The sequence below is a fragment of the Streptomyces kronopolitis genome (assembly GCF_014646275.1).
Lineage (GTDB): Bacteria > Actinomycetota > Actinomycetes > Streptomycetales > Streptomycetaceae > Streptomyces > Streptomyces kronopolitis.
Map to the genome: position 1 here is coordinate 1 of NZ_BMND01000015.1, position 57,671 is coordinate 57,671.

Genomic DNA, 57,671 nt, shown 5'->3' on the forward strand with positions numbered 1-57,671 from the left:
CCCGCGGAGCGGGTCCCACAGCGCTGCGCGCTGTGCAAGCGGGACACCTCGCTTCGCTCGGTGTCCCGACCCGCTCCGCGGGTCGGGACTGGGGTGCTGCGCACCCCAGTTGCTCGTGGCTTCGCCACGAGCCGGCCCTTCGAGCCGTCAGATCCCGCGCTTCGCTTGGTATCTGAGTGCGCTTCGCGGTTCAGTCGCTTCGCTCCTTTGTGCCTTTCGGCTTCGCCTCCAGGCTGGCCCGCTGGCGCGGGCGGCTGGCTAGGCGGTCAGGGTTGGGTGGTGTCGAGGGTGCTGCGCATGGCGGTGCGGAGTTCGGCGAAGCGCTCTTCCCAGTGGTCCCTGAGGTCGAGGTAGCTGGGGTCGGTGTGGAGTGCCCCCTCCTCGACCAGGTCTCGGAGGTCTCTTAGTGCCCGGAAGGCTGCGGTGGACGCTTCAATGACGGGTGTCGGAGCGATGAGGGCTAGCTGGTAGCGCAGTTCGTAGGCGTTGCCTTCCTTGAAGGCTTCGATGGCTTTGCGGGCTCGTTCCTCGGGTGGGGTGTGGGCGGAGCGTGCTGCGAGGCGGAGGTTGTTCCTGGTGCGTGCCAGGGCGGCGAGGTAGTCGGCGCAGAGCTGGCGTCGGGTGTTGTGCTCGTTGTGCTGGCGGGTGCGTTTGGCTCTGGAGAGGTCAGTGGTGAGTGTTGCCAGGGTGCCGATCGCTGCTCCCGGTGCCGTGCTTGTCAATGATCCCCATTGCATCGGGTGATGTTAGTGGGTGTGTGTCGGAGGTGCTCCGGGTTCCGAGGTGGTGTGCTTCATTTTTGGGTGCGGATAAGTTATGGAGTGAGTGGAGCCCACCACGGAACGGGCGGCCTTGTCGCAAGGTAGGTCATCCGGAATTGAAGGGGTCGTTGTATGGCGAGGATGGAGCTGCGGGCTCATCAGCGGGAGGCCGTGGACGCGGTCCTGCGCGCGCTCGAATTGCCTGCGGGTGCGCGGGGGCCTTCGCGTGGGCTCCGTACGCAGGTGGTCATGGCGACTGGTTCCGGCAAGAGCCTGGTCGCTGTGCGCAGTGCGGAAGAGCTCCACGCGGGCCGTGTGCTGGTGTTGGTGCCTTCGCTGGACCTGCTGGCCCAGACCGGGTCCGTGTGGCGTGAGGGGGGTCGTACGGGGCCGATGATCGGGGTTTCGTCTCTGCGTGGGGACGAGGCGGGTTTCCCCAGCACCACGAATGTGGATGAGCTGGTCGGGTGGACGCGGGGTCTGGGCAGGGTCACGGTGTTCGCCACCTATGCCTCGCTGGGGTTGGGCACGTTGGAGCGGGCGCATGCCGCCGGCCTTTCGGGCTGGGACCTGATCGTGGTCGACGAGGCGCACCGGACCTCGGGTCGGCTCGGGAAGCCGTGGGCGGTCGTCCACGACAACGAGAGGATCCCGTCTCTGCGTCGGCTGTACATGACGGCCACTCCGCGGCTGTGGCAGCTCGGCGGCGAGGCGGGCCAGGAGGGTGCGCCCGGTGAGTTGGTGGCGAGTATGGAAGACGATCCTGGCTCGCCCTTCGGCAGTCGCTGCTTCACTTTGACGCTCTCGGCCGCCATTGACAGGGGGATTTGCGCTCCCTACCAGGTGGTGTGCGTGGACGTGACGGACACGCGGTTCCAGGCCGCGCAGCTCCTGGGTGTCGAGGGCCGGTCGGATGAGGTGCGTGGGGCGCGGCTCGCCGCCCTCCAGACCGCTCTGGTGAAGGCGTCGGCGCAGGAGGGCTTCCGGCGCACGCTGGTGTTCCATCACCTGACGAGGGAGGCTGAGGCTTTCGCGGCCGGGTTGCCGGGCGTGGCCGCGCAGCTGCACGACAGTGCTCCGGAGTTGTATCCGGAGGTGGTGTGGGCGGACTGGTTGTGCGGGGAGCATAAGCCGCTGCACCGGCGCCGTGTGCTGGGCGAGTTCGCCGACGGGGCCGCTGCGGATGGCACGGTGGTGGACAAGGGCTACCTGGGGTCGGTGAAGGTGCTCGGGGAAGGCGTCGACACCAAGTGCTGTGACTCGGTGTACTGGGCGGATGTTCGTGGCTCGATGCCGGACCTGGTGCAGGCGGTGGGGCGGGCGTTGCGGATGCAGCCGGGTGAGGGCAAGGTCGCCAGTCTGGTGGTGCCGGTGCTGCTGGGGCCTGGTGAGACGGCGGACAGCATGCTGTCCTCGAAGGCGTTCGGGGGGTTGGCGAAGCTGCTGGAGGCGCTGCGGGCGCACGACGCACGGGTGGTGGAGGCGTTGGCCGAGCAGCAGGCCCCCAGCCGCTACAAGCCTGCCCAGAAAGGCGCGGAGGGCGTGGGGTGGGGCGTGGGTGGGGGCGGGGTCGAGGGGGTCTCTGGTCCGGCGAGGGCGCTGCTGAAATTTTCGACGCCGCGGGATGCGGCCGCCTTGGCGGCGTTCGTCAATCTGCGGGTGCTCAACCCGGAGCATGAGCACTGGCGGCGCGGGGTGGAAGCCGCCGTCCTCTACGCCCGCGAGCACGGCGGTCTGCGGGTGCCGTTCACCTACCGCGTGCCGGCCGGGGACGATGCTGAGGCCGAGGGGTGGCCGGCCTCGCTCGCGGGCTTCCCGCTTGGGCAGTGGATCGCCGATGCCCGACGCTTTCACGCCCGCGGTGACATGGGCGAGGGTCGCGTCGCGCAGCTGGACACGCTGGGCATGGTGTGGTCGCACTTTGACGTCGCCTGGGAGGAGGGGCTCGCCGCGGCACGTGGGTGGGCGGCCGAACACGGGCACCTCCTGGCCCCCCTTGATGCCATCTACGAGGGTGCGGCGGTGGGAGTCTGGTTGAAGAATGCGCGGGCCGCAGCGAGGAAGGCCGTGGAGGTCGAGCAGCGGCGTGCCCAGGGGCTGGCGGTGGAGTCGTCGGCGGGGGCGCTGTCGGATGAGCGGCGTGAGCAGTTGGAGGACATCGATGCGTCGTGGTGTCCGGCCTGGCCGGTGGCCTGGCAGCGGTGCTTCCATCTCGTACGGCAGCACCTGGATGCCGGTGGAGCGCTGCCCACCACTGCGGGGGATGTCGTACGCCAGGGCGAGGACCTCGGACGGTGGGTGACGTCGGTGAGGCTGGGCTGGGAGAAGCTCACCGCGGTACAGCGGTGGATGTGTCAGCAGGTTCTTGGGATCGAGCCCGCCGGCGAGGACGAGAAGCCCGCACCGCGCACCAGCCAGGCACAGAAGTGGGCCATGTATCTCGCCGCCGCCCGCCAGTTCTTTGAGCGTGAAGGGCACCTGGGGGTACCGAGGAAACACGTCGAACGGATCGTCGTCGGCGGTGGCGGGAACGGCGGCGGCAGTGAGGAGCGGGAGCTCCGGCTCGGGGCGTGGGTCAGCAACCAGCGCAGCAGGGCCGCGGCGCTGTCGCCGGAGCGGGTCGAGGAGCTGTCCGCGATCGGGATGCGGTGGTCGTGATGGGCAGCGTCGTCACCGCAGCCGTCGCGCCTGCGATCAGCTACCTGCTGAGTGCCCACAGAGCCGAGATGGAGGTCGTGGCTTTGTGTGCGGTGTGCGATGTCGTTTTGGCGTGTGATTGAGGTTGCATGCTCGCGCGAGTAGGTGAGGTTCGCGAGAGTGGGAGTCAGCTGGGTGGGCCTTTCGCCGGGTGTGTCTGTCACTGTCCGGTGTGGTGGGTGGGGGGTTGTTGTGGGGTGGTTGGTGGGGTGAAGAGTGTCTGGATGGTTTGGGTGGCGAGGTTTCGTAGCCAGGTGTGGGCGCGGTCGTCGTCGTAGCGCTGGTGCCAGAGCAGGTAGAGGGGGATGTCGGGGAGTGGGAGTGGTGGGGGCAGGGTGGTCAGGCCGAGGTGTTCGCGGGTTGTGCGGGTGGTGGCGTTGGGGAGGGTGGTGACGAGGTCGGTGTTGAGGGCGAGTTGGAGTGCGAAGGTGGTGGTGGGTCCGGTGGCGACGACGTGTCGTTCGAGGCCGTGGGTGGTGAGGGCGTTGTCGATGGGGTCGTGGAGGCTTCCGCGTCGCGAGACGGTGAGGTGTTCGGCGGCTGCGTAGCGCTCGAGGGTCAGTGGGCCTTGGGTGAGGGGGTGGTCTGGTCGGACGGCGACGACGAGTTGGTCCTTGCCGATGAGGTGGTGGCGGATGTCGGGGAGTGTGGGGGTGCTGGTGCTGGATTCGAGGTCGACCTCGCCGCGGCGCAGTTCGGCGTCGTCTGTGCCGGGTTCGGCGGTCAGGCGTAGTTGGACGCTGGGGGCGTGGTGGTGGATGGCGGTGATCAGGGTGGTGGCGCAGGCGGTGGTGAGGGCGTCGTGCCAGCGCAGGGTGAATATTCGGTCCAGGGTTGTGAGGTCGAGTTCTTGTTGTGTGGTGAGGAGTTGGTGGGCTTGTTGTACGAGGGTGTGGACTTGGGCGTGCATGGTCTGGGCGCGGGTGGTGGGGGTCATGTTGCGGCCGGTGCGGACCAGGATTTGGTCGCCGGTGGCTTTGCGGATGCGGCTCAGGGTGCGGCTCATTGCGGGTGCGGTGACGTGGAGGCGGGCTGCGGCGCCGGCGACGCTGCCTTCTTCCAGTAGGGCGTCCAGGGCGGTGAGCAGGTTCAAGTCCAGTTGCATGGCGGTAACGCTACAAGTGACAAGCATGCACTTGTTGTTAAGTGTTGGGGGTTCTACCTTCGAAGTGCAGGCGGGAGTCGAGCCGCCCGCACACATCGAATCCGGGGAGTCCGCCATGAGCACAGCCATGCTTTTCGCCGCCGACACGACGCTCCTGTCCGAGGTGATGGCCGTGGTGAAGGCCGCCGGCCGTACGCTGCGCGACCGTCACACCTCGCATGCCCGGGGGGTGAGTCTGGATGAGGTCGTCGCTGAGATCCACGCGAACGACGACGCGGTGCTGGGCGTGCTGCGTGAGCCGCTGCTGCGGGTTAGGCCCGGATCGCGGTGGGCCGAGGACGAGTTGGCCGGCGGTGTGCTCCCGTCGGGTGAGTGGTGGGTCGTCGATCCGGCCGAGGGCAACATCAACCACGTGCACGGCATGGAGGACTGGGCTGTGACCGCCACGCTGGTGCGTGACAACCGGCCGGTGCTCACCGTTGTCCACCTGCCGTTGACCGGTGACACGTACACCGCCGTCACCGGTGGCGGTGCCCGCCTCAACGGCCGGGTCTTGAAGGTGTCCGCCAAGACCGACCTGGGGGCCGCGCTGGTCGGCACCGGGCAAGCCAGGCCCGGCGAGGACGAGCGCACCTTCCGGCGGATCGGCGACTCGGTCACCGCCCTGCTCATCAACGGTCTGGTGGTGCGTGTGTCCGTGCCGGCCACGATGCAGCTCATCCACGTCGCCGCCGGACGCATGGACGCCTTCTGGCAGTTCTCCGACGTCCGCTCCGGCCTGGTCGCCGGCGCGCTGCTGGTCTCCGAGGCCGGAGGCACCGTCACGGACCTGGCGGGCGAGGCCTGGCACACGGGCAGCCCGGGCTTCCTGGCCGCCGCCCCCGGCCTCCACACCGCCACTCTGAAGGTCCTGTCGACCGTCAACTGACCGGGCACCTCCGCTCTACCCATCCGATACCGCAAGGAGCATTACCTCGTGACCAGCATCGGCATCCTGGGCGCCGGCCGCGTCGGCGCCAACCTCGCCGGCAAGCTCTCCGCGGCCGGACACCGCGTCACCCTCGGCGTCCGCAACCCGCACGACACCCAAGCCCTCGCCACCCGCATCGCCCCGCAGATCGCCCTCGCCGACCAGCGCGCCACCGCCCGCACCGCGGACATCGTCCTCAACGCGACCCCCGGCGACACCTCCCTGGACCGCCTGGCAGACCTGCGCACCGAGCTGACCGGGAAAATCCTCGTCGATGTCTCCAACGCCACCCGCGACACCGACGACGGCCTGCCCGGCGACCTGTGCTACCCGGGCAGCAGCCTCGCCGAGCAACTCCAGACCGCCCTCCCCGACACTCGTGTGGTCAAGACCCTCAACACCATGCTGTTCATGGTCATGACCGCCCCCGAAACCCTGACCACCCCACCCACCGCCTACCTCTCCGGCGACGACCACAACGCAAAGCAGACCGTCACCGGCCTCCTCGGCGACCTGGGCTGGCAGCCCGCATGGATCGAAGACCTCGGCGGCATCACCACAGCCCGCGCCACCGAAGCCATGATCCTCATCGTCCCCCACCTCCTGCGCCGACACGGCCTCAAACCCTTCGCCGTCTCCCTCGCCCGCTGAGCCGTCACGACCGGGTTCGGACCCACACCAGGAACGGGCACGTGCGAGGCAGCTGGGCGCAGGCACGGGCGAAGGGAGGCGGCCCAGACCGCGCTCGAGCTCGGCGTGGCGCCCGAGCGGATCTCCGTCGTGGCCGACGGCCCCGCCCCGCCGCCCGGTGTGCGCAGGGCGGGCGCCCTCGATGCGAGTCCGGGCGCCCTGGAACGGATCGCCGACGCAATCCATTCCGGCGAGATCACGGTGCCGATCGCGGCGGCCTACCCGCTCGAGCAGCTCCGCGAAGCCGTGACGAGGCAAGCCGAGAGGCACGTTCACGGCAAAATCGTGATCGCACTATGAACCGGCACGAGGTGGAGTGGCGTTTGATGACTGTTCCTGGCTGTACCTGCGAGGGTGTGCGTCATGGCTCCTGAGCCGAGCAGCGGTCCCGTTCGTCACTATGACCGGGGAGGATGGCTGGCACAGTTCACCGGCCGCATCCTTGTGGTCTGTCCTCGATGTGGCGGCTGTGCACTCATCCTTCCCCGGCCTGGCCTGCCTGAGCGCAAGTACCTCTATGAGCTGCTGTTTGTGCCACGTCGCCTGGCCTGCCGAGGATGTGGGGCCGTCGCCGATTGGGAGCCGCAAGTGCGGGAGGACGGGCTGGTCGCAGCGACTCCGGGCGGCACAGAGGACCCGTTCTTCCGAAGGCCGCTGTGGCTGCAGACCCGATGTGTCGGCCAGGTCCTGTGGGCCTACAACGAAGAGCACGTCGACGAACTGTCGGCCTATGTCGGTGCCACCTTGCGCGAGCACGGGGCGAGTCCGATGAGGGCGATGCTCACGCGACTGCCGCGATGGATGAACAGGGCCGACAACCGCTCGGACGTCCTGACCGGCCTGGAGACGCTCCGCGCTCTGGCCAACCGATCAGCTCCCGCCGACCGATCCGACGCCGCACATGAGCGCGGCGACCGCCCCCAGCCCTATCGGGCCCTGTACTTCCGGGGCGGGGCATACAAGAGCACACCCTGAAGCACGGCGCGCCCCCTCGTCGGATCGAGCCGATCGAGGACCGGCCGGGACACCGGCGGAGGCGGGTGAGGTAGCCGAGGAGGAGCGCGGAGGGCCCGCTTCGCGTCCCTCCTCGCGGGGTTGGTCCTTGACGCTGCGGCGCTTTTTTGGCCTTCTCGGCCCTCGGTCATAGTCGGCGCCATGGACTATGACGTAGTGGTGGCCGGAGGCGGCCCGGTCGGACTGATGCTGGCCTGCGAGCTGCGGCTGGGAGGCGCGCGGGTGGCTGTCCTGGAGCGCCTCACCGAGGTGGACCCGACGATCAAGGGTGGGGCGATCACCACGCCCGGCGCCGAGGCGCTCTACCGCCGGGGCATGCTGCCCGCGCTGGCCGAGGTGCAGCGGCAGGCGATGGACCGCTTCCAGGCATTCATGCGCGAACGGAACGGCGGGGACGGAGGCGTTGCCGCGGGCCAAGGGCTCGGGATCGTCGGGCACTTCGCCGGAATCATGCTGCGCGCCGACCTGGTCGACCGCAGGGAGCCGGGCCTCGGCGACGCCGGACCCGCCGCCGAGATCGCCTTCGTGGCGCAGCAGGACATCGAGCGGCTGCTCGGCGGGCGGGCCGACGAGCTCGGCGTCGACGTGCGTCGGGGAGTGGAGCTGACCGGCTTCGACGCGGACGACGAGGCCGTCACGGTGCGGACCAGCCACGGGCCCCTGCGCGCAGGCTGGCTCGTGGGCTGCGACGGCGGCCGCAGCACGGTCCGCAAGCTCGCGGGGTTCGCATTCCCCGGCACGGACCCGGAGATCACCTGTCACCAGGCGGTCGTGGAGATGACCGGCGCCGAGGACCTGACGGTCGGCTGGACCGCCACGGACACCGGGGTCTACGCCCACGGGCCGATGCCGGGCCGCATCGTCACGGTGGAGTTCGACGGCCCGCCGGCCGACCGGGACGCGCCGGTCACCACCGACGACCTCCAGGCGAGGCTGCGCCGCGTCTGCGGCGTGGACGTCACGATCACCGGGGTGCGGACCGCGACCCGCTTCACCGACCACGCCCGTCAGGTCACCGAGTACCGCAAAGGCCGGGTGCTGCTGGCGGGCGACGCGGCGCACGTGCACTCCGCGTTCGGCAGCCAGGGGCTGAGCCTGGGTATCGGGGACGCGATGAACCTCGGCTGGAAGCTCGCCGCAGTGATCAGCGGCCGGGCCCCGGAAGGACTGCTGGACACCTACACCACCGAACGGCACCCCATCGGCGCCGGCATCCTCGACTGGACCCGCTCCCAGGTCGCGGCCATGCGCCCCGACCCGCAGTCCCGGGCCCTGCGCGAAATCGTCAGCCACCTGGCGCAGACGGCCGCGGGCACCACATACCTCACCGCCCGCCTCAACAGCGCCGCAGTGCGCTACGAGCTGCCGGACGAGCACCCCCTGACCGGCCGCAGCACCCCGGACCTCGAACTCACCGACGGCAGCCGCCTCGCAGACCACCTCCACGGCGGCCGCGCGCTCCTGCTCGACCTCACCAACGACCCCGAACTCCGAGCCCTCACTGCCGGGTACGCCGGCCGCATCGACACCCTGACAGCCGGCTGCCCCTCCCACCCGGAACTGGCAGCGGCCCTCGTCCGCCCCGACGGCTTCACGGCCTGGGCAGCCGACGCGGGGGCGCACGCGCCGACGCCGACGTCGACGTCAACGTCGACGGCCGGGCTGGCGGAGGCGCTGGAGGAATGGTTCGGAGTGCCCGAGGGCGCGGTGACACCGGGCTGATCCACCGCTCTGCTGACCGACTCGAACCACCAGCCGATACCACCAACGGCCGCCGCACCCACACGGTGTGACGGCCACCCGCACCCACCCGGTGTGGCAGCCACCCACACCCCAGCCCCGGCCAGCAGCCGCCCGGAGTGCTCACCGGCCGCCTACCGCACCCGCCGCTACGCATCGCCGTCACCCCCTCCGCCGGTGTTACGGCTCCCGGCACCCTGCGGGCCAGTGACCAGTGCAAACGCCACCGCCGGGACAACCCCGGCGGTGAAAGTCACCGACCCAATGGCGTCATCGTCCAACTCGTCGACCCAGTCGACTGGGTCGACTGGAATGCATCCAGCGACCACTGAACCGACGGCCGGGGCGGCACCGCGTCGGCAAGTGCGGCGCAGCGCGGACCGGCCGCCGGCGTCGAGCTGCGGGGGAGCTAGTCGATCCGTTCGGCCAGGGCGACGATGATTCCCGAGGGGCCGCGGAGGTTGCAGAGGCGGTAGATGTCCTCGTACTGCGCGACCTCGCCGAGGAGTTCGGCGCCATGCGGGCGCAGGCGGGTGAGGGTGTCGTCGATATCGTCGACGGCGAACATGACTCGGTGCAGGCCCAGGGTGTTGGGGGGCGGGTCGGTCGGTCCGGCGGTGATCGCGGCGGGGGCGTGGAACTGTGTCAGCTCCAGCTTTCCGTGGCCGTCCGGGGTGCGCATCATCGCGATGGCGCTGCGCACCCCCTCCAGGCCGACCATCCGGTCCGCGCAATCTCCCTCGATTTGCGCTTCGCCTTCCAGCTCCATGCCGAGGTCGGTGAAGAAGGCGACGGCGGCCGCCAGGTCGTCGACGACGATGCCTACATTGTCCATCCGCTCAATCGCCATGAGGTGCTCCTTCTGGTCGCGCAGTCCACTCCGGCTACCGGTACCCGTGGGACGGAGCCGGTGCCGCCTTCTCGACACCCGGGAGGTCGGTGTCGTTATCCGGGAGGTCGGTGTCGTTGCGTGCTGCGCCTCGACGGCCTACCTACGGCTCCGCGGACGCCTGCCAGGCCGCGCTCGCCTCAGGGAGCGTTCTCGTCCGGGCCCGGCGCCGGTCGAGGAGACAGTACCCGGTGGGTGTCGGGGTGCTGTGGCGGCTACTCGCTGGGCGCGGGGTCGGGGAGCAGGGGTGTGAGGGCGCCGAGCAGTGCGCCGACGCAGGCATCGCGGAGCTGGGTGCGCGTGCAGGTTTCCTGGCTGAGCCAATCCACGCACAAGACCTGAACGAAAACCAACCAACTCTTCAGGACCGCGGACACGGCCTCGCGGATGTTGTCGCCGGCGAGGCGAAGCACCCCCAGCAGCCGCATACGGAGCGCGTCCAGTTCCTTCGTCATGATCGACTGGATCACCGGGTCGCCCGCGAGAACCCGGTTCGCGGCGAGGACGGCGTTGCGGTGGGTCGTGAAGTAGTCGAGGTGGATGTCCATGCCCTGGATGAGCTGGTCCCTCAGGGAGTCGGTGGGGTCAAGGCGGGTGTCGGCGAGCAGTTGGTCCGCCGCTTGCTGGTAGACGGCGGCGAAGAGGGCGTGCTTGCTGGGGAAGTGGCGGTAGAGCAGGGCCCGGGAGACGCCGGCCTCTTTGGCGACGTCCTCCATCAGCACGTCGTCGTACGGGCGTGCGGCGAAGAGCCGCGCCGCGACGGTGAGGAGTTGGGCGCGGCGGTCGGTCGGGCTCAGTCGCTGGCGGGGAGGCACGACACCCAGACTACTTGACATGTGTCTACTAGTGCATTCAATCTAGTAGACACATGTCAACTAAATCTTGTTGGACGTGGAGGGATCATGACAAGGGCTCTTCGGACGCTCGCCCAGCTCATGGGCTGGTCCTGCGTCGTGATCGGTGCAATTCATCTGATACTCGGCAACGCGGCGATCCCCGGCGCCAGTGCGGCCGGCACGACGGTCGACAGCTGGGGCCGGTTCATGGGGGCCAGCTTCGCCGGCTACGGACTGGCTTGGCTCTGGACCGCCCGCCAGCGGCCCATCCCGGCATCCGCGGTGCGATGGCTGGCCGGCGTCTTCCTGCTGGGCGGGGCGGGCCGGCTGATCTCGCTCGCCGTGCACGGCCCGCCGCACTGGTTCCAGATCGCGCTGACGGTGATCGAACTCGGCCTGCCACCCGTATTCTTCCGGCTGGCCAGCGCGGAAGAACACGCCCTGCGGGACGGGGCGGAGACCGCACCCACCGGACGATGAACAATCAACACTGAACCCGGGCCGGCCGAAGGATGCCGACGGCGACCCGTGCACACTCTGGAGCTGCTCAGCCGTCTTGGCGACGTTCCGCACCGGGGGCTGGTGTGTGCCCACCCTGCCGCGCAGCGCGCACACCAGAAATTGAGCCAAAACCTGAAAACCGGCTCTGGTCCACTTAAAGCGTGGTCGTGTACACAGGATGATTGTTGCGTCAACGGACAGCGGACTGTCCGGGGGATATAGCGTCGCGATCATGAGTCTGCTGACTGGCACCACCACCGACCAGGCGCCGGCTGACCCGGCCGCCACCGACGACATGCTGGCCACTCAGCCCATCGGATACTGGAGCGGCCTCGCCCATGCGGCCGTCACCCGGCAGCTGCGTGACGCCATGGCCAGGATCGACGTCACACAGCCGCAGTACTGGGTGCTTAACCGGGTGAATGGTGGGCCAGCGGCGCCGAGCCGCGAGGAGGTCGTCATCCAGCTGACGTCCCTCGCGGACGGGCCGCACGAGATCGCTCGTGTCATCGACCAGCTGTTCCACCGCGGGTGGCTCCGGGCCGACGCCGGGCAGCGCCTGCAGCTCACCGACGCCGGGGAAGCTGCGAGGGTGCGGCTGCGCGAGCTGGTGACCGAACTGCGGGGCGTGGCCCATGAGGGCATCAGCGACGAAGAGTACGTGGCCGCGCTCAAGGTGCTGCGCAGGGTGATCACCAACCTTGAGGGCGACGAGACCTCCTAGCCAGGTTCTGCCTGTTGGCCGGCCGGCGAACCGGTCAGCGGAGACACGTTCTCACCCGGCTGGTTCAGCGGGACGTCACTCTGGCCGGTGGTGGCCTGGGTCAGCCGCAGGCTGGAGCCTTCGGTGAGGACGATGTGGGCGTGGCGCAGGAGGCGGTCGACGGCTGCGGTGGCCGGCGTCTTGGGCATGACCGAATCGAAGTCTGAGGTGAGCTCGGCGGTCCGCCGGTAGGGCGCGTCCTGGTCCCTCGATGATCGACTCCGAAAGGGCTCATGAGGGGAGCCAGGCGCAGGCACGGCCAGCCAGCCATGCGTGGACTGACCGCCTACGACCACCAAATCTCGCCCGTTATCTCTGGCCGGGTGGTGGTGTGGTTGAGAGGGCTTACGACCGGGCGGCATGCGGGCGGGGGCTCGGAGCGGTGTTCGGCGGCTGCTTCTTCTGGTCCGGGTGCGCGGTTGTGTCCTCTGGGAATCGCTGTCCGTCCGGCGCTGTTGCATCGATCGAGGGACCGGCGTCGCACGGTGAGAGCAAGACCATCCGACCCGACAGGGTCCGGGCCCCCGGGGGCGCGGTACACCCGCCGCGCGCTCAGACCAGGATGTTTTTCCGCAGGAGGACTTGTTCATGACAGACCGGCCCTTGACGCTCATGGCAGTGCACGCCCACCCCGACGACGAGGCCACCGGAACCGGAGGGATCCTCGCGCGGTACGCGGCGGAGGGCGTCCGCACGGTTCTCGTGACGTGTACCGACGGCGGATGCGGTGACGGACCGAACGGGACAAAGCCGGGCGACCCCGGGCACGATCCGGCGGCCGTCGCCCGGATGCGGCGTCAGGAACTGGAGGCGAGCTGTGAGGCCCTGAAGATCAGCAACCTGGAAACGTTGGACTACGCCGACTCCGGGATGATGGGTTGGCCGAGCAACGACGCCCCTGGTTCTTTCTGGCAGACGCCCGTGGAGGAAGGCGCCGCCCGGCTCGCGGAACTCATGCGGCACTACCGTCCCGATGTGGTCGTCACCTATGACGAGAACGGCTTCTACGGGCACCCCGACCACATCCAGGCCCACCGCATCACGATGGCGGCGGTGGAGATGACCGAGCTGACGCCGAAGGTGTACTGGACGACGATGCCCCGTTCGATGATGCAGCGGTTCGGGGAGATCATGCGCGAGTTCCATGAGGACATGCCGGAGCCGGATCCTGCCGAGGCCGCCGCGATGGCCGAGATCGGCCTCCCCGATGATGAGATCACCACGTGGGTGGACACCACCGCATTCAGCGGTCAGAAGTTCGACGCGCTGGCCGCACACGCCAGCCAGGGCGAGAACATCTTCTTTCTCAAGATGGGCAAGGAGAGGTTCGGCGAGTTGATGGGCATGGAGACGTTCGTACGTGTCCAGGGGGCCACCGGCGGGGCCGAACCCGAGAACGATCTCTTCGCCGGATTGCGCTGATCCGACCGCCTGATGGACTGCTGCGCTGACCAGAACCGTCGACCTGGGCCGGTCCCTTGACCTGGGCCTGGGAAAGGTCAGCAGCCGCACCGCACGATCGTGGGCGTCACGCACCCGGAGGCTCGTCCACGCGGGATCCACCCCGGCAGCCCGCGACCACCCGGCAAACGTGCAGGTGGTCGCGGGCTGCCGTCTGGCACTCGACCGGCGCGGCGCGGAGCTGCTCTTCCAGGCTCCGACCGAGCGCGAGGAGGGCCGCCCGCCCGCGCGTCGCGTCGTGGTCTTCCCCGGCCCGGGCGCGGGCTCTCAGTCGGGCGACGGGATGTCGGCGAGTCGCTCGGCGACGTAGTCGGTGACGGCGGGGACGTCTTCGCTGAGGAAGAAGTGGCCGCCGGGGAATACCCGCAGTGCGAAGGTGCCGGTGGTGTGGTCCTGCCAGGCGGCTGCCTCGTCGCGGGAGGTGCGGGGGTCGTCGGCGCCGGTGAGAACGGTGACCGGGCAGCGGACGGGCGGGTCGGGCGTGAAGTGGTAGTCACCCAGGGCCCGGTAGTCGGCGCGCAGCGGCTCCATGATCATCTTGAGCATCTCGTCGTCTCCCAGCAGCCGGGGGTCGGTGCCGCTCAGCTCCCGGATCTCGGCGAGCAGGCTGTCGTCGCTGCTCAGGTCGACGTTCTCGTCCCGGTGGCGGGACGGTGCGCGGCGCCCGGACAGGAAGAGCGCCACCGGTGAGGTGTCGAGTTCCCGCTCGAACCTTCGTGTCACCTCGAACGCCAGGAGCGCCCCCATGCTGTGGCCGAAGAACGCCAGCGGGCGGTCCGCGAGGTGCCGCAGGCGGTCGAACAGGAGATCCGCCAGGACGTGCAGATCGGTGACGCACGGCTCGTCGCGCCGGTCCTGGCGGCCCGGATACTGCAGGGCGAGCGCGTTGAACCGGTCCGAGAGGGAAGTACAGAAGGGCCGGTAATAGCTGGCGGAACCACCTGCATGGGGAAAGTGGACGAGATGAAGTGCCTCGGCGGGACCCGGTAGATAGCTGCGGATCCATCGGTCCGACTCGGTGACTGTTTTTGAACTCAACTCATTACCCCTACCGCTGCTGTGGTGAACTTGCGCCCTGCGCGAAGTATCCAGAGAATCGCAGTCGCCTACCGTCGATTCAACCCCGCGCCTGGTGGGGTTTTTCAAGTCAGGGGCGATAGGGGGTGGTTAGGGGATTGTCCTGCCGCTGCGGACCGGTGAACCCTTCTTGCGGAACCCGCAGCGTCAGTGGAGAGAACGGATGGTCATGACAGGTGAAGGTCAGTCGGACCAGCTGGTGACCGCGCTCCGGAAGGTCACGCGGGACCTGCGCGATACCCGGCGACGGCTTCAGGCGGAAGAGGACAGGAACGGCGAGCCCATTGCCATCGTGGGTATGAGCTGCCGTTTCCCCGGGCATGTGGACTCCCCTGAAGCGCTTTGGGAGTTGGTGTCGTCGGGGCGGGGGGCGAGCGGTTCGTTTCCCGTGGACCGGGGCTGGGATCTGGACGCGCTCTTCAATGAGTCGGCGGACGGAAAAGTGGCGTCGTATGTGCGCGAGGGCGGGTTTCTCTATGACGCCGGATGGTTCGATGCCGCGTTCTTCGGGATATCTCCGCGCGAGGCCGTGACCATCGATCCCCAGCAGCGGCTGCTGCTGGAAGTCGCCTGGGAATCCCTGGAAAGGGCCCGGATTTCTCCGCAGGCCTTGCGCGGCAGCGATGTCGGTGTTTTCGCCGGGGCCATGAATCAGGACTACGCCGTCCGACTGCACGAGTCCGTCGAGGATTTCGAGGGTTTCCTGACCACCGGTAACACCGGCAGTGTGGTCTCCGGCCGGCTGTCCTACGCCCTCGGCCTGGTCGGCCCGGCCGTCACCGTCGACACGGCCTGCTCCTCGTCGCTGGTGACGATGCACATGGCGGCCCGGTCGCTGCGCGGCCGGGAGTGCTCACTGGCCCTGGCCGGCGGGGTGACGGTGATGTCGATGCCCACGACGTTCACCGAGTTCTGCAAGCAGCGCAACCTCGCCCCCGACGGCCGGGCCAAGTCCTTCGCGGCCGCCGCGGACGGCACCGCGTGGGCCGAGGGCGTCGGCATGGTCGTGATGGAGCGGCTGTCCGACGCCGAGCGCAACGGCCATCCGGTCCTGGCGTTGATCCGTGGATCCGCGGTGAACCAGGACGGGGCCTCCAACGGCCTGTCCGCCCCGAACGGGCCTTCCCAGGAGCGTGTCATCTGGCAGGCCTTGCGCGACGCCCGGCTGACGGCCGAGGAGATCGACGCGGTGGAGGGGCATGCGACGGGGACGCGGCTGGGTGATCCGATCGAGGCGCAGGCGCTGCTGGCGACGTACGGGCAGGGCCGGTCGCCCGAACGGCCGTTGTGGCTGGGGTCGTTGAAGTCGAACATCGGGCATGCGCAGGCCGCCGCGGGGGTCGGTGGCGTGATCAAGATGGTGATGGCGTTGCGGCACGGGGTGCTGCCGCAGACGCTGCATGTGGACGAGCCGACGCCGAAGGTGGACTGGTCGGCGGGTGAGGTGCGGTTGCTCACGCAGCCGCGGGACTGGCCGCGTGAGGACCGGCCTCGCCGGGCCGGGGTGTCCTCGTTCGGGGTCAGCGGCACCAACGCCCACCTCATCCTCGAAGAAGCCCCGAAGGAATCGTCACACGACGACGACGCCGCGGACAGCACGGGCACCGGCGGCGGTGCGACGGTGCCGTTGGTCCTTTCGGCCCGTACCGCCGCCGCCGTCCGGGAGCAGGCCCGCAGGCTGCACAGCCACCTGACCGACCACCCCGACCTCGCACCCGCTCAGGTCGCCGGCTCGCTGGTGACGACTCGGAGCACATTCGACGAGCGGGCCGTCGTCCTCGGCGCGGACCGGGCCGAGCTGCTCGACGGGCTGGACAACGTCGTCCAGGGCGTTCCCGACGCCCGGACGGTCGCCGGTCACGCCGTCGGCGGCCGGGACGTGGTCTTCGTCTTCCCCGGTCAAGGGGGCCAGTGGGCAGGCATGGCGCTGGAGTTGCGGGAGGAGTTCCCGGTCTTCGCGGAGACCCTGCACGCCTGCGCCGAGGCGCTCGCCGAGCACGTCGAGTGGTCCCTGCTGGACGTGCTGCGCGAGGCCGAGGGGGCGCCGGGCCTGGACCGGGTCGATGTGATCCAGCCCGTGCTGTTCTCGGTCACGGTCGCCCTGGCCGATTTGTGGCGTTCGCTGGGTGTCGAGCCGTCGGCCGTGGTGGGCAGTTCCCTGGGGGAGATCGCGGCCGCCTACACGGCCGGCACGCTGTCGCTCGCCGACGCGACCAAGGTGGCGGTGCTGCGCAGCCGGGCCCTGCTGGAACTGTCCGGGCGCAGCGGCATGGTGTCCGTTCCCCTCGGGCGGGCGCAGGTCGAGGAGTTGATCGCCGCCTGGCCGGACCGGCTGTTCGTCTCCGGGGTCAACAGCCCGTCCATCAGCGTGGTCTCCGGCGACAACGAGGCGGTGGACGAGTTGCTGGCGGTCTGTGCCGAGCGGGGCATACGCGCCCGGCGCGTCGCCACGGACTGCGCCTCCCACTACCCCGAGGTCGAAGCCCTCGAAGAGCGGTTGCTGACGGATCTGGCGGACCTCGCGCCGGAGCCGGCGCGCATCGCCTTCCTGTCGACGGTCGCCGGGGAGCCGGCGGGGGCCGAGACGGTGCCGGACGCCGCTTACTGGTACCGCAATACGCGGCGGACCGTCGAGTTCGGGCCGGTCGTCCAGCGGCTCGCCGCCACCGGGAACAAGGTCTACATCGAGATCAGCCCCCACCCGGTGCTGAAGGTGGCGCTGTCGGAGATCGTGGAGCAGGAGGGCGGGGAGGCGGCCGTTCTCAGCACCTTGCGGCGCCAGACGGGCGACCGGCGGGCCTTCCTCACCTCCCTGGCCAGGGCCTATGTCAGCGGCGTCAGCGTCGACTGGGCGGCACTGCCGGAGCTGGCCGGCGCGCCGCAGGTCGACCTGCCGACGTACGCCTTTCAGCGCGAGCGTTACTGGCCCCGGCCGGCGGCCGCGCCGGACGGCGGCCGCGGGCCGGCGGCGGGCGCGCCCGCGAGCGTCGGTCAGGGGGCGGTGGACGCCCACTTCTGGGAGGCCGTGGAGAACGGGGACCTGGGTCGTCTCGGTGCGGACCTGCGGTGCGACGACCGGACTCCGCTCAAGGACGTCCTGCCGGAGCTGGCTTCCTGGCACCGCCAGGGGCTCGAACGGGCCAGGGTGGACGGCTGGCGGTACATCGAGCGGTGGCGGCCGGTCGACCTTCCCGCCGCGGGGCCGCAGGGCAGGTGGCTGCTGGTCCACCCGGGCGGCACGGAGTCCGACGCCCCCGCGGAATGGGTGCGGGACAGCCTGCGGGAGGCGGGCTGCCCGGTCGTCGACCTCCCGGTCGACACGGCGGACACCGACGCCGCGACGCTCACCGAGCGCCTGCGTCAGGCCTGCGCGGACGGCGGGCCGGAGCCGGCCGGAGTGGTGTCCCTGTTGGCCTTCGACGGGCGGCACGACGCCGCGCGGCCCTCGGTGCCCCGGGGCACGGCGGCGACCCTCGCCCTCGTCCGGGCGCTGGGCGCCGCCGGGATCACGGCGCCCCTGTGGTGCCTGACGCAGGGTGCGGTCACCACCGCGGCCGGCGACCGGCCCGGTGCGGTCGAACAGGCCCAGATCTGGGGCCTGGGCAGGGTGGTCGCGCTGGAACACCCCGACCGCTGGGGCGGACTCGTCGACCTGCCGGGCGCCCTCGACCCGCACGCGGGCACCCAGCTGTGCGCGGCCCTGGGCAGCGCACACACCGGCGAGGACCAGCTGGCGCTGCGCCCGGTCGGCATCCTCGGACGCCGGCTCGTCGCGGACGGCGGCGCGCGCCCGGCCGCTGCGACCGCTCCCTGGCGGCCGACCGGAACCGTCCTGATCACCGGCGGGACCGGCGCATTGGGCGCCCATGTCGCCCGCTGGGCCGCCGACCAGGGAGCCGGCCATCTGCTGCTGACCAGCCGACGCGGGGCCGACGCGCCCGGCGCGGCCGAACTCAGGGCCGATCTGGAGGCGTCGGGCGCCACCGTGACCATCGCCGCCTGCGATGTCGCCGACCGCCGGGCCGTACAGCAACTCCTCGACGGCATTCCGGACCGGCATCCGCTGACGGCGGTCTTCCACGCCGCCGGAGTGCTCGACGACGGCATGACCGCCGACCTGGACACCGGACGCCTGGAAGGCGTCCTGGCGCCGAAGACCGAGGGCGCCCGGCTGCTGGACGAACTCACCCGCGGCACCGCACTCTCGGCGTTCGTGCTGTTCTCCGGCTTCGCCGCCACCGTGGGCAGCAGCGGCCAGGCCGGTTACGCGGCCGCCAACGCGCACCTCGACGCCCTGGCCCGGCGGCGCCGGGCCGACGGGCTGCCCGCCACCTCGATCGCCTGGGGGCCATGGACCGGCGGCGGTCTCGTGGACGAGGGCATCGAGGAGCGCCTGCAGCGGCGCGGGCTCACCGCGCTGGAGCCCCGTCTGGCCGTCCTGGGGCTGTCCGCGCTGCTGTCCGGCGGCCCCGACGGTCCGGCGAACGTGGCGCTCGTCGACGTCGACTGGGGGCGGTTCCTGCCCTCGTTCACCGCCGCCCGGCCGAGCCCCCTGCTGCGGGAACTGGCCCAGCCCACGCTCGCAAACCCCACCGCCTCCGACGGGCGCGACGACATACCCGGCGGCGGGGCCGGCCCCACGCTGGCCGAGCGCCTGCCGGGCCTCACCGGCACGGAGCGCGACCGGCTCCTGCTCACCACGGTCCGTGCCCAGGTGGCGAGCACGCTCGGGTATCCCGGGCCCGACGCCGTGTCCCCGCGGCAGCAGTTCAAGGAACTCGGCATCGACTCCCTCACCGCCCTCGAACTGCGCAACGGGCTCCAGTCGGTGGCCGGAGTCGCCCTCCCGGCCACGCTGGTCTTCGACCATCCGACACCGGAGGCGGTCGCCGGGCATCTGAGCCGGACCCTCCTCGGTGACGGGGCGCCCACCTCGTCGACCCTGTTCACCGACATCGACCGCCTCGGCTCGGCACTCGGCTCCGCCGACCTCGACGAAGCCGAACAGCACCTCGTCGCGACCCGGCTGCGCTCGCTGGCCGCCCGATGGGACGCCGCCCCGACGAACGGCGCCGGCGATGTCGCACAAACGCTGGCGGACGCCGACCGGTCCGAGGTCCTCGCCTTCATCGACCGAGAACTCGGCCTCTCGTAGCCAGAACCCGTCGTCGGCCCATATTCCAGAGATGAGCAGGACATGCGATCCGAAGAACAACTGCTGGACTACCTGAAGCGCGTGACCGCGGACCTGCACGACACCCGGGTGCGGCTCCAGGCGACGGAGGAGGCGTCCCGCGAGCCGATCGCGATCGTCGGGATGGGGTGCCGCTACCCGGGCGGGGTGTTCTCGCCGGAGGATCTGTGGCAGCTGGTCGCCGAGGGACGCGACGTCATCGGCGATCTGCCCACCGACCGTTCCTGGAACCTCGACACCCTGTACGACCCCGATCCGACGGCGCCCGGCACCACCTACGCCCGCGGCGGCGGGTTCGTCGACACCGCCACCCATTTCGACGCGGGGTTCTTCGGCATCTCGCCGCGCGAGGCCGCCGCGATGGATCCGCAGCAGCGGCTGGTCCTGGAGACGGGCTGGGAGGCGTTGGAGCGCGCCGGAATACCGCCGACCTCGCTCGACGGGAGCGACACCGGTGTCTATATCGGTACGGGCATGCAGGACCACATCATCCATCTGCAGAAGTCCCGGCAGGAGGCCGAGGGGTTCGTCGGCACCGGCAACGCCATCTCGGTGGTGTCCGGCCGGCTCGCCTACACCCTCGGGCTCGAAGGCCCCGCCGTCAGCGTGGACACGGCCTGCTCGTCCTCGCTGGTGGCACTGCACCTCGCGGTCCAGGCACTGCGCGCGGGAGAGTGCGCGCTGGCCCTGGCGGGAGGGGCGACGGTCATCAACACCCCCGTGATGTTCGTGGAGTTCAGCCGTCAGCGCGGGCTGTCCCCGGACGGCCGGTGCCGGTCCTTCGCGGCGGACGCGGACGGCACCGGCTGGTCGGAGGGCGTGGGTGTCCTGGCGCTGGAGAGGCTGTCGGACGCGCGGCGCCACGGGCACCGGGTGCTCGCCGTCATCCGCGGGTCGGCGGTCAACCAGGACGGCGCCTCGAACGGTCTGACGGCGCCGAACGGGCCCTCGCAGCAACGGGTGATCCGGCGGGCGCTGACCGCGGCCGGGCTGTCGGCCGACGAGGTCGACGTGGTGGAGGCGCACGGGACGGGGACCCGGCTGGGTGATCCGATCGAGGCGCAAGCGCTGCTGGCGACGTACGGGCAGGGCCGGTCGGCCGAACGGCCGCTGTGGCTGGGGTCGTTGAAGTCGAACATCGGGCATGCGCAGGCCGCCGCGGGCGTCGCCGGTGTGATCAAGTCGGTGATGGCCCTGCGGCACGGGGTGCTGCCGCGGACGTTGCACGTGGACGCGCCGACGCCGGAGGTGGACTGGTCGGCGGGTGAGGTGCGGTTGCTCACGCAGCCGCGGGACTGGCCGCGTGAGGGCCGCCCGCGCCGGGCGGGCGTGTCCGCGTTCGGGATCAGCGGCACCAACGCCCACCTCATCCTCGAAGAGGCCCCGGAAGAGGCCCCGGACGCAGCTCCCGAGGACGCGGCTGCCCCGGCAACGCGCCTGACGGGCATGCCGTGGGTGGTGTCCGGGCGGGGCAAGCGGGCGCTGCGGGCGCAGGCGGCCCGGTTGCGGGACTGGGCCGCGGAACACCCGGACGTGGCGCCGGAAGCGGTGGGCCTGGCCCTGGCCACACGGCGGTCGGTGTTCGAGCACTCCGCGGTGGTCACCGGCGCCGGCCACGACGAACTGCTGAGCGGGCTGTCGGCGCTGAGCGAGGACCGGCCGGCGCCGGGCGTACGGCTGGAGACGGCGGCCGGGGGCGGTCTCGCCTTCGCGTTCACCGGGCAGGGAGCGCAGCGCCCGGGCATGGGGCGCGGCCTGTACGAGACCTTTCCCGCGTACGCCGAGGCGTTCGACGCGGCGTGCGCGGCGCTGGACCCGCACCTGGAGCGCCCGTTGGCGTCGCTGGTCCTCGCCGACGATCCCGCCGGCGCCGAGGCGCTGGGGACGACGGCGTACGCACAGCCGGCCCTGTTCGCCGTGGAGACGGCGCTGTTCCGCCTGATGCAGTCGCTCGGTGTCCACCCGGATCTGCTGATCGGGCATTCGGTGGGCGAACTGTCCGCCGCGCACGCCGCCGGGGTGCTCTCCCTCCAGGACGCGGCACGGCTGGTGGCGGCCCGTGGGCGGCTGATGCAGTCGCTGCCCGAGGACGGGCGGATGCTGGCGATCCAGGCGTCGGAGGACGAGGTGCTGCCGTGGGTCGCCGAGTCGGCGGAGAAGGGCGGCGACGTGGCGGTGGCCGCGGTCAACGGGCCCGCGTCGGTGGTGGTCTCGGGGCGCACCGAGGCCGTGCAGAGGCTGGAGAAGGAGTTCGCCGGGCGGGGCCGCCGTGTCCGGTACCTCGATGTGAGCCACGCGTTCCACTCCCCGCTCATGGATCCGGTCCTGGACGAGTTCGCCCGGATCGCGGCGTCCGTCACCTTCCGGCCGGCCACGATCCCCGTGATCTCCAACGTGACCGGGGATCTGATCGGCGACGACCGGCTCGCGGACCCCGCCTACTGGGCGGACCACATCCGCGCCACGGTCCGGTACGCCGACGGGGTACGGGCGTTGGCCCGCGAGCAGGTGGACACCGTGCTCGAACTGGGCCCGGACGCCGCGCTCACGGCGCTCGGCGGCGAGATCCTCGACCAGGACACCGCCGCCTTCGTGCCCACCCTCAGCCGCAAGCACGAGGAGACACCCACGTTTCTGGCGGCGCTGGCCCGGCTGCACGCCCGGGGCATCCCGGTCCGCTGGCCCGCCGCGGCCACCCCGTCCGCCCCGTCGCCGGACCTGCCCACCTACGCCTTCCAGCGGGAGCGCCACTGGTTGGACGGCGTGGAGCGGACCGATGTGGCGGGCACGGGCCTGACCGGCATCGGCCATCCACTCCTGACGGCGCAGACCGCGCTACCGGGCACGGACGGGGTCGTCCTCACCGGCAGCCTGTCGCTGCGGGAGCATGCCTGGCTCGCCGACCACGCCGTGCTGGGCGTGGTGCTGGTGCCCGGCGCGGGGCTGCTGGACATGGCCCTGACCGCCGCCGGACACACGGACTGCACCCAGGTCGAGGAGCTCACGCTGGAGAGCCCGCTGATCCTGCCCGAGGAGGGCGCCCGCTCCGTGCAGGTCCTGGTCGGCGCGGCCCAGGACGCGGGGCGGCGCACGATCACCATCCACTCGCGGCCGCAGGACGGCGACCCGCACGCCGCGTGGACGCGCCACGCCACCGGGCTGCTCGCCACCGGTCCGCAGGAGAATCCGGCCGCCGCGTCGCAGGCCTGGCCGCCGGCCGGGGCCGTCCCCGTCCCGGTCGACGACCTCTACGACCGCCTGACCGAGGGCGGCGTCGAGTACGGACCGTCGTTCCGGGGGCTGCGGGCCGCATGGCGGCTCGGCGAGGACTTCTACGCCGACATCGACCTCCCCCAGCTGTCCGACGCGCAGCGGTTCACGCTGCACCCCGCGCTGCTGGACGCCGCCCTGCACTCCCTCGCCCTGCCCAGCGCGATCCTGCACACGGGCCAGGCACACCTGCCGTTCTCCTGGAGCGGGGTACGGCTGCACGCCTCGGGCGCCGACGCGCTGCGCGTACGGGTCCGCGGCACGGGGCCGAGCAGCGTCGGCCTGGAGCTGGCCGACGGCACGGGCCGGCCGGTCGCGACGGTCGGTGAACTCGCCCTGCGCCCGGTCAGCCAGGAGCAGTTGCGGACCCCCGGCGCCGACCCGACCTCGCTGTACACGGTGGAGTGGCCCGTGCGGGAGCTGCCCGCGGGCGCGGCCGGCTCCGCGGCGCGGACCTGGCCACTGATCGCGGCCGACGGGCCCGACGCGTACGCGGTCGACGGCGTCGAGCTGCGCCACCACACGAGTCTGCCGGCGCTCGCCGACGCTCTGGACGCGACGGACGGCCCGGTGCCCGAAGCGGTCCTCGTCCCCTGCTTCCTCCCCCACTCCCCCGGCGGCCCGCCGGAGGACTCCGCCGACCTCGTCGAGCGGGCGCACGAGTACGCCGCGACCGTCCTCGACCTCGTGCAGACCTGGTTGGGGAAGGCGCGCTTCGAGGCCTCCCGGCTCGTTCTGCTGACCCGGGGCGCGGTCACGCCCGACGCCGACGACGCTCCCCCCGGCGACGCATGCGGCGCTCTGGCCTGGGGGCTCGTCCGGACCGTGCAGAACGAGCATCCGGGGCGGGTCCTGGTGGCCGATCTCGACGACGATCCGGCGTCCTGGTCCGCGCTGCCCGGTGTCCTCGCCCACGAGGAACCCCAGGTGGCCGTGCGCCGCGGGGTCGCCCATGTGCCCCGCCTGGCCCCGGCCCGCGCCGCCGCCCGGCGGCCCTCCCCCTTCGACGGCGAGGGAACCGTGCTGGTCACCGGCGGCACGGGCGGACTGGGCAGCCTGCTGGCCCGGCATCTCGTGGTCGAGCACGGTGTGCGGCATCTGCTGCTGACCAGCCGACGCGGCCCGCAGGCACCCGGAGCCGCCGAACTCGCCGCCGAACTCGACGAGTTGGGGGCGCGGGTGACGATCGCGGCGTGCGACATGGCCGACTCCGCCGCCGTCGGGGAACTCCTCGGCTCGCTGCCGACCGGGCATCCGCTCACCGCCGTGATCCACACGGCCGGCGTCCTGGACGACGCGCTCGTCGAGGACCTGACGCCCGAGCGGCTGAAGACGGTACTGCGGCCGAAGGCCGACGCCGCCGTCGTCCTGGACCGGCTGACCCGGCACCTGGATCTGACCGCGTTCGTGCTCTACTCCTCCGTCGGAGGCACCCTGGGCGGTCCCGGCCAGGGCAACTACGCCGCCGCCAACGCCTTCCTGGACGCGGTCGCCCGGCGCCGCCGCGCCGAGGGACTCCCCGGGCTCTCGCTGGGCTGGGGGCTGTGGAGCGACTCCACCGGCATGGCGGCCGAGATCGGCACCGCGCACGTCGACCGCCTCAACCGCTCCGGACTGGTCACGATGTCCCCCGCCGAGGGACTGGCGCTGTTCGACGCGGCGATCGGCGCGGAGTACGGGCCGGTGGTCCTGCCCGTCCGTCTCGACCTGCCCGCTCTCCGGGCCCGCGCCACCGCGGGAGCGCTGCCGCCGGTACTCGCCGGCGTGGTCCGCACCCCCGCGGGTCCGGTCCGCGCGGCGAAGAGCGGCCCGGTGTCCGGGACCGCGCTGCGGACGAGTCTGTCGGAGCTGTCGGAGGACGAGCGGCGCCGGATGCTGCTGGACGTCGTCCGCGAGAACGTGGCGGCCGTGCTGGGCCACCACCAGGACGGGGCGGTCGACGACGAGCAGCCCTTCAAGGACCTCGGTCTCGACTCCCTCACCGCTGTGGAGCTGCGCAACCGCCTCGCCTCCGCCACCGGTCTCACCCTCCCGGCCACCCTGCTGTTCGACCTGCCCTCGCCGTCGGCGCTCGCCCACCATCTGCTCACCCGCATGGACTCGCAGCAGAGCACGTCCCCGCTGACCGAGGCCGTCGAGCACCTCACGGCCCTGCTCACCACCCCCGACGTGGGCGACGGGGAACGCGACCGGGCCACCGCCCGACTGCGCTCCCTGCTGTGGCGGCTCGACGACGGCAGGGAGCAGCGCACGGAGGACGCCGCGGACCAGGCGGAGACGGACGACGACATCTTCGCGCTCGCCGACCGGGAGCTGGGCCTGGCGTGAGCCCGGCTCGGCACCGTTCGAGCCCGGCCCTCCGGCCTCCCACCGACCACACAAGGAGTCCCCCGTGTCCACCGATCCCACCGCGTCCGACGCCCCCGGTCCCTCCCGCGCGTCCGCCGGGTCCCCCGCGTCCCCGCAGCAGACCGAGGAGAAGTACCGCGACTACCTCAAGCGGGTGACCGCTGATCTGCGGCAGACCAAGCAGCGCCTGCGGACCGAGCGTGAACAGGCCGCCGAACCCCTCGCGATCGTCGGCATGGGGTGCCGTTTCCCCGGGGGCGTGCGGTCGCCCGAGGACCTGTGGGAGCTGGTGGCCGCCGAGGTCGACGCCATCGGCCCGCTGCCCGCCGACCGGGGCTGGCCGCTGGACACGCTCTACGATCCGGACCCTGACCGCCCCGGCAAGAGCTACGTCATGGAGAGCGGGATCCTGCACGACGCCGCCGGGTTCGACGCCGAGTTCTTCGGGATCTCCCCGCGCGAGGCACGGGCGATGGACCCGCAGCACCGGCTGCTGCTCGAAACCTCCTGGGAGGCCCTGGAACAGGCGGGAATACCGCCGACCTCGCTGCGGGGCAGCACCACCGGCGTGTACGTCGGGCTGTCGCCCTTCGGCTACGGGCCCCAGTCGGCGGAGGTCCCCGCCGACGCGGAGGGCCATGTCGTGACGGGCGGCGCCCCGGCCGTCGCCTCGGGGCGGATCTCGTACCTCTTCGGTCTCGAAGGCCCGGCGATGACCGTCGACACCGCCTGCTCGGCGGGGCTGGTCGCGCTCCATCTGGCCTGCGAGTCGCTGCGCCGCGACGAGTGCGACCTCGCCCTGGTCGGCGGGGCGGCCGTGATCGCCACCCCGATGGTCTTCACGGAGTTCAGCAAGCAGCGTGCGCTGGCCCGGGACGGCCGCTGCAAGGCGTTCTCGGCCGACGCGGACGGCACCAGCTGGTCGGAGGGGTGCGGTGTGCTCGTCGTGGAGCGGCTCTCCGCGGCCCGCCGCAACGGCCACCGGGTACTGGCCGTCGTCCGGGGCTCGGCCCTCAACCAGGACGGGGCGTCGAACGGCCTGACGGCACCGAACGGCCCCTCGCAGCAACGGGTGATCGAGGCCGCGCTCACCGCCGCCAGAGTCGCCGCCGACCAGGTGGACATGGTGGAGGCGCACGGCACCGGCACCCCGCTCGGCGACCCGATCGAGGCGCAGGCCCTGCTCGCGACGTACGGCCAGGGCCGCGGCGCCGACCGCCCGCTGCGGCTCGGCTCGCTGAAGTCCAACATCGGCCACACCCAGGCCGCCGCCGGCATCGCCGGGGTCATCAAGACCGTCCTCGCGCTGCGCAACGGGGTCATGCCCAAGACGCTGCACGTGGACCGGCCGACCACCCAGGTCGACTGGTCGGCCGGCCGGGTCGAACTGCTCCGCGAGGCGCTGGCCTGGCCGGAGGTCGACCGCCCCCGCCGGGCCGCGGTGTCCGCGTTCGGGGTGAGCGGCACCAACGCGCACGTCATCCTCGAACACGACGCCCGCCCCGCCACGGCCGACACCGATTCCGATGCCGACACCGCGGCAGAAGCGGGATCCGCCGCGTCGCCGGGGCCCCACCCCGTCGTCCTGTCCGCCCGGACGTCCGCCGGTCTCGCCGCACAGGCGGACCGGCTCCACCGGCACCTGCTGGCCGCACCCGACGCGAAGCCGGCCGATGTCGCCTGGTCGCTCGCCACGACCCGCGCGCATCTGCACCACCGGGCCGCCGTGGTGGCCCCGGACCGCACCGCGCTGCTGGCCGACCTGCGGTGCCTGGCGGACGGCCTCGACCTGCCGCGCAGCGTCGTCACCGGCACGGTGACGGCGAGCCGGAAGGTGGCCCTGATGTTCCCCGGCCAGGGCTCGCAGTGGCCGGGCATGGCCCGCGAACTCCTCGCGTCCTCCCCGGTGTTCGCCGAGTCGCTGCACGAGTGCGCCAAGGTGATCGACGAGATGGTCGACTGGTCGCTGATCAATGTCGTGACCGGTGCCGACGAACAGCGCCTCGACGAGGTGGACGTCCTGCAACCCGCGCTGTTCGCGGTCATGGTCTCCCTGGCGAAGCTCTGGCGCTCCTACGGCGTCGATGTCCACGGCGTCGTCGGCCACTCCCAGGGGGAGATCGCGGCCGCCTACATCTCCGGCGCGCTGTCGCTGGCCGACGCCGCCCGGATCGTGGTCACCCGCTCCAGGCTCCTGATCAAGGTCGCCGGCCGCGGTGGCGCCCTGGCGGTCGGGCTCTCCGCACAGGCCGCCACGGACCGGATCGCGCCGTGGCACGGAAAGCTGTCCATCGCCGCCGTCAACGGGGCGGATTCGGTCGTCGTCTCGGGCGAGGCCGGGGCGCTGCACGACTTCCAGGAAGGCTGCAACGCCGACGGGGTGTGGTCCCGGCGCGTCGACGTCGCGGGCATCGCCGCGCACTCGGCCGAGATCGAGTCGGTACGCGACGAACTCGTCGCCGCCCTCCAGGGCATCGCACCGCGCGAGGCGGACGTGCCCTTCTACTCGACGGTCACCGGCACCCGGCTCACGGGCCGGGAGCTGGACCCGGAGTACTGGTATCGGAACCTGCGGGAGCCGGTGCGGTTCCTGGACATCACCGAGGCGATGCTGGCCGACGGGTTCGGCTTCTTCGTCGAGGCCAGCCCGCACCCGCAGTTGACGGTCGGCACCAACCAGACCCTCCGGGCCGCCGACTCCGACGGCACGGTCCTCGGCTCGCTGCGCCGCGACCTGGGCGGCCCGGAGCAGATGCTGCTCTCCGTGGCGGAGGGCTATGTCCACGGCCTCCCGGTGGACTGGACCCGCGTACTGGCGCCGGGTGAGCGGGTGCCGTTGCCGACGTACGCCTTCCAGCACGAGCACTACTGGCTCACCGCCACGGACACCGTCGCCGCCGTCACGGAGACCGACGCCCGGTTCTGGGACGCCGTGGAGCGCGAGGACCTGGCGCAGCTGACCGACGACATCGGCACGGACGCCGGCCTGGCCGAGGTCCTGCCCGCGCTCGCCCGCTGGCGGCGCGAGGGGCGTCGCCGGTCGCGCCTGGACTCGCTGCGCTACCGGATCACCTGGCGGGCCGTCACCGAACCGCCGTCCGCGGCCCGGGTCCCGGGCCGCTGGCTGCTGGTGGGCGACGACGACCGGACCACAGAGGTGGCGCGGCTGTTCGAGACGGCCGAGGTGCTGTCCCCGGCCGGCACGGACCGGGCCGCACTCGTCGAACGACTCGGCGGGGCGGGCCCGTTCGACGCCGTGGCCTGCGTCGGCCGGGACGCCGAACGGCTGCTCGCCCTCGTCCAGGCCCTCGGCGACACGGACGCCACCGCACCCCTGTGGTGCCTGACGACGGGCGCGGTCAGCGCCGGCCCGTCCGACCCGCCGGCCGATCCTCGCGGCGCGGCCCTCTGGGGGCTCGGCCGGGTTGTCGCGCTGGAGCGGCCGGACCGCTGGGGCGGCCTGGTGGACCTGCCCGACTCGCTGGACGACCGCAGCGCCGCACTGCTCGCCGGAGTGCTGGCGCGCGCCGGCGACGAGGACCAGCTCGCCGTCCGGTCGAACGGCGTCTGGGCCCGGCGGCTGGCCCACGCCGCCACCGTCTCGGACCCGGGCGAGTGGAAGGCGTCCGGCACGGTGCTCGTCACGGGCGGGACGGGGGCCATCGGCGGGGCGGTGGCCCGCTGGCTCGCCGAGCAGGGCGGCTGCTCGCTGGTCCTGCTCTCCCGCCGCGGCCCGGACGCCCCCGGTGCGTCGGAGCTCGCGGCCGAACTGGCGGACACCGGCACGCCGGTCCGGATCATCGCCGCCGATGTCGCCGACCACGCAGCCATGGAGCGGGTGCTGGCCGATGTCACCGCGGAGTTCGGGCCGTTGCGCTCGGTGTTCCACGCCGCCGGTGTCCCGCAGAGCACCCCGCTGGAGGACATGACGGCCGACGAGTTCCAGCAGGTCGTCTCGGCCAAGGTCGACGGGGCCCGGGTGCTCGACGAACTCCTCGGCGACACCGAGCTGGACGCGTTCGTCGTGTTCTCCTCGATCGCCGCGGTCTGGGGCAGCTCCCGCAGCGGCGCCTACGCCGCCGGCAACGCCTCCCTGGACGCCCTCGTCGAGCAACGCCGCGCCCGCGCCGCGGCCGGCACCTCGGTCGCCTGGGGATTCTGGGGCGACGGTGGCATGGTGGACGCCGAAACGGCCCCGCTGCTGCGCCGCATCGGCCTCGTCCCGGTGAGCCCGCAGGACGGCATCGCCTCGCTCCACCTCGCCCTCGCGAACGACGATGCGGCGGTGACGGTGGCCGAGGTCGACTGGGAGCCGTTCGCCGCCACCTACACCGCGGCCCGGCCCCGCCCGCTCATCGAGGACCTGGCGGAGGTGCGGCAGGCCGCCCTGCGCGGTGCGGCCGGGCCGCAGGTGGAGTCCGTTCCGGCGGAGGTCTTCCGCCGCGAGATGCGGGCGCTGGGACCGGCGGAACGGCTGACGGCGATGACCGATCTCGTGCGCACCGAGGCGGCGGCGCAGCTGGGCTGGAGCGACGCCGAGCGGATCGAACCCCACCGCGCCTTCCGGGACCTCGGGCTGGACTCCCTGGCCTCGGTCGGCCTGCGCAAGCGGCTGGACGGCAAGACGGGGCTTCGGACTCCGGTGACCCTCGCGTTCGACCACCCGACGCCCGCCGCGGCCGCCGCCTTCCTGCTCACGCTCCTGCTGCCGGAGGGCGCGGACGACGACCCGGCGGTGAGCGCCGAGAGCGAACTCGACCGTCTGGAAGCGGCTCTCGCCGGCTGGGAGGCGGGATCGGTCGGCCGGGCCCGGATCACCATGCGCCTGTCGAGCATCCTCGCCCGCTGGAAGGAGACCGGGCCGTCCGCCGCCGGGCCGTCCGCCGAGGAGGACGCCGCGGACACGGACCTCGCCGACGCCTCCGACGACGACATGCTCGACGCCCTCGGCCGCGAGTTCGGCATCTCCTGACGCACCAGTTCCCGGCCCGACATCCGTGTGTCCCGAACAGGCACCGCCACGAAAGGCTTCCCCCGTGCCCCAAGAGAAGAGCGCGTCCGCCGACGGACGGATGCGGCATTTCCTGACCGAGCTCACCGCGGAGCTGCGCCAGGCCAAGAAGCGGATCAGCGCGTACGAGGCCGAGGAGAACGAGCCGGTCGCCATCGTCGGGATGGGCTGCCGGCTGCCCGGCGGCGCGAGCAACCCGGCCGAGCTGTGGGAACTGGTCTCCACCGGCACGGACGCCATCGGCGCCTTTCCCACCGACCGCGGCTGGGACACCGAGCGGCTCTACGACCCCCTGGGCGAACAGCCCGGCACCACCCGGGTCCTGGAGGGCGGCTTCGTGTACAACGCGAGCGGCTTTGACGCGGGGTTCTTCGGCATCTCACCACGTGAAGCGGTCGGCATGGACCCGCAGCAGCGGCTCCTGCTGGAAACCACCTGGGAGGCGCTGGAGGACGCCGGGATCCTCCCCGCCGACCTGCGCGGCAGCCGCACCTCGGTCCATGTCGGCGCCGGCACCCAGGGCTACGGCTGGAACATGTACGCCGACGACCGGGACACCGACGCCGAGGACCACAGCATCATCGGCGTCACCACCTCCCTGGTCTCCGGGCGCATCGCCTACACCCTCGGCCTGGAGGGAGCGGCGCTGACCATCGACACGGCCTGTTCGTCCTCGCTGGTGGCGCTGCACCTCGCCTGCCAGTCGCTGCGGTACGGCGAGAGCGACCTGGCGCTGGCCGGCGGGGTGACGGTGATGGCGGCGCCGAGCGTGTTCGTCGAGTTCACCAAGCAGGGCGGCCTGGCCGCCGACGGCCGGTGCAAGTCCTTCTCCGACGACGCCGACGGCACCGGCTGGGCCGAGGGTTCCGGCGTCCTCGTCCTGGAGCGGCTCTCCGACGCCCGCCGCAACGGCCATCAGGTCCTCGCCGTGATCCGCGGCTCCGCCGTCAACCAGGACGGTGCGTCCAACGGCCTGACCGCTCCGAACGGGCCGTCCCAGCAGCGCGTCATCCTCGACGCCCTGGCGAGCGCGCGACTGGCACCGCGGGACATCGACGCCGTGGAGGCGCACGGCACCGGCACGACGCTGGGGGACCCGATCGAGGCCCAGGCGCTCCTGGCGACCTACGGCCTGGACCGGGATCCCGCCAGGCCGCTCTGGCTGGGCTCGCTGAAGTCGAACATCGGGCACAGCCAGTCCGCGTCGGGCGTGCTGGGCGTCATCAAGACGGTGCAGGCCATGCGGCACACCACCCTGCCGCCGACCCTGCACGCGGCGACCCCGACCACAGCGGTGGACTGGGGCGCGGGAGCCGTCCGGCTGCTGGCCGAGTCCCGTCCGTGGCAGAGCGAGGGGCCCCCGCGCCGGGCCGGGGTCTCCTCCTTCGGCATCAGCGGCACCAACGCGCACGTCATCCTCGAAGAGGCCGAAACCGAGCCCGAGGCGCACGAACCCGCCCCGGACGGTCCGGTCCCGCTGCTGCTCTCCGGCCGCTCGGAGCAGGCGGTGCGCGACCAGGCGGAGGCGCTGCGCGCCCATTTGCTGCGCCGCCCCGCCGACGAACCGGGCGATGTGGCCTGGTCATTGGCCACCACGCGGACCGTGTTCGCACACCGCGCCGCCGTCGTCGGCGAGACCCGGGAGGCCCTGCTCGACGCGCTGCCGTCCGTCACTCCGGTGCTCTCGGGCCCCGGGCGGGTGGCGGGCCTGTTCTCCGGTCAGGGTGCGCAGCGGCCGGGGATGGGGCGTGAGTTGGCGGGGCGTTTCCCGGTGTTCGCCGGGGTGCTGGACGAGGTGTGTGCGGTGGTCGGCCCGTTGTTGGGGCGGTCGTTGCGGGAGGTGATGTGGTCGGGGCCCGCGGAGGTGTTGGAGCGGACGGAGTTCGCGCAGCCGGCGCTTTTCGCGTTCGAGGTGGCGATGGCGCGGCTGTGGCAGTCGTGGGGTGTGGAGTTCTCCGTTCTCGCGGGGCATTCGGTGGGCGAGATCGCCGCGGCCTGCGTGGCGGGGGTCCTGTCGTTGCCGGACGCCGCACGGATGGCCGTGGCGCGGGGCCGGTTGATGCAGGCGCTGCCGGAGGGCGGCGCCATGGTCGCGATCGCCGCGAGCGAGGTCGAGGTCGAACTCCTCACCTCGGGGGAGCCCGCGGCCACGATCGCCGCGGTCAACGGCCCGGAGGCGGTCGTGGTCTCCGGTGCCGAGGAAGCCGTCCTGCGGATCGCGGACTACTGGCGTGAACAGGGCCGCCGCACCACCCGACTGCGGGTCAGCCACGCCTTCCACTCACCCCTCATGGACCCCATCCTCGACCACTTCACCACCGTCCTCGACGAACTGACCTTCCACGAACCCACCCTCCCCCTCAGCCCCTCCGCCGACAGCTCACACCCCTTCGCGTCCGCCGGCTACTGGCTCGACCACGCCCGCCACGCCGTCCGCTTCGCCGACGCGATCCGGGAGATGCCCGCCGTCGACCTCTTCCTGGAACTGGGCCCGGACGCCGCACTGACCCCGCTGCTGGCCGGAGACCGCCCCGCACTGGCCGCCGCCCGCCGGGACACGCCCGAGGTGCTCACCCTCCTCCAGGCCGCGGGCCGGGCGCACGCCCACGGTGTGGCGATGGACCGGCCGTCCCTGCTGGGCGCCGGACGGCGGGTGCCGCTACCCACGTACCCCTTCCAGCGGCAGACGTACTGGCTCGGCGGCACGGCCTCCCCCACCGCCTCGAACGGCGCCCGACCGGCGGCCCGCAACAGCCAGGAAGAGCGGTTCTGGGCGGCCGTCGAGCAGGAGGACGAGCAGACGCTCACCGGCCTGGGCGCACCGGCCGAACTCGCCCCGGCGCTCCCGGCGCTGGCCCGGTGGCACCGCGAGGCCCGGTGGCGGAGCACGCTCGACTCGTGGCGCTACCGGATCGTCTGGCAGCCGGTGGCCGAGCCCCGGTCCGTCGCACAGGTTCCGGGGACCTGGCTGGTGGTGGTGCGCTCGGGCGACGACACCGGGGAGACCGCCGCGGCGCTGCGCGTCCTGACGCGGATCCTCGCCGACACGGTGATCGTGGAGACCGGGACCGACCGCGAGGAGGCGAAGGCCGCGCTGGCCGACGCCGTCACCGACGCGCCCATGCTCGCCGGAGTCGTCAGTCTGATCCAACACCCGGACGCGCTCCTGACCCTCTTGCAGGCACTCGGTGACGCGGGGACCGGAGCCCGGCTGTGGTGCCTGACCCAGGGCGGGGTCGGCACGAGCGACGGCGAGGCGCCGCGCAGCGCCCACGCGGGGGCGTGCTGGGGACTCGGGCTGGTCGCCGGCCTCGAACACCCCGACCGCTGGGGCGGTCTGCTCGACCTGCCGGAACGGCTCGGCGAGCACACCGCCGGCCGGCTCGCCGGCATCCTCGCGGGCGATGCGGCCGAGGACCAGGTGGCGCTGCGGGACAGCGGTGTGCTGCTGCGCCGGCTGGTGCAGGCCCCCGCCCTGCCCGCCACCCGTGCCTGGAACCCGTCCGGCACCGTGCTGATCACCGGCGGCACGGGATCACTCGGCGCGCACGTGGCCCGCTGGCTCGCCGAGCGCGCCGCGTGCTCCTTCGTCCTGCTCTCCCGCAGCGGCCCCGACGCACCCGGGGCCACCGAACTCGTCGAGGAGCTGGAGAAGGCCGGCTCCCGGGTCCGCGTCGTCGCGGCCGATGTCGCCGACCACACGCGGATGTCCTCCCTGGCGGCCGAACTCGCGGCCGGCGGCGAACCGGTGCGCGCGGTCTTCCACGCCGCGGGCGTCGGCCAGAGCACCGCGCTCATGGACATGAGCCTGGAGGAGTTCCGGACCGTCTACTCCGCCAAGATCACCGGCGCCACCGTGCTCGACGAGGTGTTCGGCGATGCGCAGACCGACCTGTTCGTCCTCTTCTCGTCCGTCTCCGGGGTGTGGGGCAGCGGTCGCTACGCCGGGTACGCCGCGGGCAACGCCTACCTCGACGCCCTGGCCCGGATGCGCCGCGCCCGCGGGCTGGCCGCCACATCCGTCGCCTGGGGCGTGTGGGCGGACTCCCGCATGGTCACCCCCGAGGCCGAACAGCAGTACCGGCGCCGCGGGTTGATACCGATGCCCGCGTCGAAGGCGATCGCCTCGCTGGAACGGATTCTGGACGCCGACGAGCCCACGGCAGTCGTCGCCGACATGGACTGGGACCTCTTCATGACGGGCTACGGCGCGGCACGTCGGCGCCCGTTGCTGGAGGAGCTGCCGCAGGTGCGGGCGCGGCGTCCGCAAGAGGCGGCGACCACCACCCCCACGGACCGAGGCGACCTGCGGGGCAGGCTCGCCGGACTGTCGCCGGCCGAGCGGGGGCCCGTCCTGGACGACCTGGTGCGCGCCACGCTCAGCGAGGTACTCGGCCACACCGACCCGTCCGCCATCGCTCTGGACCAGCCCCTGGTGGAACTCGGCTTCGACTCGCTCTCCGCCGTGCAGGTGCGCAACAAACTGGGCCTCGCCACCGGGCTCTCGCTACCCGCGATGCTCGTCTTCGACCACCCCACGGTGACCGCCGTACGTGACTTCCTGGCCGCCGAACTGGACGGCGCGGGCCGAGACCGCACGGCACAGCAAACGGGCGGGGAACATGACGACCTGGCCTCCGGGGCCGACGAGTCCTTCGCCGCCATCTACCGCAAGGTCGCGCTGCGGGGTCGGATGGAGGAGGTCGAGGACCTGCTGGGCAGCGCGTCCGGCCTGCGGGCGCGCTTCTCCGACGCCGCCGAGGCACCGGGCGGCACGCGCTTCGTACGGCTCGCCACCGGTGGGCAAGGGCCCGCGGTCATCAGCTTCCCGCCCTTCGCGCCGGTGGAGCAGACCCTGCAGTTCGTCCGGCTGGCCAGCTTCTTCCGTGACCGGCGGGATCTGAGCATGGTGACCGTGCCGGGCTTCCTGAAGGGCGAACCCCTGGCCGAGAGCGTCGAGGTGCTCATCGACGTCCTGGCCGAGTCGGCCAGGCAATGCGCGGCCGGCTCGCCCTTCGCGCTGCTGGGGTACTCGTCGAGCGGCTGGCTCGCGCACTGCGTCGCGGCCCGTATGGAAGCGTTCGGCACACCGGCCCAGGGGCTGGTGCTGCTCGACACGTATCTGCCCGACGGTATGTCGGTGGCGCTGCGCCAGGCGATGACGTACGAGGTGAACGAGCGGCGGTCGCGGTTCACCAAGCTGAACTTCACGTCCATCACCGCGCTCGGCACCTACCGCCGGATGTTCCGCGGCTGGAGCCCGCAGCCGGTCTCCACACCGACGCTGTTCCTCCGGCCCGAGGAGTGCATCCCCGGCGATCCCGGGCTCCCGCCGCTCACCGCGGAGTGGCGTACCCACTGGCCGCTGCCGCACACCGACGCGACGGTCCCGGGCGACCACTGCACCATCGTGGCGGAGAACGCCGATGCCACCGCGGCCGTGGTCCACGACTGGCTGGACACCCTCTGACCGACTGCCCGATGGGGCGGGTGGGCTGTGCGGGAAAGGGGCGGGTGAGCGGTGCGGGAGCAGCTGGCCGAGCCCACAGCGCGGATAGCTGCACGGGAAAGGAAAGGGCAGAAAAGGCTAGGGGAAGCTAGGGGTTATCTCCGCCACGGCCCGGTCCGTACTGTTTGGCGCCAGGTAGGGAACGGAGGTAAGGCCTATGTCTCCTTCACTCGCTTTCACCAATTCCCTTCCCGTGCACAGCTGGTGGCGCAATGGGCCACGGCCCGACCCCGCCACCGGAATTCTCCGCACCGGCTCGCCTTTTCCCGCTGAAACGGTCTCGTCACCGAGGGCACCGCACTCCCCCGCACCGGCCGCCCATGAAACGACTCGAAGGGCTCAACGGCATGGCTAAGCGCTTTCCCACCATCGCGGTGATAGGTCTCGGGACCACCGGGTCGGTGCTCGCGAGCATGGTCGCCCGCAGCGGCCGCCGGGTGATCGCCGTCGACACCGACGCCTCCGCTCTGGAACGGGCCGGTGCCCGGCTGGCCGACGCCGGCCCGGGCACGGTCGACCTCACCACCTGCCCGGCCGACATCGCGTCCGCGGACCTGGTGATCGAAGCGGTACCCGAGCGGATGGCGACCAAGTGCGAGGTGCTTCGCCACGCGGACCACGCCTGCGCCCCGGACACCGTGTTCGCGACGACGACCACCGGACTGTCGGTGACCGACCTCGCCTTCGGCGCGGGGCGGCCGCGTCGCACGGTGGGGCTGCACCTGTTCCCCCAGGGACCGACGGACCGGGCGACCGCCGTGGAGGTCGTGGGGACGCCCCTGACCGACGACTCCGTCCGCACCGACATCCAGGCGCTGATACACGACCTCGGGCAGGTCCCGGTGCCGGTGCCGGACCGCGCGGGCTTCGTCGGCGGGGCCCTGACGATGGCCTATCTCAACGACGCCGCGACGATGTACGAACAGCGCTACGCCTCGCGCGACGGCATCGACACCGCCATGCGGCTGGGCTGCGGGCTGCCGCGGGGGCCGCTGGCCCACCTGGACGCGATCGGGCTGGATGTCGCACGTGACACGCTGCACGCCCTGTACGAGCGCACCGGTGAACGCCGTTTCCTGCCCGCCCCCGTCCTGATGCACATGGTCGCCGCCGGCCTGCTCGGGTCGAAGGCCGGACGTGGCTTCTACGACTACGACTCCCCCGACGCTGACGCTGCCGCGGACCCGAGCGACGCGCTGCCGGCAGCCCGCCCCGTACGGCGTATCGGTGTGGTGGGTTCGGGGACGATGGCCACCGGGATCGCGGAGACCTGCGCGCGGGCGGGGTACCCGACGACTCTCGTGGCGCGCAGCGAGGTGCGCGCCAAGGAGGCGCTCGCCGCGGTGGAGCACTCGCTGAACCGGTCGGTGCAGCGGGGCAGGCTGACCCCGGAGCAGTTCGCCTCGTCGATGGAGTCGCTGACCGGTGCGTCCGGCCTGGAGGCGGTCGCCGGCTGCGATCTCGTGGTCGAGGCGGTCGTGGAGGACCTCGACGTCAAGCGGACGGTGTTCGGGGAACTCGACTCCGTGTGCGGGGCGCAGACCGTGCTGGCGACCTCCACCTCAAGTCTGCCCGTCATCGAATGCGCCATGGCGACCGGGCGGCCCGAGGCCGTGGTCGGGATGCACTTCTTCAATCCGGCGCCGGTGATGAAACTCGTGGAGGTGGTGCGGACCGCGCTGACCTCGCGCGAGACGCTCGCCGTGGCGCACACGACCGCCACCGCGCTCGGCAAGCGTCCCGTGGGCTGCGCGGACCGCAGCGGGTTCATCGTGAACGCGCTGCTGTTCCCCTATCTGAACAGTGCGGTGGCGCTTCTCGACGAGGGGATCGTCACCGCCGAGGGCATCGACACGGTGATGGCTCAGGGCCAGGGCTATCCCATGGGCCCGCTCCAGCTGCTGGACGTGATCGGGCTGGATGTGTCCGTGGCCATCCTGCGCACGCTGCACACCACGTTCCGGGAGCCTTGCCTTCTGCCCTCGCGCCCTCTTGAGCAGCTCGTGGCGGCCGGCCACCTGGGCCGTAAGCGGGGCCAGGGGCTGCGCCGCCACGAGCGCTGAGCCGGATCGCGCCTCGCGCCCGTTCGCGACACCAGGGAAACACCGTACTTTTGGAGGACCCCCATGCGGGAGATCATCAGCGCTGCCCTGTCGGCGGATGCGGTCGGTGCGGATTTCGCCGCCCTGCCGGTTCCGGAGTCCTACCGCGGGGCCGTCGTCCTGCGGGACGAGGCGGAGATGTTCCAGGGCATGGCGACCGCCGACAAGGAGCCCGCAAAGTCCCTGCACGTGCGTGAGGTGCCGACTCCCGAGCCCGCCCCGGGCGAGGCCCTCATCGCGGTGATGGCCAGCTCCATCAACTACAACACCGTGTGGACCTCCATATTCGAGCCGATGCCGACCTTCGGTTTCCTGCAGCGGTACGCGCGGTCCGACGAACCCGGCGCGCAGCGGCACGACCAGCCGTACCACGTGGTGGGTTCCGACCTGGCGGGCATCGTGCTGCGTACCGGGCCCGGCGTGCGGCGCTGGAAGCCGGGCGACCGGGTCGTGGCGCACTGCCTGTCCGTCGACCTGCAGTCCCCGGACGGTCACGACGACACCATGCTCGACCCGGAGCAGCGCATCTGGGGGTTCGAGACCAACTTCGGCGGGCTCGCCGAGCTGTCCCTCGTCAAGTCCAACCAGCTCATGCCGATGCCCGAGCACCTCGCATGGGAGGAGGCCGCGGCCTCCGGGCTGGTCAACTCCACGGCCTACCGGCAGCTCGTCTCGCGCAACGGCGGGCAGATGAAGCAGGGCGATGTGGTGCTCGTCTGGGGCGCGGCGGGCGGGCTCGGCTCGTACGCCACGCAGCTCGCGCTCAACGGCGGCGCGACTCCGGTGTGCGTCGTGTCCGGAGAGCGCAAGGCCCGACTGGTCCGGTCCCTGGGCGCCGAGCTGGTGATCGACCGGGCGAAGGAGGGTTACCGGTTCTGGAAGGACGCCGCCACGCCCGACCCCAAGGAGTGGAAGCGCCTGGGCTCCCACATCCGGGAGCTGACCGGGGGTGAGGACCCGGACATCGTCTTCGAGCACCCCGGCCGGGAGACCTTCGGCGCCAGCGTGTACGTGGCGCGGCGCGGCGGCACCGTCGTCACCTGCGCCTCGACCACCGGGTTCCGGCACGAGTACGACAACCGCTATCTGTGGATGTCGCTCAAGCGCATCGTCGGCAGCCACTTCGCCAACTACCGGGAGGCCTGGGCGGCCAACCGCCTCATCGGCAGGGGGATGATCCATCCGACCCTGTCCACGGTGTACCCGCTGTCCGACGTCGGCATCGCCACGCAGGCCGTGCACCGCAATCAGCACGCCGGCAAGGTCGGAGTGCTGGGCCTGGCGCCCACGGAGGGTCTCGGCGTCCAGGACGAGGCGCTGCGGGAGCGCCACCTGGCAGGCATCAACCGCTTCCGCAGCCACAGCAGTTGAGGCCGGGCCCGGGCGCCCGCCGCGCATGACGAGAAGGAGACAGAGATGGCGTTTGCGCGTGTGCACCTCGACGAATCGAAGTGCGTCACCTCGGGGCAGTGCGTCCTGACCGCCCCCGAGGTGTTCGATCAGCGGGAGACGGACGGTGTCGGCGTCGTGCTGACCGACTCCCCCGCCCCGGAGCTGCGCGACAAGGTGCAGGAGGCCGCGGCCGGCTGCCCCGCGGCGGCGATCCGACTGCTGCACCAGCCCCCCGGACAGGTGGCCGGCGGCTGATTGAGGGGGCATAGGGGGGTGTCCGACAGCGCGGCGAGCAGGCACGTTGGTCGAGGTGACCTCACCGCGATGTCGACGTGACGTCACCGCACCGCTGCCGGGGTGGCGGAGAACCGCCGCGAGGGGACTCCTGAACCACCTGCGCCGTGGCCCGAGTTCCGGTTTCCGACAGACATCTTCACCCACCGAGTAACGGAGCATGAAGACATTGGCAGCCAACAGTTCTCTACCAGCCGAGCCGCTCACCGACGAGATCCCGCTCTCCCTGTGGGGACGCGACGATCTACGGGTCCTGCCATGGGAACGCGATCCGGTCGACCTGGGCTTCCACTCCTATACGTATCTGGTCGGATCCGACTCGGACAGGTACGTCGCCAAGTGCGTGCCCGCCGCCCAGGGGCCGAAATTCACCAGCGGCCTCACGGTCGCCCTGGTGGTCGAGGAGCACGGCATCCCTGCCGGCGGGCCACTGCCGACCGCCCGGGGCGAGATCACCGCCTACCACGGTGAATGGTGCTGGGCACTGCTGCGCCACCTCGACGGCGGGCGGGCCGACGAGAACGACCCCGTGCACATGCGCCGGGCCGGCGAGACGCTGGGCGCCATCCATACCGCACTGGTCGGCACCCCTGCTCCGCCGGACATCCTGAGCTGGGACCACCTGGACATCATGATGGTCGACGAGGCGCCGTTCCTCGAGGACAAGCCGTGGATCCAGCAGGCCATGTGCGAGGCGTACGAGACGGTGGCCGGCAAGGTCACGGTGGGCCTGCTGCATGCCGATGCCAGCATGAACACGTTCCGGGTGAAGCCCGATTCGATGGGGCTCTTCGACTGGGGCGAGGTCATGTACGGCCCCCTCCTCTTCGATGTCGCCACCGCCCTCAGCTATCTGGACCGGTCCGTGGACGTCGGACCGCTGCTGCGGGGATACATCGCGAAGTCCCCGGTGCCCCCGTCGGAACTTCCGCACCTCGGAGCCCTCCTGAAGTTCCGCGCGGCCGCGGAGGCCTGGATCTACGCCCGACGAGAGTGGGTGGGCAATGACATCGGGAACATCGGCGACCTCAGCAACGCGAACCTCCTCGACCGGGCGCGGAAGAACCTCGCGTCGGCCGAGCAGGACGGCGAGCGCTTCCTGCGCCAGTACGAGTGAACACCCCCGTATCCGGACCGACCACGCCTCATTGCCCACGTTAGGAGACTGAGCACAATGTCGCAGCTCTCGTCCGAACTCCCCGCTTTCCCCATGCCCAAGGCGAAGGGCTGCCCCTTGGACCCGCCCCCCGAATACGCCCAGCTGCGGTCGGACCGGCCGGTCGCGAAGGCGCGGCTGTGGGACGGCAAGGAAGTGTGGCTGATCACCGGGTATGAAGAGATCCGCTCGATCTTCACCGACCCCCGCATCAGTGTCGACAACACCCAGCCCGGCTATCCGTGGCTGAGTGAGCAGGCCCGGACCGTCGTGCTGACCGGGGGCGTGAAGCCCGTGGGCCGGATGGACCCGCCCGAGCACACCGCCATGCGGCGCATGCTGGGCCAGGGCTTCCTGGTCAAGAAGATCCAGAACATGCGCGGTGACGTGGAGGCCCTCGTCAACGAGCTGATCGACGACATTCTCGCGGGCCCTCGGCCGACGGACCTGGTGCCGACGCTGGCCATGCCGGTGCCGTCCACCGCACTGGGATGGGTGCTGGGTGTCCCCCCGGCCGACAAGCGCCTCATCAGCCTCGTTCCCCGGCTGTTCGACGAGGACTCCGGGCTGGAGGGCGCCATGGAGGCGCGCGCCGAACTGTTCGCGTACATCGACGAGTTGATCACGCACCGGGAGAACGAACCGGGCGACGACATCATCAGCCACCTGGTCGGCTACTACAAGAAGGGCGAGCTGTCGCGCGTCTCCGTGCTCACCCAGTCGGTCACGCTGATCGCGGCGGCGCTCGACACCACCAGGAGCATGATCACCAACGGGATCCTTGCCCTGCTGCAGCATCCCGAGCAGGCGGCGGCGCTGATCGAGGACCCGGAACTCGTACCGGCGGCGGTCGAGGAACTCCTGCGCTACACGGTCGTCACGGAGTTCTCGTCCAAGCGCGTGGCGGCCGCGGACATCGAGATCGCCGGCGAGACCATCAAGGCGGGTGACGGCATCATCTGCCTGATCAGCGCGGGCAACCGGGACGAGAAGGTCTTCACCGACCCCGACACCCTGGACGTCCGGCGGGACGCCAAACAGCACCTGGGCTTCGGCGCCGGCATCCACACCTGCATCGGGAAGCAACTGGCCCGCATGGAGCTGGAAGTGGTCTACGGAACCCTGTTCCGCCGGATCCCCGAGCTGCGGCTGGCGGTCCCCTTCGACCAGCTGGTCTTCCGCAACACGTTCGACGTGCAGGGCGTCCGGGAGCTTCCCGTCACGTGGTGAGGCACGGCTGCTGACGATGGTATCCGAGGCCTCGCACCCGCGCGCCTCGTCCGCTGTCGCTCCTCGGCAGGGCGCACCCGAGCGCCCTGCCGGTCGCGTTGATGTTCCCCTCCCGGGCCGTACGCGTCCCCGCGCGGCCGCGGCGCCGGCCGGACCGCGGCCCCGATGAGTCGACCGAGGACACCCGTCATGATGGAAAAGACCCTTCCTGCCAGGTCCATGTCCCGGGCCTGGATAGGCCGATACTCCCTGGCCTGGCTCGGGCTGTGGATGGCCTACCTGGTGCCGCAGCAGTTCGCACTGCCCGACCAGCTGGCCCGGGTCGACCCGGCCGGCCGGATCGCCGACTTCGGCGTCATCAACGCCGTGTGCGGCATCGTCGCCCTGTTCACGCTGCCGCTGTTCGGCACGCTCTGCGACCGGACCCGGTCCCGGTTCGGCCGCCGGCGGCTGTGGGTCGCCGGCGGCGCGACGCTGTTCGCGAGCGGCCTGGTCGCCACCGGCCTGCAATCCGACTGGATCGGGATCGGCCTGTCCTGGCTGGTGTGTTCGATCGGCTTCTGCATGGCGACCGTCGGTTTCACCGCGCTGGTCGCCGACCAGGTCCCCGAGGCCCAGCGCGCCACGGTCTCCAGCGCGATGTTCGGACCGCAGACCATCGGCGTGGTGCTCGGCCTGTTCTGCCTGACCGCGATCACCGGCGACCTGCTGCGCTACCTGCTGCTCGCGGCGGGCGTGCTCGTGCTGACCGCACCGTTCGTCCTCAAGCACCGCGACACCGCCACGACCCGGCCCGACGGCGGTGTGGGCCTGCGCGAGTTCGTGGCCAGCGTGCGGGACAATCCCGCGTTCGCCTGGATTTTCGGCACCCGGGTGCTGATGAACCTGGCCAACGCGCTGGCCACCAGCTACCAGCTGTACTTCATCACCGACGTGCTGCGGGTGGCCCACCCCGAGCAGTTGCTTCTGCTGCTGACCATGGTCTACCTGGCGTGGACGCTGGTCTCGGTCTACGTCTGCGGAGTGCTGTCCGACCGGCTCGGCCGGCGACGGGTGTTCGTGGCCTGCGGCGCGACCCTCCAGGCGCTGGGTTGCGCGGCCGTCGCGATCGCGCCGAGTACGGCCAGCGCACTGGTGGCGACCTCGCTGTTGGGCGTCGGCGTCGGCGCTTTCCTGGCCGTCGACCAGGCGATCATCACCGCGGTGCTGCCGGCGGCCGAGAACCGCGCCCGGGACCTGGGCATCATGAACATCGGCCTGTTCGGACCGCAGACGCTGGGGCCGCTGCTGGCCGGCCTGGTCATCGACGGACTGGGCGGATACCAGGTCCTGTTCGCACTGGCCGGGGCCACCAGCCTGGTCAGCGGCCTGCTGATCTACCGCGTGTCCTCGGTGCGTTGAGCGCTCCGAGCGCGACAGCCCCCCGACCGTCTGACTGGAGTCCACCGATGTTCCGTCCGCCGCGGGTGTCCGCCGACGTGCCGTCGCCGCGCGCCCCGCTTCCGCTGTCCCTGATCGCCATGGCCGGTCCGGTCCGCGGCCGGGTCGCCGACTGCGGCTCGGCCGCGCGGCTGCTCTCCGAAGTATCCGAAGCGGTCGCCGGGGCGCAGGGGTGAGCGCGATGCGGGTCGTCGTGCTCGGGGTGACCACCGGTCTCGGCGACCGGCTCGCGTCCTGCCTGCTGGCCGGCGGGGACACGCCGGTAGGACTGGTCCTGCGGGACAGCGACGCCGCGCGCATGCGGGCCGCCCGCATCGAACCGTTCGTGCTCGACACCGACGGATCCGACCTCGACGTGCAACTGAAGCGGGCCTTCCGCAGCGCGGACGCCGTCGTGCTGGCGGCCGGCACCGGCACCGGTCCGGGCTCGCTCGGCGCGGCGGTGTCCTCGCCGGCGGCTCAGCTGTGCGCCGCGGTCGAGGACTGCGGCGTCCGCCGGTTCGTCATGGTGAGCGCGCACCTGCCCGGCGCCCGGGACCGCGCCGCCCTCGGCGACCAGCTCGACGCCTACCTGGCCGAGAAGCACGCCGCCGAACAGGTGGTGCGCCAGCAGGACCTGGACTGGTGCGTGCTGCGCCCGGGCATGCTGACCGACGATCCCCCGCTGGGGACCGTGCGGGCCCGCCCCGACGGCGTGCCCACGGCCGGCGACGAGCTCTCCCGCGGCGACTGCGCCGAGGCGATCCGTACCGTGCTGAGGCAGGGAATCACGGGTGCGTGGCAGGCCACGACCGGAACGACGCCCATCGAGCACGCATTTCAGGTCTGATATCGCTGTGCCTTCTCCCCGGGGCTCGCGGGGTCGTCCCGCGAGCCCCGGGGAGTTGTTCACCGACCTTCCCTCCGGATTGCGCAGGGAACGACTATCGGCCGTGCTCCAGCGGGAAATTCGCCGCCGTGGCCAGAAAGAGATCGTTGGATTCCCGCGCGCCGACCGTGACCCGGACCCCGTCTTCTCCAAGCACCCGTACCCCGATACCGGCACGGGCACAGGCGCCGGCGAATTCGGCGCTGCGCTCGCGGAGCGGGAGCCAGAGGAAGTTGGCCTGGGAGCGTGAAACCGGCCAGCCCTGCTCGATCAGGGCGTCCTCCATCCGGTGCCGCTCGGCAATGACCAGGTCAACCCGCTTCATGACATCGTCCGTTGCGGCCAGGGAGGCGATCGCCGCCTCCTGCCCGATCTGGCTGACCCCATAGGTCGCCATCGTGCGCAGCGCCGCCGCGACGGGTTCCGGGGCGATGGCGTACCCGATCCGCAATCCGGCCAGGCCGAATGCCTTGGAGAAGGTCCGCACCACGGCGACATTGGGGTATTCGCGGCAAACGGCGGTGCCGTCCGCCGCGTCCTTGTCGGACACGAATTCGGCGTAGGCCTCGTCCAGGACGACAAGTACGTCCTCGGGAACGCGGGCGACGAACTCCGTCAGTTCGTCGCGACCCACTGCCTTGCCGGTGGGGTTGTTGGGGGTGCAGAGGAAAATCAGCCGGGTCCGCGCGGTGACACGCTCCGCCATGGCGTCGAGGTCGTGGTACCCCTCGTCGGTCAACGGAACCGCGACCGGGGTCGCGCCGCAGATGGCCTTGGTGATGACGGGGTAGGCCTCGAACGACCGCCAGGCGTACATCACTTCGTCCCCTGGGGCGGCCATCGCCTGGATGAGCGACTGGATCACGCTCACCGACCCCGCGCCGGCTGCGAATCGAGTGGGCGGCAGGTCAAACCTGCGCGCCAGCGCGGCTATCAGTCGTTCGCAGCCGATATCCGGGTAGCGGTTGAACCGCCCGGCGGCCTCGATCGCCGCGTCCAGGACGCCGGGCAGCGGATCGTAGGGGTTCTCGTTCGCCGCGAGCAGGTGGGTGAGTTCCGCGGTGGGCGCGCCGCCCGACCGGCTCGCCGCGTGCACGGCGATGGAGTGCAGTTCTGGACGCGGCCGTGGTCCTGTCATAGCGGAACACACACCTTCCCTGAGATCGAAATGGCTTGGAAGACACGTAAGGGAACGCTGGGCGAGGTGAATTGCGTTGGCACAGCGGAAGTAGGACATCGGCGGACGTCGGCATGCCGGAGTCGCGGGCGGGTGAAAATTCCGCTCGCTTCCACACGTGGTGGAATGGCCACATGGCCGACGGCGTCCGGTGCTGACGGCCCGTTCGTTTCCCCCCCCCCGCCGTCCGCGCAGCGGTATCGTCAGACCTTGTCAACAACCTGCGGGTCGGCATCGTTGCCGGGCAACCCCCTAAGCCCCCCTCACGTCACCTACTGTCGACCACGTTTTCCGGCCTGTGCGGGAATTCGCTCCGCGGCACCCCTGATTTCCTGGCGGCGCATTACCAGTCCGGTGAATCGGCAAATCGCAGCCCCGGGCACCGCATTCGGGGGTGATAGGGGTGTTGCCGCCAGAACCCTCTTGCTTGGGTTGTTCGGTATGACAGCAGGAATGCAGCGCGTCGTCGTCGTGGGTGTGGGCCGCCAGGAGGAATTCGGCGTCGCTTCGGTGTCGTCGGCGCTCTGGGCCGCGATTGAGGACGCCCACGTGGTTCCGTCCGCCCGCAGCCGTGTGGTGGTTCTGCTCGCACGGACGGACGAGGAGGACCTGCCGGACTGGGACGGCATCCCCGGTGTGAGCGTGCGCTCTCCGCGGGACTCCGACCCGGTCTTCGCGGCGGCCGAGGCGTGTCTGCGCGCGGATCGCCCCGCGCTGGTCGTCGTTTGCGACAAGCCCGGCGGCGTGGCGGTGGCGCTGGCTCTGGAGACGGCCGAGGTCGAGCACTACGGCCCGCTCTCCGACGACGTCGAGGAGCGCGCGGCCCAGCTGCGCGCGCTCAGGCCCCGGGACCGCACGAGCGCCCCCCGTGCGACAAGTCCGGACGCCACGGCTTCCGGCGCCGTCCCGCTGCTGCTGTCCGGCCGTACCGAGGCCGGTCTGCGCGCCCAGGCCGACCGTCTGGCGAACCACCTCCAGGAGCGTACGGACATCTCCGTGGCCGACGCCGCCTTCACCCAGGCCACGGCCCGCACGCTCTGGCCGCACCGGGCGATGGTCACCGCGGCCGACCGGGAGGGCGTCGTCGCGGCCCTTCGCGCGGTGGCCGAGGGCCGGGCGGGCGACGCGGCGGTACGGGCCGAAGGCGGCGGGCCCGGGTCCGCGGTGTTCGTCTTCCCGGGCCAGGGCGCCCAGTGGGTGGGAATGGCTCGCGAACTCGCCGCCACGGCCCCGGTCTTCCGCGACAAACTTGCCGAATGCGCGCGGGAGTTGCGCCCGTTCGTGGACTTCGAGCTCGATGACGTGCTCTCCGGGGCCCTGCCGCTGGAGCGGGTCGAGGTGATCCAGCCGGCCCTGTTCGCCGTCATGGTGTCGCTCGCGGAGCTGTGGCGGTCGAACGGCGTCACGCCCGCGGCGGTCGTCGGCCACAGTTTCGGTGAGATCGCGGCGGTGACCGCTGCCGGAGCACTCACCCTGGCCGACGGCGCGCGGCTGGTCGCCGCCGTCAGCAAGGCGCTGGCGCGGCTCCAGGGCAACGGGGAGATGGTCGCCGTGGCGCTCCCCGCCGATCAGGTCACCGCGCTGGTCGACGAGTGGGATCTGGACCTGGACATCGCGGTCGTCAACGGCCCCGGCTCCACGGTCGTCGCGGGCACCACCGAGTCCGCGACGGCCTTGTTGGAGCGGCTGCGCGCCCGGGACGTACGGGCCGCCCTGCTGCCCATCGGGATCGCCGGGCACTCGTGGCGCATGGAGCCTGCCCACGAGTACCTCGTGCGGGAGGCCGCCGCGGTACGGCCGCGCGCCACCCGGATACCCGTGTACACGTCCACCACGACCGACCCGCTCGACACCGGCGCGCTGGACGCCGAGCACTGGTTCCTCAGCCTTCGCGAGCCCGCCCGGTTCCAGCAGGTCATCGAGGAGCTGCTCGGCCAGGGCCACCGGGTGTTCGTGGAGATGAGCCCGCACCCGGTGCTCACCCTGCCGATCGAGGAGACCGCCGCACACCTCGGCCGCAAGGTCGTCGTCCTCGACACGATGCGTCGTGACGACGCGGGCCACGACCGCTATCTGCGCGCCCTGGCCGAGGCCCACCTGCACGGCGTCGCCCCCGACTGGAGCACCGTCCTGCCCGACGCCCGCCGCGTCTCGCTGCCTCCCTACCGACTCGACCTGGACACGGCGGACACCGCCGGCAGCGGCGGCGGGCCCGGCTCCGAGCTGCGCGAGCGGCTGCTGGGGTGCACCCCGGCGCAGCGCGTCGACGAGGCCGTACGCCTCGTGGCGGACGCCGTGTCCGGGCAGATCGAGCCGTCGGCGACGGCCATCGGCGCGGACGAGGCGTTCCGGTCGCTGGGCGTGGACTCCGCGGGCGCCCTCCGGGTCCGCAACCGGCTGGTCGAGATGACCGGGCTGCGGCTGCCCGTGACGGTCCTGTTCGACCACCCCACGCCGCGCGCGCTGGCGGAGGAACTGGTGCGCGCGCTGCTCGGCGGCGACGCACCGGCCCCGGCCCCGGCCGCGTCGGCGCCGGCCGATCCCGACGAGCCGATCGCCATCGTCGGCATGGCCTGCCGCTTCCCCGGCGGGGTCGGCTCCCCCGACGAGTTGTGGCAGCTGGTGCACGAAGGGCGGGACGCGGTCGCGGCCTTCCCGGCCGACCGCGGCTGGGACCTCACCGCGCTGTACGACGCCGACGCCTCGCAGCCGGGCACCTCGTACCAGCGCGAAGCCGCGCTGCTCGACGGGGTGGCCGAGTTCGACGCCGCCTTCTTCGGCATCTCCTCGCGTGAGGCGCTGGCGATGGACCCGCAGCAGCGGTTGCTGCTGGAGACGTCGTGGGAGGCGCTGGAGCGCGGCGGGATCGACAGTGCGACCCTGCGGGGCAGCCGGACCGGTGTCTTCACCGGCGTCATGAGCCTGCCGTACGGCCGGCCGCTGCACCAGGCGCGGCCCGACCTGGAGGGCTATGTGATGACGGGTACCACCTCCAGCGTGGTGTCCGGCCGGCTGTCCTACGTCCTGGGCCTGGAAGGTCCCGCCCTCACCCTCGACACGGCCTGCTCCTCCTCCCTGGTGGCGCTGCACCTGGCGGGGCAGTCGCTGCGCCGCGGCGAGAGCGACCTGGCGCTGGTCGGCGGGGCGACGGTGATGGCCGAGCCCGGCCTGTTCATCGAGTTCAGCCGGCTCCGCGCGCTCGCGCCCGACGGCCGCTCCAAGCCGTTCTCCGCCGATGCCGACGGCTTCGGTATGGCCGAGGGCGTGGCCGTGCTGGTGGTGGAGCGGTTGTCCGACGCGCGGCGACTGGGCCATGACGTGCTGGCGGTGGTCAGGGGCAGCGCCGTCAACCAGGACGGCGCCTCCAACGGCCTCACCGCGCCCAGCGGTCCCGCCCAGCAGCGGGTGATCCGGGCCGCGCTGGACAGCGCGGGCCTGCGCGCCGCGGATATCGACGTGGTGGAGGCGCACGGCACCGGGACGCGGCTGGGCGACCCCATCGAGGCACAGGCGCTGCTCGCGACGTACGGGAGCGACCGCCCGGCCGAACGGCCTTTGTACGTCGGTTCCTTGAAGTCGAACATCGGGCACGCGCAGGCGGCGGCCGGGGTGGCCGGGGTGGTGAAGATGGTGCAGGCGCTGCGGCACGGTGTGATGCCGCGCAGCCTGTACGCGGACAATCCGACGCACGAGGTGGAGTGGTCGTCGGACACCGTCGAGCTGCTGGCCCAGGCCCGCGAGTGGGATCGTGCCGACGGCCGCCCGCGCCGGGCCGGTGTCTCCGCCTTCGGGATCAGCGGGACGAACGCGCACATCATCCTGGAGGAGTTCGCCCCTGAGACCCCCGAGGCCTCCGAGGGCGCGGAGTCCGCCGCCCCCTGGGCGGATGTGGCGGTGCCGCTGGTGCTCTCCGGCAAGACCCCGGAGGCCGTGCGCGGGCAGGCGCGGGCGCTGCGGGAGCACCTCGCCTCTCACCCGGAGCTGCCGCTGGCGCACGTCGCCCGGGAGCTGGCCACCCGCCGTACGGCGTTCGAGCACCGTGCCGTGGTCACGGGTGACCGGGAGGAGGTCCGGGCCGGTCTCGGCGAGGTCTCCCCGGTGCTCGCCGGGCCCGGCAGGGTGGCGGCCGTGTTCTCCGGCCAGGGCGCGCAGCGCGCGGGGATGGGCCGTCAACTGGCCGCGGATTTCCCGGTGTTCGACGAGGCGTTGACGGAGGTGTGCGGCCACCTCGACGCGGAGCTCGGACGCGGACTGCGGGAGGTGATGTGGTCCGACGATCCGGAACTGCTGGGCCGGACGGAGTTCGCGCAGCCCGCGCTGTTCGCGTTCGAGGTGGCGCTGGCCCGGCTCTGGCAGTCCTGGGGCGTGTCGTTCACCGCTGTCGTGGGTCACTCGGTGGGCGAGATCGCCGCCGCGGTCGTCGCCGGGGTGCTGACGGTGCCGGACGCGGCGCGGCTGGTGGTGGCCCGGGGGCGGCTGATGCAGTCCCTGCCCGGCGGGGGCGCCATGCTCGCCGTCGCCGCGGGCGAGGACGAGGTGGCGGCCACGCTGGGCGATGCCGCGCGCGTCGCCGTCGCCGCGGTCAACGGCCCCGGGGCGGTCGTCGTCTCCGGTGCCCGCGACGAGGTGGCACGCGTGGGCGAGATCTGGCGTGGCCGCGGCCGGCGGGTGACCGAGCTGCGGGTCAGTCACGCCTTCCACTCACCGCTCATGGAGCCGGTCCTCGACGAGTTCCGCGCGGTGGTGGAGAAGTTGCGCTTCCATCCGCCGACCGTCCCGATCCGTGCCACCGCCGACACCGCCCACCCCATCGACACCCCTGAATACTGGGTCGACCACGCGCGCCGCGCCGTACGTTTCGGCGACGCGATAGAGCGGCTCCCGGAGGCCGACATCCTGATCGAGGTCGGCCCGGACGCCGCCCTGGCCCCGCTGATCGAGACCGGTCACCCCGTCCTGGCCAGCACCCGGCGCGGCCGGTCCGAGACGCACACCGTCCTCACCGCGCTGGGCCGGGCCCACGCCCATGGCGCCGACGTCGACTGGGCCGCCCTCCTGCCGCCCGCTCCCCGCGCCGACCTGCCCACGTACGCCTTCCAGCGGCAGCGCTACTGGGACTCCGCGTCGGACGCCAGCGCCGGTGCCGGCGCGGGAGCGGATCCGCGGTCGCACCCGATGCTCACCTCGCGCACGGATCTGCCGGGTGCGGGGGGCCTGCTGCTGTCCGGCAGGCTGACCCCCGGCAGCGACCCGTGGCTGTCGCACCACGTCGTCATGGGCACGGTGCTGCTGCCCGGCACGGGCTTCGTGGAGCTCGCGCTCGAAGCGGCCCGCTCGGCCGGCGCCGGGTCGGTCGACGAACTCGTCCTGCGTGCGCCCATGGTGTTCGCCGAGGGCGCGCCCCGCGACCTCCAGGTGTGGGTGGGGCCGGACCAAGGCGGCGCCGAGCGGGAACTGCAGATCCGTACCAGGGAGACCGGCGGCGATTGGACGCTGCACGCCACCGGCCTGCTCGCGGCACGGATCGCCGACACCGCGGGCTTCGGCGACGGCGACTGGGCCGGCGAGGTCTGGCCGCCGGCCGGGGCGCGGCAGCTCACCGGTCGCTCCTTCTACGAGGAGCTCGCCGCCCGCGGCTACGAGTACGGCCCGGCCTTCCACGGCACCAAGGCCCTCTGGGAGCGTGCCGGGGACCTCTTCGCGGAGGTCGTGCTCCCCGAGGGGCAGCCTCGCGGGTTCGGTATCCACCCCGCGCTGCTGGACGCCGCCCTGCACGCCCTGCCGATCACCGGCAGCCTCTACGAGGCCGGCGAGGTCCGGCTGCCGTTCTCCTTCAACAGCGTGTCCCTGTTCTCCTCGGACGCCCGGCGGCTGCGCGTGCGGATCCGGGCGGACGCCGACACCGCGGCCGTCTGGATCACGGACGACACCGGGTCCCCCGTCCTCGCCATGGAGGGCCTCATCCTGCGCTCCATCGAGCGCGCACAGCTGGAAGCGGCAGGGGCGACCGGCCGCACCGGGTGGTTCGCCGAGACATGGCGGCAAGAGGGACGGGCCGCCACCACCGACCGGGTGCCCGGGACGTGGCTCCTGCTCGGCGAGGTGCCCCCGGCGCTCGGCTCCCTCTTCGCGGACCCGGTCACCGCCGCTTCCTGGGACCGCTCGACCGCGCCGGACGGGGTACTGGTCGGCGCCGGACGCGCGGAGGATCTGCTCGCCGCCCTGCACGAGGTCGCCGGCCGGCAGACCGGCCCGGTGTGGTGCGTCACGAGCGGTGCCGTCACGGTGGGGACGGCCGACCCCGCCGCCGATGTGCGGGCGGCGGGTGTCTGGGGGCTCGGCCGGGTCGCCGGACTGGAACTGCCCGACCGCTGGGGTGGTCTGGTGGATCTGCCCGAGTGGATCGACGATGCCACCCGACAGGCGCTCGCCGGGATCCTCACCGTCGACGGCCCCGACGACGATGGTGCCGAGGATCAACTCGCTGTTCGTGACGGACAGTTGTGGGTGCGTAGGCTGGTGCCCGCGTCGGCGCCGCAGACCGGTACCTGGACGCCCAAGGGCACCGTGCTGATCACCGGCGGGACCGGGGGTCTCGGCGGGCACGTCGCCCGCCGGATCGCCGAGCAGGGCAGCGCCGACCGCGTCCTCCTCCTCTCCCGTCAGGGTCCGGCGGCCCCCGGAGCCACCGAACTGCTCGCGGAGATCTCCGCGTTCGGCACCCGGGCGGAGGCCGTCGCCGTCGATGTGACGGACCGTGCCGCGATGGGTGATCTGCTGACTGCCCTGGCGGCGGAGGGCGCCCCCGTGCGCACCGTGGTCCATGCCGCGGGCGTGGTCCGGGACGTGCGGATCGCGGAGACCGGGGCCGAGGAGCTGGCCGCCCAGATGGCGGCCAAGATCGAAGGCGCCCTGCTGCTCGACGAACTGCTGCCGGACCTCGACGACTTCGTCCTGTTCTCCTCGATCTCCGGCGTCTGGGGCGCCGCGGGCCAGGCCGGGTACGCCGCCGGCAACGCCTGCCTCGACGCGCTCGCCCGGCGCCGGCGCGGGCAGGGCAGGCCCGCGCTCTCCGTCGCCTGGGGGCCGTGGGCGGGCGGCGGGATGCTGACCGAGCGCGACGAGCGGGAACTGCGCAAGCGCGGTCTGACCCCGCTCCTGGTGCCCGCCGCCCTCCAGGCCCTGGAGCAGGGCATCATGGCCGACGGCGCGTGGGACCCGGTGGTGGCCGACATCACCTGGTCGCGCTTCCTGCCCGCGTTCACCGCGTCCCGGCCCAGTCCGCTGCTCGGCTCGTTCGAGGAGAAGGCCGCCGCCCTCGATCCCCTGGCGCGGACGGACGGCGGCCACGCCGAGGGCGAGGCGCAGAGCCTCACCCAGCGGCTCGCCGCACTGCCGGACGCCGAGCGGCTCCCGGCCCTGACCGAGGTCGTGCAGACCCATGTGGCGGCACTCATCGGCGAGTCCGGGCCCGAGCGGGTCAGTCCCGACCGCGCGCTCAAGGAGATCGGGTTCGACTCCCTGATGTCCGTGGAGCTGCGCAACAGGTTCGCCGGACTCATCGGCGTCAAGCTGCCCGCCACGCTGGTCTTCGACCATCCGACGCCGCACGCGCTGGCGGAGCATCTCCTGGGCCACCTCGACCTCGGCGCGGCCGGCTCCGCGCCGGCCGACCGGCCGCTGCTGGAGGTGGTCGAAGACCTCCAGGACCGGGTCCTGTCGCCGCTCACCGACGCCGCCACCCGCCAGGCCCTGACCGGCCGTCTCACCGAGCTGCTGGACCGGCTGTCCGCGCTCGACGCCAGGCCGGTCGCCGGGACGGACGGGCTCGCCTCGGCCAGCGCCGCCGAGCTGATGCAGTTCATCGACACCGAGTTGGGGGACCTCTGACCCCGCCCGGCCCCGGCAGCCCGGGGCCGGGCCGCCACCGCTCCTCCGCCATCCCCTGTTCCCGTCGCGCCCTGTGCGGGCGGACAGCCGCGAAGCCGATAGGTGCCAGACATGACAACAGACGACAGCCAGCTCGTCGCATACCTGCGCAAGGTCACCACCGATCTGCAGAAGACCCGACTGCGGCTGCGGGACGCCGAGACGAAGCACCACGAGCCGATCGCGATCGTGGGCATCGGCTGCCGCTACCCGGACGGGGTGCACGGCGCCGATGACCTGTGGCGGCTCGTCACGGAGGGGCGCGACGCCATCAGCGGCTTCCCGCAGGACCGCGGCTGGGACGTGGCCGGACTCTACGACCCCGACCCGGACGCCGTCGGGAAGTCGTACACCCGCGAAGGCGGTTTCCTCACCGACATCGACCTCTTCGACGCCGACTTCTTCGGACTCAGCCCACGAGAAGCGCTGGCCATGGACCCGCAGCAGCGGCTGCTGCTGGAGACGTCCTGGGAGGCGCTGGAGAGCGCGGGCATCCGCCCCGCCACCCTGCGCGGCAGCCGCACCGGCGTGTTCACGGGTGTCATGCACCACGACTACGGCAGCCGTTTCACCACCGCCCCCGACGGGTTCGAGGGCTACGTCCACATGGGCAGCGCGGGCAGCATGGCCGTCGGCAGGGTCGCCTACCACTTCGGCCTGGAGGGCCCCGCCGTCACCGTCGACACGGCGTGCTCCTCCTCGCTCGTCTCCCTGCACCTGGCCTGCCAGTCGCTCCGTGCGGGCGAGTGCGATCTGGCGCTGGCCGGCGGCGTCGCGATCATGGCCGGGCCCACCTTCTTCGTCGAGTACAGCCGCCAGCGGGTGCTGTCCACCGACGGCCGGTGCCACTCCTTCGCCGACGACGGGGATGGAACCGGCTGGTCCGAGGGGGTGGGCGTGCTGGCCGTGGAGCGGTTGTCGGACGCCCGGCGGCTGGGGCACGAGGTGCTGGCGGTGGTGCGGGGCAGCGCGGTCAACCAGGACGGTGCCTCGAACGGGATGACGGCGCCGAGCGGTCCCGCCCAGCAGCGCGTCATCGAGTCGGCGCTGCGCCATGCCCGTCTGAGCGCGGACGAGATCGACGCGGTGGAGGCGCACGGGACGGGCACGCGGCTGGGCGATCCCATCGAGGCGCAGGCCCTGATGGCGACGTACGGCCGGGGTCGTCCGGCGGAACGGCCGCTGTGGCTGGGTTCGTTGAAGTCCAACATCGGGCACACCCAGGCGGCCGCGGGCGTCGGCGGCGTGATCAAGATGGTGCAGGCGCTGCGGCACGGCGTCCTGCCGCGGAGCCTGTATGCGGAGCGTCCGTCGACGGAGGTCGACTGGTCCGCGGGGACGGTCGCGCTGCTGGCGCGGGAGCGGGCCTGGGAGCGGGTCGGGGACCGCCCGCGGCGGGCCGGGGTGTCGTCCTTCGGGATGAGCGGCACCAACGCGCATGTGATCGTGGAGGAGTTCGTCCTCGAGCCCGCCGAGGAGAGTGCGGCGGAGCCCGCGGCCCCGTGGGCTCCGACCTCGGTACCGCTGGTACTGTCGGGCCGGACGCCGGAGGCGGTGCGGGCGCAGGCGGCGGCGCTGCGGGAGCACCTGACGGCCCGGCCGGAGCTGCCCCTCGTGCGGGCGGCGCGGGAGTCGGCGGTGCATCGGACGGCGTTCGAGCACCGTGCGGCGGTCACGGGTGACCGCGACACCGTGCTGGCCGGGCTCGCCGAGGTCACTCCCGTGGCCGCCGGCGGCGGCCGGGTGGCGGCGGTGTTCTCCGGCCAAGGCGCGCAGCACGCCGGGATGGGCCGTCAACTGGCGCAGGACTTCCCGGTGTTCGCCGGGGTGCTGGACGAGGTGTGCGCGGTGGTCGACCCCCTGTTGGGGCGGTCGCTGCGGGAGGTGATGTGGTCGGGGCCCGCGGAGCAGCTGGAGCGGACCGAGTTCGCGCAGCCCGCGCTGTTCGCCTTCGAGGTGGCGCTGGCGCGCCTGTGGCAGTCCTGGGGCGTGGAGTTCTCCGTGCTCGCGGGGCACTCCGTCGGGGAGATCGCCGCCGCGGTCGTGGCCGGGGCGTTGTCCCTGGAGGACGCGGCCCGGTTGGCCGTGGCGCGCGGGCGGCTGATGCAGCGGTTGCCGGAGGGCGGAGCGATGCTGGCCGTCGCCGCGGGCGAGGAGGAGGTCGCCGCGACGCTGGGCGATCCGGCGCTCGTGGGCATCGCCGCGGTCAACGGCCCGGAGGCGGTGGTCGTCTCCGGTGCCCGTGCGGAGGTCGAGCGGGTCGCCGAGGCCTGGCGCGAGCGTGGTCGGCGCACGAGCCGGCTGCGGGTCAGCCACGCGTTCCACTCGCCGTTGATGGAACCGGTGCTGGACGAGCTGCGTGCGGTGGCGGACGAGCTGGAGCGCAGGGAGCCGGCGCTGCCGGTGAGCGCGTCGGCCGATTCCACGCATCCGTTCGCCACCGCGGCCTACTGGGTCGACCACGCCCGTCGCGCGGTGCGGTTCCACGACGCGGTCACGGGCCTCGCGGAGACGGACATCGTCGTCGAGATCGGCCCCGACACGGTCCTGGCACCGCTGATCGACACCGGTCACACGGTGCTGCCGAGTTGCCGCCGTGAGCAGAGCGAGACCCTGACGCTGCTGACCGCGCTCGGCGAGGCCCACGCGCACGGCGTCGAGGTCGACTGGACGGTCCTCTTCCCGGCCGCTCCCCGTGCCGACCTGCCCCCCTACCCCTTCCAGCACCGGCGCTACTGGCTCGCGCCCCCCGCCCTGACGGGTGACGGTGCCGACGCGCTGGACCACCCCCTGCTGTCCGGCATCGTGGAACTGCCGGGCCGGGGCGGCGTGGTGCTCAGCGGCAGGATCGCGCCCGACCGGGACCCATGGCTCGCCGACCACGCGGTCTCCGGTGCCGTGCTCTTCCCCGGTACCGGCTTCCTGGAACTCGCCCTGCGGGCCGCCCAGCAGGTGGGTTGCCGCCAGGTCGCCGACCTCGTCGTCCAGGCCCCGCTCGTGCTGCCCGCCGCGGGCACCGACATCCAGGTCTGGGTCGAACCGCCGGGCGAGCCGGAGCGCGCGCTGATCGTCCGGGGCCGGAGCGGCGATGGCGACTGGGTGGAGTACGCCACGGGTCGGCTCGCGGAGGAGCCCCCCGAGACCTCCCCCCAGGGGAATCCTCCCGCCGACGCTGAGTGGGCCACGGGGCAGTGGCCGCCGCGGGGCGCCGAGGAGATGCCGGTCGAGGAGCTCTACGACTCCCTCGCCGCCCGTGGCTACGGCTACGGTCCGGTCTTCCGCGGCCTGCGGGCGCTGTGGCGGTCCGGCGACGAGCTGTTCGCCGAGGTCGCCCTCCCCGAGCGGGCCCACGACGGCCGCTACGGCTGCCATCCCGCGCTGCTGGACGCCGCCCTGCACCCGCTCGCGGCCGCCGATTCCGGTCAGCAGGTGCGGCTGCCCTTCTCCTTCGGCCGGGCCACCGTGCACTCCCCCGGCGCCTGCGAACTGCGCGTACGCCTGCAAACCGGCGCCGGGACCCTGCGCCTGGACGCGGCCACGGGCACCGGGGAGCCGGTCCTGACCATCGGGGAACTGGTGCTGCGGGCGGCCGACACCGCCCGGCTCACCACCCGGGCGGACGGGCACCTGAACCGCCTCGGCTACGAGGTCACCTGGCAGCTGCTGCCCGACCCGCCGCGTGCCGACCGGCTCCCCGGCACCTGGATCGTCCTCGCGCCACCGGCGACGGACGTCTCCTGGACCCGGGACCTGGCCGAACACACCCTCGCCGTCGACCTCGACCCCACCCCGGACCGCCCCGCCCTCGCGGCACGGCTGGCCGACGCCACCCACACCGCCGCCACCGCCCCGGACGGTGTACTGCTCTTCGCCGCCCACCCGGACACCCTCGTCACCGCGCTCCAGGCGCTCACCGACGCCGGCGTCGACACCCCGGTGTGGTGCCTGACCCAGGAGTCCGACGACGCGCTCGACGCGGCCGCCGTGTGGGGCGCGGGCCGGGCGGCGGCCCTGGAACTCCCGGACCGCTGGGGCGGCCTGGTCGATCTGCCCCCGGCCGGCGTACGGCCCGACCTCGACCGCCTGGCCGGCCTGCTGTGCGCGGACACCGGCGAGGACCAGATCCGCCTCCGGGCCGACGGGGCCTTTGTTCGCCGCCTGGTCAAGCCGGACCGGCCGGCGCAACCACCCGCCGACTGGACCCCGTCCGGCACCGTGCTGATCACCGGGGGCACCGGGGCGCTGG

The 57,671-nt window shown here is 72.3% G+C and carries 30 protein-coding genes (1 of these 30 running past the window's edge); 23 read left to right on the forward strand and 7 right to left on the reverse strand.

Annotated features, from left to right (window positions below):
* Nucleotides 1–266: 266 nt before the first annotated feature.
* Nucleotides 267–722 carry a hypothetical protein gene (locus IEY78_RS17610; protein ID WP_229700017.1) on the reverse strand — a complete coding sequence of 152 codons (456 nt, stop codon included), beginning with the start codon at nucleotides 720–722 and terminating at the stop codon, nucleotides 267–269.
* Between the two features lie 180 nt (nucleotides 723–902).
* Here IEY78_RS17610 and IEY78_RS17615 point away from each other — a divergent pair, with 180 nt between their 5' ends.
* The gene (locus IEY78_RS17615; RefSeq protein WP_444544920.1) at nucleotides 903–3,419 is read left to right on the forward strand and encodes a helicase associated domain-containing protein; all 2,517 of its coding nucleotides are present in this window, start codon (nucleotides 903–905) and stop codon (nucleotides 3,417–3,419) included.
* A 199-nt stretch (nucleotides 3,420–3,618) separates the two neighbouring features.
* On the opposite strand, the gene IEY78_RS17620 is transcribed toward IEY78_RS17615, so the two are convergent.
* Nucleotides 3,619–4,563: a LysR family transcriptional regulator gene (locus IEY78_RS17620; RefSeq protein WP_189099343.1), complete on the reverse strand. Its 945-nt coding sequence runs from the start codon at nucleotides 4,561–4,563 to the stop codon at nucleotides 3,619–3,621.
* Between the two features lie 115 nt (nucleotides 4,564–4,678).
* Here IEY78_RS17620 and IEY78_RS17625 point away from each other — a divergent pair, with 115 nt between their 5' ends.
* The 5 genes from IEY78_RS17625 (at nucleotide 4,679) to IEY78_RS17645 (ending at nucleotide 8,959) form a co-directional block, all read left to right on the forward strand.
* Nucleotides 4,679–5,491, forward strand: a complete 813-nt coding sequence (locus IEY78_RS17625) for an inositol monophosphatase family protein (RefSeq protein WP_189099344.1) — start codon at nucleotides 4,679–4,681, stop codon at nucleotides 5,489–5,491.
* Nucleotides 5,492–5,539: 48 nt separating this feature from the next.
* Nucleotides 5,540–6,184 carry an NADPH-dependent F420 reductase gene (locus tag IEY78_RS17630; protein WP_189099347.1) on the forward strand — a complete coding sequence of 215 codons (645 nt, stop codon included), beginning with the start codon at nucleotides 5,540–5,542 and terminating at the stop codon, nucleotides 6,182–6,184.
* 129 nt (nucleotides 6,185–6,313) lie between these two features.
* A complete protein-coding gene (locus IEY78_RS17635; protein ID WP_229700018.1) occupies nucleotides 6,314–6,523 on the forward strand; it encodes a zinc-binding dehydrogenase in 210 nt (69 codons plus the stop codon).
* Between the two features lie 63 nt (nucleotides 6,524–6,586).
* A complete protein-coding gene (locus IEY78_RS17640) occupies nucleotides 6,587–7,198 on the forward strand; it encodes a hypothetical protein (RefSeq protein ID WP_189099349.1) in 612 nt (203 codons plus the stop codon).
* 180 nt (nucleotides 7,199–7,378) lie between these two features.
* A complete protein-coding gene (locus IEY78_RS17645; protein ID WP_229700019.1) occupies nucleotides 7,379–8,959 on the forward strand; it encodes an FAD-dependent monooxygenase in 1,581 nt (526 codons plus the stop codon).
* A gap of 427 nt (nucleotides 8,960–9,386) precedes the next feature.
* Here IEY78_RS17645 and IEY78_RS17650 read toward each other — a convergent pair whose 3' ends face one another.
* Together IEY78_RS17650 and IEY78_RS17655 are read right to left on the reverse strand one after the other, a co-directional pair.
* Complete coding sequence (locus IEY78_RS17650) at nucleotides 9,387–9,827, reverse strand: VOC family protein (protein ID WP_189099351.1); 441 nt, start codon at nucleotides 9,825–9,827, stop codon at nucleotides 9,387–9,389.
* Nucleotides 9,828–10,081: 254 nt separating this feature from the next.
* Entirely contained in the window at nucleotides 10,082–10,681 is a 600-nt protein-coding gene (locus IEY78_RS17655) for a TetR/AcrR family transcriptional regulator (RefSeq protein ID WP_189099353.1), read from the reverse strand.
* A gap of 87 nt (nucleotides 10,682–10,768) precedes the next feature.
* Here IEY78_RS17655 and IEY78_RS17660 point away from each other — a divergent pair, with 87 nt between their 5' ends.
* Together IEY78_RS17660 and IEY78_RS17665 are read left to right on the forward strand one after the other, a co-directional pair.
* Complete coding sequence (locus IEY78_RS17660) at nucleotides 10,769–11,182, forward strand: DUF4345 domain-containing protein (protein ID WP_189099355.1); 414 nt, start codon at nucleotides 10,769–10,771, stop codon at nucleotides 11,180–11,182.
* Nucleotides 11,183–11,435: 253 nt separating this feature from the next.
* Nucleotides 11,436–11,927, forward strand: a complete 492-nt coding sequence (locus IEY78_RS17665; RefSeq protein WP_189099357.1) for a MarR family winged helix-turn-helix transcriptional regulator — start codon at nucleotides 11,436–11,438, stop codon at nucleotides 11,925–11,927.
* Here IEY78_RS17665 and IEY78_RS17670 read toward each other — a convergent pair.
* The gene (locus IEY78_RS17670) at nucleotides 11,924–12,115 is read right to left on the reverse strand and encodes a hypothetical protein (protein ID WP_308426920.1); all 192 of its coding nucleotides are present in this window, start codon (nucleotides 12,113–12,115) and stop codon (nucleotides 11,924–11,926) included. The two genes, IEY78_RS17665 and IEY78_RS17670, sit on opposite strands and share 4 nt — an antisense overlap.
* A 439-nt stretch (nucleotides 12,116–12,554) precedes the next feature.
* Between IEY78_RS17670 and IEY78_RS17675 the strand changes: the two genes are divergently transcribed.
* Nucleotides 12,555–13,388: a PIG-L family deacetylase gene (locus IEY78_RS17675; protein ID WP_189099359.1), complete on the forward strand. Its 834-nt coding sequence runs from the start codon at nucleotides 12,555–12,557 to the stop codon at nucleotides 13,386–13,388.
* Between the two features lie 306 nt (nucleotides 13,389–13,694).
* On the opposite strand, the gene IEY78_RS17680 is transcribed toward IEY78_RS17675, so the two are convergent.
* A complete protein-coding gene (locus IEY78_RS17680) occupies nucleotides 13,695–14,465 on the reverse strand; it encodes a thioesterase II family protein (protein WP_229700020.1) in 771 nt (256 codons plus the stop codon).
* A gap of 208 nt (nucleotides 14,466–14,673) precedes the next feature.
* On the opposite strand from IEY78_RS17680, the gene IEY78_RS17685 reads away from it, so the two are divergent.
* From IEY78_RS17685 to IEY78_RS17740, 12 genes are all read left to right on the forward strand, one after another.
* Complete coding sequence (locus IEY78_RS17685; RefSeq protein ID WP_268240281.1) at nucleotides 14,674–19,659, forward strand: type I polyketide synthase; 4,986 nt, start codon at nucleotides 14,674–14,676, stop codon at nucleotides 19,657–19,659.
* Between the two features lie 42 nt (nucleotides 19,660–19,701).
* Nucleotides 19,702–25,296 (forward strand): type I polyketide synthase, encoded by a 5,595-nt coding sequence (locus IEY78_RS17690; protein ID WP_268240282.1) that lies wholly within the window; start codon nucleotides 19,702–19,704, stop codon nucleotides 25,294–25,296.
* A 64-nt stretch (nucleotides 25,297–25,360) separates the two neighbouring features.
* Nucleotides 25,361–30,289, forward strand: a complete 4,929-nt coding sequence (locus IEY78_RS17695; RefSeq protein WP_189099363.1) for a type I polyketide synthase — start codon at nucleotides 25,361–25,363, stop codon at nucleotides 30,287–30,289.
* 64 nt (nucleotides 30,290–30,353) lie between these two features.
* A complete protein-coding gene (locus tag IEY78_RS17700) occupies nucleotides 30,354–35,798 on the forward strand; it encodes a type I polyketide synthase (RefSeq protein ID WP_308426921.1) in 5,445 nt (1,814 codons plus the stop codon).
* Nucleotides 35,799–36,157: 359 nt separating this feature from the next.
* Nucleotides 36,158–37,900, forward strand: a complete 1,743-nt coding sequence (locus IEY78_RS17705; protein ID WP_444544919.1) for a 3-hydroxyacyl-CoA dehydrogenase family protein — start codon at nucleotides 36,158–36,160, stop codon at nucleotides 37,898–37,900.
* 63 nt (nucleotides 37,901–37,963) lie between these two features.
* Nucleotides 37,964–39,310: a crotonyl-CoA carboxylase/reductase gene (ccrA, locus tag IEY78_RS17710; protein WP_189099365.1), complete on the forward strand. Its 1,347-nt coding sequence runs from the start codon at nucleotides 37,964–37,966 to the stop codon at nucleotides 39,308–39,310.
* A 45-nt stretch (nucleotides 39,311–39,355) separates the two neighbouring features.
* Nucleotides 39,356–39,586: a ferredoxin gene (locus tag IEY78_RS17715; protein WP_189099367.1), complete on the forward strand. Its 231-nt coding sequence runs from the start codon at nucleotides 39,356–39,358 to the stop codon at nucleotides 39,584–39,586.
* 199 nt (nucleotides 39,587–39,785) lie between these two features.
* Nucleotides 39,786–40,742, forward strand: a complete 957-nt coding sequence (locus tag IEY78_RS17720; protein WP_189099368.1) for a phosphotransferase enzyme family protein — start codon at nucleotides 39,786–39,788, stop codon at nucleotides 40,740–40,742.
* Nucleotides 40,743–40,799: 57 nt separating this feature from the next.
* Entirely contained in the window at nucleotides 40,800–42,011 is a 1,212-nt protein-coding gene (locus IEY78_RS17725; protein WP_189099370.1) for a cytochrome P450, read from the forward strand.
* Nucleotides 42,012–42,200: 189 nt separating this feature from the next.
* Nucleotides 42,201–43,412 carry an MFS transporter gene (locus tag IEY78_RS17730; protein ID WP_189099372.1) on the forward strand — a complete coding sequence of 404 codons (1,212 nt, stop codon included), beginning with the start codon at nucleotides 42,201–42,203 and terminating at the stop codon, nucleotides 43,410–43,412.
* Nucleotides 43,413–43,459: 47 nt separating this feature from the next.
* Entirely contained in the window at nucleotides 43,460–43,627 is a 168-nt protein-coding gene (locus tag IEY78_RS17735) for a hypothetical protein (protein ID WP_189099374.1), read from the forward strand.
* A gap of 5 nt (nucleotides 43,628–43,632) precedes the next feature.
* On the forward strand, nucleotides 43,633–44,280 hold the full coding sequence (locus tag IEY78_RS17740; RefSeq protein ID WP_189099376.1) for an NAD(P)-dependent oxidoreductase: 648 nt from the start codon (nucleotides 43,633–43,635) through the stop codon (nucleotides 44,278–44,280).
* Nucleotides 44,281–44,374: 94 nt separating this feature from the next.
* On the opposite strand, the gene IEY78_RS17745 is transcribed toward IEY78_RS17740, so the two are convergent.
* On the reverse strand, nucleotides 44,375–45,457 hold the full coding sequence (locus IEY78_RS17745) for a histidinol-phosphate transaminase (RefSeq protein WP_189099378.1): 1,083 nt from the start codon (nucleotides 45,455–45,457) through the stop codon (nucleotides 44,375–44,377).
* Between the two features lie 480 nt (nucleotides 45,458–45,937).
* Here IEY78_RS17745 and IEY78_RS17750 point away from each other — a divergent pair, with 480 nt between their 5' ends.
* Together IEY78_RS17750 and IEY78_RS17755 are read left to right on the forward strand one after the other, a co-directional pair.
* On the forward strand, nucleotides 45,938–53,386 hold the full coding sequence (locus IEY78_RS17750; protein WP_229700021.1) for a type I polyketide synthase: 7,449 nt from the start codon (nucleotides 45,938–45,940) through the stop codon (nucleotides 53,384–53,386).
* Between the two features lie 111 nt (nucleotides 53,387–53,497).
* Nucleotides 53,498–57,671, forward strand: the start of a protein-coding gene (locus tag IEY78_RS17755; RefSeq protein WP_189099380.1) for a type I polyketide synthase. 5,906 nt of this gene lie beyond the right edge of the window; the window shows 4,174 of its 10,080 coding nt (coding positions 1–4,174); it begins with the start codon at nucleotides 53,498–53,500; its stop codon lies beyond the right edge, outside the window.

Excerpts from the sequence above, each read along its gene's own strand:
- IEY78_RS17615 (WP_444544920.1), top strand. The coding sequence starts at position 903 with ATGGAGCTGCGGGCTCATCAGCGGGAGGCCGTGGACGCGGTCCTGCGC.
- IEY78_RS17620 (WP_189099343.1), bottom strand. The coding sequence starts at position 4,563 with ATGCAACTGGACTTGAACCTGCTCACCGCCCTGGACGCCCTACTGGAA.
- IEY78_RS17625 (WP_189099344.1), top strand. The coding sequence starts at position 4,679 with ATGAGCACAGCCATGCTTTTCGCCGCCGACACGACGCTCCTGTCCGAG.
- IEY78_RS17640 (WP_189099349.1), top strand. The coding sequence starts at position 6,587 with ATGGCTCCTGAGCCGAGCAGCGGTCCCGTTCGTCACTATGACCGGGGA.
- IEY78_RS17645 (WP_229700019.1), top strand. The coding sequence starts at position 7,379 with ATGGACTATGACGTAGTGGTGGCCGGAGGCGGCCCGGTCGGACTGATG.
- IEY78_RS17650 (WP_189099351.1), bottom strand. The coding sequence starts at position 9,827 with ATGGCGATTGAGCGGATGGACAATGTAGGCATCGTCGTCGACGACCTG.
- IEY78_RS17660 (WP_189099355.1), top strand. The coding sequence starts at position 10,769 with ATGACAAGGGCTCTTCGGACGCTCGCCCAGCTCATGGGCTGGTCCTGC.
- IEY78_RS17665 (WP_189099357.1), top strand. The coding sequence starts at position 11,436 with ATGAGTCTGCTGACTGGCACCACCACCGACCAGGCGCCGGCTGACCCG.
- IEY78_RS17670 (WP_308426920.1), bottom strand. The coding sequence starts at position 12,115 with ATGCCCAAGACGCCGGCCACCGCAGCCGTCGACCGCCTCCTGCGCCAC.
- IEY78_RS17675 (WP_189099359.1), top strand. The coding sequence starts at position 12,555 with ATGACAGACCGGCCCTTGACGCTCATGGCAGTGCACGCCCACCCCGAC.
- IEY78_RS17685 (WP_268240281.1), top strand. The coding sequence starts at position 14,674 with ATGACAGGTGAAGGTCAGTCGGACCAGCTGGTGACCGCGCTCCGGAAG.
- IEY78_RS17690 (WP_268240282.1), top strand. The coding sequence starts at position 19,702 with ATGCGATCCGAAGAACAACTGCTGGACTACCTGAAGCGCGTGACCGCG.
- IEY78_RS17705 (WP_444544919.1), top strand. The coding sequence starts at position 36,158 with ATGAAACGACTCGAAGGGCTCAACGGCATGGCTAAGCGCTTTCCCACC.
- ccrA (WP_189099365.1), top strand. The coding sequence starts at position 37,964 with ATGCGGGAGATCATCAGCGCTGCCCTGTCGGCGGATGCGGTCGGTGCG.
- IEY78_RS17715 (WP_189099367.1), top strand. The coding sequence starts at position 39,356 with ATGGCGTTTGCGCGTGTGCACCTCGACGAATCGAAGTGCGTCACCTCG.
- IEY78_RS17720 (WP_189099368.1), top strand. The coding sequence starts at position 39,786 with ATGAAGACATTGGCAGCCAACAGTTCTCTACCAGCCGAGCCGCTCACC.
- IEY78_RS17725 (WP_189099370.1), top strand. The coding sequence starts at position 40,800 with ATGTCGCAGCTCTCGTCCGAACTCCCCGCTTTCCCCATGCCCAAGGCG.
- IEY78_RS17730 (WP_189099372.1), top strand. The coding sequence starts at position 42,201 with ATGATGGAAAAGACCCTTCCTGCCAGGTCCATGTCCCGGGCCTGGATA.
- IEY78_RS17735 (WP_189099374.1), top strand. The coding sequence starts at position 43,460 with ATGTTCCGTCCGCCGCGGGTGTCCGCCGACGTGCCGTCGCCGCGCGCC.
- IEY78_RS17740 (WP_189099376.1), top strand. The coding sequence starts at position 43,633 with ATGCGGGTCGTCGTGCTCGGGGTGACCACCGGTCTCGGCGACCGGCTC.
- IEY78_RS17745 (WP_189099378.1), bottom strand. The coding sequence starts at position 45,457 with ATGACAGGACCACGGCCGCGTCCAGAACTGCACTCCATCGCCGTGCAC.
- IEY78_RS17750 (WP_229700021.1), top strand. The coding sequence starts at position 45,938 with ATGACAGCAGGAATGCAGCGCGTCGTCGTCGTGGGTGTGGGCCGCCAG.